Annotated in this window: 55 protein-coding genes, 1 tRNA gene and 2 pseudogenes (1 of these 58 only partly in view); 21 read left to right on the forward strand and 37 right to left on the reverse strand. The window is 63.9% G+C overall.

Going from position 1 to position 56,601, the window contains the following annotated elements; translation table 11 throughout:
* The coding region (locus TR61_RS08385) for a hypothetical protein (RefSeq protein WP_216595373.1) at positions 1-1,018 on the forward strand (1,018 nt) is incomplete at its 5' end.
* A 55-nt stretch (positions 1,019-1,073) separates the two neighbouring features.
* On the opposite strand, the gene TR61_RS08390 is transcribed toward TR61_RS08385, so the two are convergent.
* The 16 genes from TR61_RS08390 to TR61_RS08465 form a co-directional block, all read right to left on the reverse strand.
* Positions 1,074-1,856: a maleate cis-trans isomerase family protein gene (locus TR61_RS08390; RefSeq protein WP_050929525.1), complete on the reverse strand. Its 783-nt coding sequence runs from the start codon at positions 1,854-1,856 to the stop codon at positions 1,074-1,076.
* Positions 1,853-3,346, reverse strand: a complete 1,494-nt coding sequence (locus TR61_RS08395; RefSeq protein WP_082181894.1) for an aldehyde dehydrogenase — start codon at positions 3,344-3,346, stop codon at positions 1,853-1,855. The genes TR61_RS08390 and TR61_RS08395 overlap by 4 nt, the downstream gene beginning before the upstream one ends.
* Entirely contained in the window at positions 3,343-4,068 is a 726-nt protein-coding gene (locus tag TR61_RS08400; protein ID WP_050929526.1) for an SDR family NAD(P)-dependent oxidoreductase, read from the reverse strand. Before TR61_RS08400 ends, TR61_RS08395 begins: the two co-directional genes overlap by 4 nt.
* Positions 4,068-5,243, reverse strand: coding sequence for an FAD-dependent oxidoreductase (locus TR61_RS08405; RefSeq protein ID WP_050929528.1), 1,176 nt, complete (start codon positions 5,241-5,243; stop codon positions 4,068-4,070). Before TR61_RS08405 ends, TR61_RS08400 begins: the two co-directional genes overlap by 1 nt.
* A 66-nt stretch (positions 5,244-5,309) precedes the next feature.
* The gene (locus TR61_RS08410) at positions 5,310-5,852 is read right to left on the reverse strand and encodes a pyridoxamine 5'-phosphate oxidase family protein (RefSeq protein WP_050929529.1); all 543 of its coding nucleotides are present in this window, start codon (positions 5,850-5,852) and stop codon (positions 5,310-5,312) included.
* A complete protein-coding gene (locus TR61_RS08415; RefSeq protein WP_050929531.1) occupies positions 5,845-6,885 on the reverse strand; it encodes a lipocalin-like domain-containing protein in 1,041 nt (346 codons plus the stop codon). The genes TR61_RS08410 and TR61_RS08415 overlap by 8 nt, the downstream gene beginning before the upstream one ends.
* A complete protein-coding gene (locus tag TR61_RS08420; RefSeq protein WP_050929533.1) occupies positions 6,875-9,277 on the reverse strand; it encodes an ABC transporter permease in 2,403 nt (800 codons plus the stop codon). The genes TR61_RS08415 and TR61_RS08420 overlap by 11 nt, the downstream gene beginning before the upstream one ends.
* Positions 9,274-9,930 (reverse strand): ABC transporter ATP-binding protein, encoded by a 657-nt coding sequence (locus tag TR61_RS08425; protein ID WP_050929534.1) that lies wholly within the window; start codon positions 9,928-9,930, stop codon positions 9,274-9,276. Before TR61_RS08425 ends, TR61_RS08420 begins: the two co-directional genes overlap by 4 nt.
* Positions 9,931-10,128: 198 nt before the next feature.
* On the reverse strand, positions 10,129-12,372 hold the full coding sequence (ptsP, locus tag TR61_RS08430; protein WP_050929536.1) for a phosphoenolpyruvate--protein phosphotransferase: 2,244 nt from the start codon (positions 12,370-12,372) through the stop codon (positions 10,129-10,131).
* A 190-nt stretch (positions 12,373-12,562) separates the two neighbouring features.
* Complete coding sequence (locus tag TR61_RS08435) at positions 12,563-13,801, reverse strand: aspartate kinase (RefSeq protein WP_050929537.1); 1,239 nt, start codon at positions 13,799-13,801, stop codon at positions 12,563-12,565.
* Positions 13,802-13,956: 155 nt separating this feature from the next.
* Positions 13,957-14,400: an SgcJ/EcaC family oxidoreductase gene (locus TR61_RS08440; protein ID WP_050929539.1), complete on the reverse strand. Its 444-nt coding sequence runs from the start codon at positions 14,398-14,400 to the stop codon at positions 13,957-13,959.
* Positions 14,400-15,044, reverse strand: a complete 645-nt coding sequence (locus TR61_RS08445) for an SDR family oxidoreductase (RefSeq protein WP_050929541.1) — start codon at positions 15,042-15,044, stop codon at positions 14,400-14,402. The genes TR61_RS08440 and TR61_RS08445 overlap by 1 nt, the downstream gene beginning before the upstream one ends.
* Before the next feature lies 1 nt (position 15,045).
* On the reverse strand, positions 15,046-15,498 hold the full coding sequence (locus TR61_RS08450) for a DUF1178 family protein (protein ID WP_050929543.1): 453 nt from the start codon (positions 15,496-15,498) through the stop codon (positions 15,046-15,048).
* Positions 15,499-15,573: 75 nt separating this feature from the next.
* Positions 15,574-16,035 carry an NUDIX hydrolase gene (locus TR61_RS08455; RefSeq protein ID WP_050929545.1) on the reverse strand — a complete coding sequence of 154 codons (462 nt, stop codon included), beginning with the start codon at positions 16,033-16,035 and terminating at the stop codon, positions 15,574-15,576.
* A gap of 140 nt (positions 16,036-16,175) precedes the next feature.
* On the reverse strand, positions 16,176-16,940 hold the full coding sequence (locus TR61_RS08460) for an EcsC family protein (protein ID WP_050929546.1): 765 nt from the start codon (positions 16,938-16,940) through the stop codon (positions 16,176-16,178).
* 48 nt (positions 16,941-16,988) lie between these two features.
* A complete protein-coding gene (locus TR61_RS08465; RefSeq protein ID WP_050929547.1) occupies positions 16,989-17,483 on the reverse strand; it encodes a GNAT family N-acetyltransferase in 495 nt (164 codons plus the stop codon).
* A 90-nt stretch (positions 17,484-17,573) separates the two neighbouring features.
* Here TR61_RS08465 and TR61_RS08470 point away from each other — a divergent pair, with 90 nt between their 5' ends.
* The gene (locus tag TR61_RS08470; RefSeq protein ID WP_050929548.1) at positions 17,574-18,179 is read left to right on the forward strand and encodes a flavin reductase family protein; all 606 of its coding nucleotides are present in this window, start codon (positions 17,574-17,576) and stop codon (positions 18,177-18,179) included.
* Between the two features lie 108 nt (positions 18,180-18,287).
* Here the strand turns inward: TR61_RS08470 and TR61_RS08475 are convergent, their stop codons facing one another.
* Together TR61_RS08475 and TR61_RS08480 are read right to left on the reverse strand one after the other, a co-directional pair.
* Positions 18,288-18,878, reverse strand: a complete 591-nt coding sequence (locus TR61_RS08475) for a LysE family translocator (RefSeq protein ID WP_050929549.1) — start codon at positions 18,876-18,878, stop codon at positions 18,288-18,290.
* Between the two features lie 13 nt (positions 18,879-18,891).
* Entirely contained in the window at positions 18,892-20,469 is a 1,578-nt protein-coding gene (locus TR61_RS08480; protein ID WP_425394203.1) for a SulP family inorganic anion transporter, read from the reverse strand.
* A 280-nt stretch (positions 20,470-20,749) separates the two neighbouring features.
* Here TR61_RS08480 and TR61_RS08485 point away from each other — a divergent pair, with 280 nt between their 5' ends.
* From TR61_RS08485 to TR61_RS08495, 3 genes are all read left to right on the forward strand, one after another.
* The gene (locus TR61_RS08485) at positions 20,750-21,625 is read left to right on the forward strand and encodes an S-methyl-5'-thioadenosine phosphorylase (protein WP_050929550.1); all 876 of its coding nucleotides are present in this window, start codon (positions 20,750-20,752) and stop codon (positions 21,623-21,625) included.
* Positions 21,626-21,772: 147 nt separating this feature from the next.
* The gene (locus tag TR61_RS08490; protein ID WP_050929551.1) at positions 21,773-22,405 is read left to right on the forward strand and encodes a LysE family translocator; all 633 of its coding nucleotides are present in this window, start codon (positions 21,773-21,775) and stop codon (positions 22,403-22,405) included.
* An 8-nt stretch (positions 22,406-22,413) separates the two neighbouring features.
* Positions 22,414-22,944 (forward strand): adenine phosphoribosyltransferase, encoded by a 531-nt coding sequence (locus TR61_RS08495; protein WP_050929552.1) that lies wholly within the window; start codon positions 22,414-22,416, stop codon positions 22,942-22,944.
* A gap of 125 nt (positions 22,945-23,069) precedes the next feature.
* On the opposite strand, the gene TR61_RS08500 is transcribed toward TR61_RS08495, so the two are convergent.
* The 3 genes and pseudogenes from TR61_RS08500 to TR61_RS08510 form a co-directional block, all read right to left on the reverse strand.
* Positions 23,070-24,494 (reverse strand): FAD-binding oxidoreductase, encoded by a 1,425-nt coding sequence (locus TR61_RS08500; protein WP_050929553.1) that lies wholly within the window; start codon positions 24,492-24,494, stop codon positions 23,070-23,072.
* A 40-nt stretch (positions 24,495-24,534) separates the two neighbouring features.
* Complete coding sequence (locus tag TR61_RS08505; RefSeq protein ID WP_050929554.1) at positions 24,535-25,368, reverse strand: MBL fold metallo-hydrolase; 834 nt, start codon at positions 25,366-25,368, stop codon at positions 24,535-24,537.
* 52 nt (positions 25,369-25,420) lie between these two features.
* A pseudogene (locus tag TR61_RS08510) lies at positions 25,421-26,209 on the reverse strand (hydrogen peroxide-inducible genes activator).
* Positions 26,210-26,431: 222 nt separating this feature from the next.
* Here TR61_RS08510 and TR61_RS08515 point away from each other — a divergent pair.
* Positions 26,432-26,686, forward strand: a pseudogene (locus TR61_RS08515) (catalase/peroxidase HPI); the annotation flags it as partial.
* A 165-nt stretch (positions 26,687-26,851) separates the two neighbouring features.
* Here the strand turns inward: TR61_RS08515 and TR61_RS08520 are convergent.
* The 5 genes from TR61_RS08520 to hutI form a co-directional block, all read right to left on the reverse strand.
* Positions 26,852-27,490, reverse strand: coding sequence for a trimeric intracellular cation channel family protein (locus tag TR61_RS08520; RefSeq protein WP_245626849.1), 639 nt, complete (start codon positions 27,488-27,490; stop codon positions 26,852-26,854).
* A gap of 114 nt (positions 27,491-27,604) precedes the next feature.
* Positions 27,605-29,272, reverse strand: coding sequence for a urocanate hydratase (gene hutU, locus TR61_RS08525; RefSeq protein WP_050929556.1), 1,668 nt, complete (start codon positions 29,270-29,272; stop codon positions 27,605-27,607).
* Entirely contained in the window at positions 29,269-30,048 is a 780-nt protein-coding gene (gene hutG / locus TR61_RS08530) for an N-formylglutamate deformylase (RefSeq protein WP_050929598.1), read from the reverse strand. The genes hutU and hutG overlap by 4 nt, the downstream gene beginning before the upstream one ends.
* A gap of 2 nt (positions 30,049-30,050) precedes the next feature.
* A complete protein-coding gene (hutH, locus tag TR61_RS08535; protein ID WP_050929557.1) occupies positions 30,051-31,577 on the reverse strand; it encodes a histidine ammonia-lyase in 1,527 nt (508 codons plus the stop codon).
* Positions 31,574-32,767, reverse strand: a complete 1,194-nt coding sequence (hutI, locus tag TR61_RS08540) for an imidazolonepropionase (RefSeq protein ID WP_050929599.1) — start codon at positions 32,765-32,767, stop codon at positions 31,574-31,576. Before hutI ends, hutH begins: the two co-directional genes overlap by 4 nt.
* A gap of 76 nt (positions 32,768-32,843) precedes the next feature.
* On the opposite strand from hutI, the gene TR61_RS08545 reads away from it, so the two are divergent.
* Positions 32,844-34,205, forward strand: a complete 1,362-nt coding sequence (locus tag TR61_RS08545; protein ID WP_050929558.1) for a formimidoylglutamate deiminase — start codon at positions 32,844-32,846, stop codon at positions 34,203-34,205.
* A 79-nt stretch (positions 34,206-34,284) separates the two neighbouring features.
* Here TR61_RS08545 and TR61_RS08550 read toward each other — a convergent pair whose 3' ends face one another.
* Complete coding sequence (locus TR61_RS08550) at positions 34,285-34,977, reverse strand: histidine utilization transcriptional repressor HutC (RefSeq protein WP_245626850.1); 693 nt, start codon at positions 34,975-34,977, stop codon at positions 34,285-34,287.
* 189 nt (positions 34,978-35,166) lie between these two features.
* Between TR61_RS08550 and TR61_RS08555 the strand changes: the two genes are divergently transcribed.
* From TR61_RS08555 to TR61_RS08585, 7 genes are all read left to right on the forward strand, one after another.
* Positions 35,167-36,069: a metal ABC transporter substrate-binding protein gene (locus TR61_RS08555; protein ID WP_050929560.1), complete on the forward strand. Its 903-nt coding sequence runs from the start codon at positions 35,167-35,169 to the stop codon at positions 36,067-36,069.
* Positions 36,070-36,173: 104 nt separating this feature from the next.
* Positions 36,174-37,070 carry a manganese/iron ABC transporter ATP-binding protein gene (locus TR61_RS08560; RefSeq protein ID WP_050929561.1) on the forward strand — a complete coding sequence of 299 codons (897 nt, stop codon included), beginning with the start codon at positions 36,174-36,176 and terminating at the stop codon, positions 37,068-37,070.
* Between the two features lie 85 nt (positions 37,071-37,155).
* The gene (locus TR61_RS08565) at positions 37,156-38,016 is read left to right on the forward strand and encodes a metal ABC transporter permease (RefSeq protein ID WP_050929562.1); all 861 of its coding nucleotides are present in this window, start codon (positions 37,156-37,158) and stop codon (positions 38,014-38,016) included.
* Positions 38,013-38,876: a metal ABC transporter permease gene (locus TR61_RS08570; RefSeq protein WP_050929563.1), complete on the forward strand. Its 864-nt coding sequence runs from the start codon at positions 38,013-38,015 to the stop codon at positions 38,874-38,876. Before TR61_RS08565 ends, TR61_RS08570 begins: the two co-directional genes overlap by 4 nt.
* Before the next feature lie 75 nt (positions 38,877-38,951).
* Positions 38,952-39,335: a hypothetical protein gene (locus TR61_RS08575; protein ID WP_050929564.1), complete on the forward strand. Its 384-nt coding sequence runs from the start codon at positions 38,952-38,954 to the stop codon at positions 39,333-39,335.
* A gap of 76 nt (positions 39,336-39,411) precedes the next feature.
* Complete coding sequence (locus tag TR61_RS08580) at positions 39,412-41,751, forward strand: TIR domain-containing protein (RefSeq protein WP_050929565.1); 2,340 nt, start codon at positions 39,412-39,414, stop codon at positions 41,749-41,751.
* Positions 41,748-43,502 (forward strand): tetratricopeptide repeat-containing protein, encoded by a 1,755-nt coding sequence (locus TR61_RS08585; protein ID WP_050929566.1) that lies wholly within the window; start codon positions 41,748-41,750, stop codon positions 43,500-43,502. The genes TR61_RS08580 and TR61_RS08585 overlap by 4 nt, the downstream gene beginning before the upstream one ends.
* 82 nt (positions 43,503-43,584) lie before the next feature.
* Here the strand turns inward: TR61_RS08585 and TR61_RS08590 are convergent.
* Positions 43,585-43,661 (reverse strand) — tRNA-Arg (locus tag TR61_RS08590).
* A gap of 138 nt (positions 43,662-43,799) precedes the next feature.
* Here TR61_RS08590 and TR61_RS08595 point away from each other — a divergent pair.
* Positions 43,800-44,372, forward strand: coding sequence for a hypothetical protein (locus TR61_RS08595; protein WP_050929600.1), 573 nt, complete (start codon positions 43,800-43,802; stop codon positions 44,370-44,372).
* A 28-nt stretch (positions 44,373-44,400) separates the two neighbouring features.
* On the forward strand, positions 44,401-46,116 hold the full coding sequence (locus TR61_RS08600) for a methyl-accepting chemotaxis protein (RefSeq protein ID WP_082181895.1): 1,716 nt from the start codon (positions 44,401-44,403) through the stop codon (positions 46,114-46,116).
* A 3-nt stretch (positions 46,117-46,119) separates the two neighbouring features.
* Here the strand turns inward: TR61_RS08600 and TR61_RS08605 are convergent, their stop codons facing one another.
* Both TR61_RS08605 and TR61_RS08610 read right to left on the reverse strand, forming a co-directional pair.
* Positions 46,120-46,506, reverse strand: coding sequence for a GNAT family N-acetyltransferase (locus tag TR61_RS08605; protein WP_082181897.1), 387 nt, complete (start codon positions 46,504-46,506; stop codon positions 46,120-46,122).
* Between the two features lie 111 nt (positions 46,507-46,617).
* Positions 46,618-46,929 (reverse strand): ETC complex I subunit, encoded by a 312-nt coding sequence (locus tag TR61_RS08610; protein ID WP_050929569.1) that lies wholly within the window; start codon positions 46,927-46,929, stop codon positions 46,618-46,620.
* A 436-nt stretch (positions 46,930-47,365) separates the two neighbouring features.
* On the opposite strand from TR61_RS08610, the gene uvrB reads away from it, so the two are divergent.
* Entirely contained in the window at positions 47,366-49,543 is a 2,178-nt protein-coding gene (gene uvrB, locus TR61_RS08615; RefSeq protein WP_050929570.1) for an excinuclease ABC subunit UvrB, read from the forward strand.
* A gap of 322 nt (positions 49,544-49,865) precedes the next feature.
* Here the strand turns inward: uvrB and TR61_RS08620 are convergent, their stop codons facing one another.
* On the reverse strand, positions 49,866-50,183 hold the full coding sequence (locus TR61_RS08620; RefSeq protein WP_050929571.1) for an antibiotic biosynthesis monooxygenase family protein: 318 nt from the start codon (positions 50,181-50,183) through the stop codon (positions 49,866-49,868).
* A 52-nt stretch (positions 50,184-50,235) separates the two neighbouring features.
* A complete protein-coding gene (locus TR61_RS08625; RefSeq protein WP_245626851.1) occupies positions 50,236-50,514 on the reverse strand; it encodes a DUF5665 domain-containing protein in 279 nt (92 codons plus the stop codon).
* 96 nt (positions 50,515-50,610) lie between these two features.
* On the opposite strand from TR61_RS08625, the gene TR61_RS08630 reads away from it, so the two are divergent.
* Complete coding sequence (locus TR61_RS08630; RefSeq protein WP_050929573.1) at positions 50,611-51,036, forward strand: hypothetical protein; 426 nt, start codon at positions 50,611-50,613, stop codon at positions 51,034-51,036.
* Here the strand turns inward: TR61_RS08630 and TR61_RS08635 are convergent.
* From TR61_RS08635 to parA, 4 genes are all read right to left on the reverse strand, one after another.
* On the reverse strand, positions 51,033-51,380 hold the full coding sequence (locus tag TR61_RS08635) for a hypothetical protein (RefSeq protein ID WP_157440865.1): 348 nt from the start codon (positions 51,378-51,380) through the stop codon (positions 51,033-51,035). The two genes, TR61_RS08630 and TR61_RS08635, sit on opposite strands and share 4 nt — an antisense overlap.
* Before the next feature lie 642 nt (positions 51,381-52,022).
* Positions 52,023-52,430 (reverse strand): universal stress protein, encoded by a 408-nt coding sequence (locus TR61_RS08640; protein ID WP_050929575.1) that lies wholly within the window; start codon positions 52,428-52,430, stop codon positions 52,023-52,025.
* A 77-nt stretch (positions 52,431-52,507) separates the two neighbouring features.
* Entirely contained in the window at positions 52,508-52,996 is a 489-nt protein-coding gene (locus TR61_RS08645; protein ID WP_050929601.1) for a DUF427 domain-containing protein, read from the reverse strand.
* 112 nt (positions 52,997-53,108) lie between these two features.
* Complete coding sequence (parA, locus tag TR61_RS08650) at positions 53,109-53,741, reverse strand: ParA family partition ATPase (protein ID WP_050929576.1); 633 nt, start codon at positions 53,739-53,741, stop codon at positions 53,109-53,111.
* Between the two features lie 87 nt (positions 53,742-53,828).
* Between parA and TR61_RS08655 the strand changes: the two genes are divergently transcribed.
* From TR61_RS08655 to TR61_RS08665, 3 genes are read left to right on the forward strand one after another with little or no spacing between them, the layout of a single operon-like run.
* Positions 53,829-54,041: a hypothetical protein gene (locus tag TR61_RS08655; protein WP_172676954.1), complete on the forward strand. Its 213-nt coding sequence runs from the start codon at positions 53,829-53,831 to the stop codon at positions 54,039-54,041.
* 29 nt (positions 54,042-54,070) lie between these two features.
* Positions 54,071-54,532 (forward strand): hypothetical protein, encoded by a 462-nt coding sequence (locus TR61_RS08660; RefSeq protein WP_050929578.1) that lies wholly within the window; start codon positions 54,071-54,073, stop codon positions 54,530-54,532.
* Between the two features lie 40 nt (positions 54,533-54,572).
* On the forward strand, positions 54,573-55,052 hold the full coding sequence (locus TR61_RS08665; RefSeq protein ID WP_050929579.1) for a HugZ family pyridoxamine 5'-phosphate oxidase: 480 nt from the start codon (positions 54,573-54,575) through the stop codon (positions 55,050-55,052).
* On the opposite strand, the gene TR61_RS08670 is transcribed toward TR61_RS08665, so the two are convergent.
* On the reverse strand, positions 55,049-56,601 hold the 3' portion of the coding sequence (locus tag TR61_RS08670) for a glycosyl hydrolase family 28-related protein (RefSeq protein WP_050929580.1). Its footprint extends 730 nt past the window's final position; 1,553 of the gene's 2,283 nt are visible here — the last part of the coding sequence; its start codon lies off the right edge, out of view — the gene reads right to left on this strand; the stop codon is at positions 55,049-55,051. The genes TR61_RS08665 and TR61_RS08670 overlap by 4 nt on opposite strands.

Genomic DNA, 56,601 nt, shown 5'->3' on the forward strand with positions numbered 1-56,601 from the left:
GTTCAGTTGGGGAGGCTCACCCGACATAGCGCTGGGCGACATCGCGCAGGATTTTCGATCCATGTTCACCAACATGTCCTCTCATGTCTCGCAGGATCTGAAGGATGCGATTGCGAACATGTCGCTGATGAAAGACCCGAAATCGACGGCGGATATCTATGGCATGGCGGCCAATTCGCTGGTGACCGGCCTGAAGACCGTGGCCAGGATCATCCTGAATATCGTCGGCGATCTGCTGTCGGGGTTCGTGGACCTTTTGAAAAAGCTGCTCAAGTCAAAAGCCCTGTCAGACTGGCTGAACGGCTCCGTGCAGATCCCGTTCATCACTGACCTTTATTGCTATGTCACCGGTAAGGACAAGCTGACGGCAATTGATCTTGCGGCATTTCTGTGCGCCGTGCCCGGTGTTTTCCTCGAGGCGTTCAAGGGCGAAAAGATCTTCAAGAAAGCCAACCCCGCCACAAACGACGATGACCCCCGCACCGTGGCCGCTGCTGCCAATGTCTTTCAGATGTTCGGCGGTGTGGTCGCTGCCTACGAAGACTCCATCGACCCCCAAGTCGGACGTGGCCCGATCCTGAAATTCTTCTTCCTGACCATAGCCCGGATCACATACGCCAAGGCGATCCTCATGACCAAAACCGGCGACAGCCTTGTGGTCGCCATGGTCACCTGGGCGCTTCCAACCTTGAACCTGCTGAAGGATATCGGGTTCAAGGCGGGCGGCTTTTTGCCCCGCGAAAAGGCATTCAGTGACGCGTTGTCCTGCACATTCGGGATTTGCTGTTTCATAATGCTTATACCGGCCTTTGACCCAGACCTTGAAATCAGCGCCGCAACAGTGGTGTTCGTCTTCATCGTGGCGACATCGCTGGCGATTGCCCCCCTGCCCGATTACACCGGACCCCCAGTGAGCTTCGAGATCAAGGCCGCCCGCGGATTGTTGGTGGCGATATCCGGCGTTGTCGGACTGGTCGCCAATGTCGCGGATTTCGACCCGGGCCCGGCCCTGGCCTAAAACATGGCGCGCGGGCCAAGATGCCGGGCCCAGAAAGAAGGGGCGCCTGCCACCCTCAGGCTTTCGTCGGAAAAAGCGCCTCCAGCCGATCCGCCCAATGGGCGCCCATGCGCCAGGCCTCCAGATCATCCGGCGACAGGTCTTCCCAGCGGCGGCGCTGCGCGGCGGCCCAGGCCATCGCAAGGTTGCACGACACGGCAGGCAACAACCCCTCCGCCGCGCCGCGCAGAAGGGGGCGCAGGGTGGCCATGCCGGTACCCAGCATCAGTACCGCATCCGCGCCGCTATCCGACAGATGGGCATAGCTTCGGTAAACCGCCTCCCCGCCCATGGCGTAGATCGGGTGAAAGGCCCCCTCCTCCAGCATCGGGCCGGCTTTGGCCACAACGGAAAAGCCATGCGCCTCCCAATAGGGGGTGCTGGCGCGGTTCAGATCCTCGGGATAGGGCGACAAAAGCGCGATCTTTTCCGCCCCCAGTGCCCGCAGCGCCATGACCGACGCCAGCGCGGCCGTGATGAAAGGCACCTCGAACCGCGCCTCGATCCGGGTCACAAGCGCCTCTTCCGCCGGGCGGCCAATCAGATAGGACGCGCCGGTGCAGGCGGCGGCGATCACTTCGACCGGCGCATTGGCGAATTCAAGGCAGGTGTCGGAATAGCGTTCGGTGTAATCCACCAGCCGTTCGGCGATGCTGGGCTTGTCGGACATCAGCCGCGCCGTCAGCATCGACCAGCCCGGCGGCATCAGCGCCCAGAATTCCGGCTCAACGGTGGTGTTGGCCTGCGGGGTCAGCACCCCCATCAGGCCCGCCGCGCCATATTCCAGCCCGGCGGTCATTCCACGCCCAGCTTTCGCAGGGGCGGCGGTCGGGTCGGGATCGTGAGCGTGCGTTCCTCGGTATAGAACGCCTCGCAGGATGCGCCGCCCTCGCGCCCCACGCCCGAGGATTTGAACCCCCCGAAAGGCGCGCGCAGCTCGCGCATCATGGGCGTGTTCACCCAAACCACGCCCGACCTCATCCGTTCGCTCATGTCCATCACCGTGGGCAAGTGGTCCGACCAGATATAGCTGACCAGCCCGAATTGCGTGTCATTGGCGATGGCGGCGGCCTCGTCCGCACTGTCGAAGGGCAGGAAGGTGGCGAAGGGGCCAAAGATTTCATCCTGCGCCACGCGGGCGCTATTGGACGGGACGGTCACAGCCGTGGGCGAGACGAAATACCCCTCCCCCAGATCGTCGCGGCGGGTACCGCCCATCAACAGCGCGCCGCCATCGGCCTGCGCGATATCGACAAAGCTCAACACCCGATCCCGATGGGCGGCGCTGGCGAGCGGTCCGATCTCGGTGGTCTCTGCCAGCGGGTCGCCCACCCGGATACGCCCCGCGCGCTCCACGAAACGGCCCACGAAATCGTCAAAGATCGACCGCTCCACCAGGATGCGCGATCCGGCCAGGCATTGCTGCCCATTGTTGGAAAAGATCCCCAGCAAAGCGCCGTCCAAAGCCCGCTCCTGATCGGCGGAGGCAAAGATGATATTGGCCGATTTCCCGCCCAGCTCCAGCGTGCAGGGCACCAGGTTGCGGCCCGCCGCCGACATGATCGTCCGGCCGGTTTGCGTGCCGCCGGTGAAGCTGACCAGATCAATGCCCGGATGATCGACCAGCGCAGCGCCGGTGACAGCGCCACGCCCGTTGACAAGGTTCAGCACGCCTTCGGGCAGCACCTCCTGCAGCAGCGCAACCAGCCGCGCCAGCGCCAGCGGCGTCTGTTCGGACGGTTTCAGCACGGCGGTATTGCCAAAAGACAGCGCCGCCGCGATCTTCATCGTGGCCAGCGCCACGGGCGCATTCCACGGCGCGATCAGCGCCGCAACGCCCACAGACACGCGCGACACGGTGGTCATGTAACCCGGCGTCTGATCGTACCGCTGGCCCGCCGACTGGCTGATATATTCGGCGAAGAAGCGGAAATTATAGGCCGCGCGCTTGAAATGGCGTTCGCGCAATTCGCGCAGGACCAGCCCCGTTGCGGCGCATTCCAGCCGGGCAAGCTCTTCGGCGTTGTCGAGGATGATCTGGCGGCAGCGCTCCAGCACCTCGACCCGCTGCAGCACACCAAGGCCCGGCCAGGTCCCCCGGTCAAAGGCCGCGCGCGCAGCGGTCACCGCCTGATCGACCGCAGCCGCGTCATCCTCGATCAGGGTCGATATGCGTGCGCCGGTCGCCGGATAGAACACCGGCAGTTCATCGCCCCCGCCGGACGTCGCCCGGCCTGCGGCCAGCCCGCCCACCTGCGCCGGCGGCGCAATCGGCAGATCGAAGCTCATGGCATATAGGCCCCGCCATTGATGTGCAGTACCTGCCCCGTGACATAGGCCGCCTGATCCGACAGCAGAAACAGGATCGGCCCGGTCACATCCGTTGGCACCGCCACCCGCCCCAGCGGAATGACTGCGGCATAGGCCGACAGATCCACCCGGTCGGGCGCATCCTCATCCGACCGACCGGTGCCGCCGCGCAGAAAGGCCGTGTCAACGGCAGAGGGCGAGACGCAATTGACCCTCACATCCGGCGCCAGCTCAAGCGCCAGTTGCCGCGTCATCTGCGCAATGCCCGCCTTGGCGATGCCGTAAGGCCCATATCCCGGCCGCGCGTAATGGCCCAGCCCGGACCCCACCTGCACCATCGCACCCCCTTTCGCCATACGCGGAGCAAAGGCACGCGCGGCGAAAAAGGCCGCGTTCAAGTTGCCCGCCATCACCTCGGCCCATTCGCCGGGGTTGCGATCGGCCAGCGGCCCATCGCCCAGCACGAAGCCGCACAGGTTCACGAACCCGTCCAGCGGCGTCTCTAACAGGGCCGCCGCGCGGTCCATATCCGCCGGATCGCTGGCATCGACCGCGTGGCATGTGACACCCTCCAGCGGGTGCGCCCGGATCGACCGCTCCAGATCAAACACCACCGGCGTCCAGCCCGCCGCCTGTGCGTCTGTCACCAATTGCCGGCCAATCCCGCCGCATCCGCCCAGAATTCCCAGTGTCTTGGTCATCACAGCCCCTCTGCCCGCCTTAAGCCTTCAATCATCGACGACCGCAGCAGGAAGGCCCGCGCCCGTTCGGGATCGCCCGCGATCCTTTGTAGCTCGGCCAGATGGGCCTGGCGCGCGCGCATGTCCTTGGCGTTCATCCGGGCTCGGTTTTCATCGGCCTGCCCCACGATATCGTCCTTGGCGATCGGGCGGCGCTTGCGCTCATAGGCTTCCAGAATGATACTCGGCGTCCCCGATGCCACCTGCGCCAGCAGATCGGCCAGCAGCCAGGCGTCGTGGATCCCGCCATTCATGCCCATACCGCCCTTGGGGCTGTTGAGATGCGCGGCATCGCCCGCAAGAAACATCCGCCCCTCCCCATAGCTGGAGGCGACGCGGCGGTGGATCTTGTAGATGCGCTTTTCGATGATGTCGAAATCACGCGCGTGTGGCAGGATCTCGGCGATTTGTGCGCGGATCGCTGCGTCTTCCAACGCCTCTTCCGGGCTTTGCCCGTCTTGCGGATGCAGCGACACGCGCCAAACATCCGGCAACCGCAGCAGGGAAAACGTACCACCCGGTTTCCAGATGTAATTCACCCCCGACAGATTGCCGAGATGCTGTTCAAACGGGAAATGCGTGGTCACCAGCACGGTGTTTTCGGGGTAAGCTCCGCCTTCCCATTCCGCGCCGATGGCACGGCGCACGATGGACCGGGACCCGTCGCAGCCCACAAGGTAACTGCCCTGGATCGTCTCGCGCCCCACGCGAACACTGACCCCATCGCCATCCTGATCCACGTCGATCACCGGGCTGGAGAACCGCACGACGCCGTCAGGCAACCGCCGCAGCAGGGCGCGGCTCAACTCGGCCTGGCGGCATTGCAGGCGATAAGGGTGGCCGGTGTCGCCCGCCAGAACCGACAGGTCGAACTCGGCCCGTTCGGTGCTGTGCAACATCCGGATCTGCCAGGTGGGGGTGATCCGGCCCTTGTTGATCAACTCCTCGGTGATGCCCGAGGGGTCGAACAGATCCAGCGTGGGCGGGTGAAAGGTCGACGCACGCAGCTGATCGGCAATCGCGGCTTCGGCCTCGAAGACCTGCACCGGCACGCCCGCCTCGGACAACCGCCAGGCCAGCGTCAGGCCCACAGGCCCCGCCCCCACGATCAACACGGGATCGAACTCTGCCGACACTCCCTTCCTCCCTTTGGTGAAAAGCTTAGCGGCGACCGTCGCGATGATCCAGAACTTGTCGCGCGCTCAAGGCACCAGCCACTGCCCAGACCAGCCATCGCCCGCAAGATAGACAGCGCGGCGGTGGATTTCCTGCAATTCGACAAGGTCCATCGCCTGAACATGGCAGCGCAGCACACGAAATGCGGCGCGGTCATGCAACAGCGTGTAATCATGCGGCCCCGCAATCGGCAGGCCCGGCGCGGGCGATTTCCCATAGGAGGCGCGGGAGGCCTCCGGCACCCGTTCCCAATGCCCAGCCACCGCCGCGCCGCCCAACACCTCGACCCGCGCCGAGAGGCGGATCTGCAGGCGCAACCCCTCGTCCCAAATCATCAGCTGCGCGCGCGGATCGGCGTCCAGCGCCGCGATCTTGGCCGAGGCCGCGTCGGTATGCACCTCGACCACCGCGCCCGCGCGATCCGCCGCGCGCAGCACCACCGTGCGCACCTGGGGCGCGCCATCCGGGGCCACGGTGGCAAAGCTCAGCTGCCGCGCGGGGGATGTCTTGTCAGTCAAACAAGACCAGGCCAGATCCAGAAAGGCGGCCAGATTGCTTGGGTCACTCATATCCCGTCATCTCCAGATATCCCCGCCCGGCGTGACTGCCCGCCACGCTCACCGGCCCTTCCCAATAGGGCAGGGACACGTCCATCCACGCCGCCCGGTTCAGCGCCGATACGGTGACATCCACCCCCTTATCCGGCAGCTCCACCTGCCAGCGCGTGGGCACGGTGCGCCCCGCAACCTCTGTCTGTTCCAAAGCACGCGCACGGAATGCCCCGTCGGGAAAGCTGGTGGTCTGCCCATCCGCCCCGATCCAGGTGGCCGCGGAATAGGTAGTGCCATCGGTCTGGCGCAGCTGAAACCCCATCAGTTTCGCGCCGCCATCGAAGGACAGCGAAAACCAGTCCCATCCCGATTGCGTGTCCGACAGCGGCTGCGACGACCATTCCCGATCCAGCCAACCTTGCCCGGTGACGGGCACATCGCCCTTGGGCAGGCTCAGGACACCCTCCACCGAGAAGAAAGGTTGGGAGTAATAATAGCTTGCCTGCCCCTCGGCCGATTTGACGGAAAACCCGCCTTCCCCATGAAAGACAAGCGGGCCTTCCGCCTGCAGATCAAGCGCGTAACGGAACTCAGGACCCGAGGCGGTGACCCGCAACCGGTCGAAATTGGGCCCGGCCATCTGCCAGTCGTCGATCCAGGCGCGGAAGGGCGCGGGCTCTACCCCCGCCTGCCCGATCCCGCCGCGCGCGACCCGTTCGGCCACATGATGCGCCTGTGGCGTGGTGACGGCGGCATGGGCGAACCAGATCTGCGGATCGCCCCAGCCTTGCAGCGTCTCGGGCAAAAGAGCGGAACGGAACAGCGTCCACTGAATGCCATAGGCCGTGCCATCCGGGCCTTCCAGATTGGCGGTCAGATACCACCATTCGATGCGGTAATCGGGATGCGCCCCGTGATCGGCCGGAAAGTCGAAAACCGGATCGGGCTGCGGCACGGCAAAGCCCTCTGCCGCGCTGCCCAGACCGGCAAAGCCCTGCGCGGCGGCCTGCAGGGGCCACAACAGACAGAAAATCAGAACCCTAACGTTCATTGGCAAAGACCTTTAGCAAATCCCCCGGTGGGGTTCGCGCCAGCCGGATCGCGGGCCAAAGTGCGGCAAGCACCGCCGCCAAAAGCGCGAACAGCGCCAGCCGCGCGTAATCCAGCGGGAAAAGATACATGGGCAATTCCCAGCCAAACGCCTCGACATTCACGACCGCCAGCAGAACCCAGGCCAGCGCCAGGCCCAAAGGCAGGGCCAGCACTGTGGTCAGCACCGCAAGGCTGACCGCGCGCCGTAACTCAAGCCGGCCCAGCGCTGCGCGTGTCAGACCCAAAGCCCAGGCCGGGGCCAGCTGCGGCACGCGCAGGGCGGCTAGGGTCAAAAGGCTCATCAATATGGCAAAGCCCGCAACCGCCAACGTCAGCACATTCAGCGCGGCGGTCACCGTGAAGGTGCGGTCGAACACCTCAAGCGAGAACGCCTTGATCTGCGCCTGATCCACGATGTTCCCCTCTGGCAGGCCAAAATCGTCGATCAGCGCCCGGCGCAGCGCCGCCGGGTCATCGCTGCGCAGGCCAAAGCGGGTGGCCGCCTGATCGGGGAAAAGGCGCGCAAAGACCGCCTCGGCCACCACGGCCTGCCCGATGGGATTGCCATAATCGGCCACGATCCCGGCGATCGGAAGGCTCAGATCTGGCCCCACAGCAATGCGGTCGCCCACCCAAAGCGCCGCCCGGCGGGCCAGTTGTTCGTTGATGATCACCGCCTGCCCGGCGCCCACCCGGTCCCACGGGTCGGGGCCCTGCGCCAGAAACTGCCAGTTCTCGCGATATGTCAGACCGACCCGCGCGCCGAACAGTTCGGTCGGTAAGCCGGCAACCTGCGTCTCCACCGAATTCACCGGCAGCACTTCGCGCGCACGACTGGCAAGGAAACCCTCAAGTGCTGCGGCCTGTTCGGGCGTGTCGGCGGTGATGAACAACTCGGGCGCAAGGCGCTGATCAAGAAACCCCACAAAGGTCAGCCGGAAGCTGGACACCATCGTGGACACCCCCACATTGGCCGCAATCGCCAGAAGCAGCGCCATCAGCGCCAGCGTCAGGCTGGGCAGCTGCTGGCGTGTGTCGGCCCAGAACCATTGCCAGACCGCACTGCGCGCCCGGCCTTCGGCCAGCCGCAGCACCGCGCGCAGGATCAAAGGCAGGGCCAGCGCCGCGCCGGTCAGAAGGCAGGCCAGCAGCGCAAAACCCGCCGCAAGCCCGCTGCCCCAGAGGGCAAAGCCCAGCGCGGCCAGCAGCAACAATCCCGCCAGCGCGCCCAGCCGCCAAGCGCCCTGACCCCGCGCCATGACCCAGGCGCGCGGACGCGCACTGGCCAGAAGCGGCATCCGCGCAATCTGCCACAGCGCGCCCGCAGCCGCGACGCCCGTGCCGATCAGCGCAATCGCAAAGCCCGAGGCCCACCAGCTGGGCCGCAAGCGCACCGATCCGGCCACATCCGCCCCGTAAAGCCCGCGCAGCGTGGCGGCGACATCGGGCAACAGAAACCCTGCGATCAGATATCCCAGCACCACCCCCAACGCACCTGCCAGAAGCGCCAGAACGAACAGCTCGGCCACCATCAGCCAGACCAGCCGGCCCAGCGGCATGCCCAGCGCGCGCAGGGTGCGCACCATGCCGCGCCGCTGCTCGAACGCCAGCCCGATCGCGCCGTGAACGATGAAGATGCCCACCGCGAAACTCAGAAACCCGAAGGCGGTCAGGTTCAAATGGAAACTGTCGGTCAGGCGGCCCACATCGCTGACCTCCTGCGCGGGGCGCCGGATCAGGTCCGGCGCGATCCGGTCAAGCGGAGGCAGCCCAATGGGCTGCAGCTCGGCCACGATCATCCGGCTGATCCGCCCCGACTGACCCAGCAGCGCCTGCGCAGTGCCGATATCGGTGATCACCACCCCCGGTGCGGCGCTTGGATCAACGACCACCTGCCCCTCCAAATGGCCATCCACCCGCGCCGCGGTCTCGGCATCGGCGAAAAGCGAGGCCTCGGTCAGGAAACCGGCAAGGCCGCCCACCGCTTCCATCCGGACCGGAGACAGACCGCCCGGCGTGGTCAGCGGATCAATCCCCAGCACCCGGACCGAGCTGTTGTCGGGCAGAAACACCCGCCCTTCCAGCACGGGCGACACCTGCCAGCCCGACCGGCGCAGCGCGACATAGCGATCCTGCCCAACCGTCTCTCCAGCACGGGGCAGAAGATGGTCGAACCGCCCCTCTCCCAGCGTCTGGGCCGCCGCGTCGTAACTTGCGCGCGCCTCGGCATTGATGGCCTGCACGCCCGACCACAGCGCCGTGGCCAGCGCCAGCCCCGCCACCAGCGTGAAAAGCTGCAGCGGATTGCGCCGCCAATGCGACCAGAGCGCCGAAAACCCCGCGCCCGTCACGCCAGACGCCCGCGGCTGAGATGCAGCTGACGGCCCATCTGCCCCGCCACGGCGGCGGAATGGGTCACGACCATCAGCGCCGCGCCGGTCTCGCTTACCAACTCCAGCATCTGCGCCAGTACGTCGGCGGCGGTCGCCTCGTCCAGATTGCCCGTGGGCTCATCAGCCAGCACCAGCTTGGGTCGCGCCATCAGCGTGCGCGCGATCGCCACGCGCTGCTGCTGCCCGCCCGACAGGCTTTCGGGATACTTGCGCAGGTGATCGTCCAGGCCCAGCGCCTTGGCCAGGGTCTGCAGCCGGTCCATATCCGCCCCGCCCGAAAGCCGCGCCTGAAAGGCAATATTGGCCGCCACATCCAGCGAGGGGATCAGGTTGAACTGCTGAAAGATCACCCCCACATCGCGCCGCCGCAAAGCCGCGCGCCCGGTATCGTCCAGCGCGGTGATGTCGCGCCCGTCAAAGCGGATGGTCCCACCATCGGCGGTGTCCAGACCGCCCACCAGATGCAAAAGCGTGCTTTTGCCCGACCCGGATTCACCCGTCAGCGCAACGGTTTCACCGGCGGCCAGACGCAAATCGACACCGCGCAAAACGGCGACCGGGCCATCGGCCCCGGGATAGGATTTCGTCAGGTTCTCAACCTCAAGCAACATGGCGCGCACCTTTCGCAGTGACAGCTAAGGCCCGGAGCTCACTTGAAAAGGTCAAAGGGCGTCGCACCCCGCAGAAACCCGACGTCAGGCCAGGCGCCGCCCGGGACACCAGATGGCGCGCAGGTTCCTGTCCAAGCCGGCATCCCCTGTTTCGCCCGGGACTGGGCGGCGCTGACGGTCACGCCGGGTTGGCGCTCCTCACCCCTGCTGGCGCAGCCACTCCATCACCGCCGGGCGCACCGACTGGTCACCCCGATGCCGCGCATCCGAGATGATCTTGCGCACCTCATCCAGATTCGACCGCCGCAGCAGGCTTTTGACCGGCCCGATGGATGCAGGCCGCATCGAAAGGGTTCTCAGGCCGATGGCCGCAAGACACAGCGCCTCGATCGGGCGGCCCGCGTCCTCCCCGCAGAACGACAGGGGCGTATCGGTTTCCGCACAGCGCTCCACAATACGTTCAATGAAGGTCAGGAAACTGACATTCAACGTGTCATAGCGGCGGCGCACCCGTTCGTTCTCCCGGTCGGCGGCAAAGAAGAACTGCTTGAGGTCATTGCCCCCGATCGACAGGAAATCGACTTCCCGAAAGAATTTCGGCGGCGAAAAGGCCAGGCTGGGCGTCTCCAGCATCGCGCCGATCTCTATCTTTTCCGGCAGAACATGGCCCAGCTTTTCTTCGCGTGCGATGGCCTTGTCGACCTCGGCGCGGGCCTGGGTGTATTCGTCGAACTGCGCGACAAAGGGGAACATGATGGTCAGCGGCCGCCCACCCGCCGCGCGCAACAGCGCCTGCAGCTGCATCCGCATCACGCCGGGCTTGTCCAGCCCGACGCGGATCGCCCGCCAGCCCAGGGCCGGGTTCGGCTCATCATTAGGCTTCATATAGGGCAGCACCTTGTCCGACCCGATATCCAGCGTACGGAACACCACGCGTTTGCCCTTTGCTGCATCCATGACGCGGGCGTAAATCTCGACCAGCTCGGTCCGCTTGGGCATCTGGTTGCGCACCAGAAACTGCAGCTCGGTCCGAAAAAGGCCAACGCCTTCCGCCCCGGATCCCTCCAGCGACGGCAGATCGGCCATCAGCCCGGCATTCATATGCAGGTTGATCACCTTTCCGCACAGCGTCTCAGCCGGTTTGTCCTTGATCGAGGCATAGCGCTCCTGCGCCTGCGCCTGCATCGCTATCTTCTCGCGGAAGGCGCTGACCACGGTGTCATCGGGGCGCAGATGCACCAGCCCCTGATCGCCATCGACCATGATGTGATCGCCGTTCAGCGCCTCGGTCGTGATCCGCCCCGCATGCACGACCAGCGGAATGGCCAGCGCCCGCGCCACAATCGCCGCATGCGACCCGACCGAGCCATCCTCAAGCACGATCCCCTTCAACTTGCGGCCATATTCCAGCAATTCCGCAGGCCCGATATTGCGCGCGATCAGAATGGGGTCATCAGGCATTTCCGCGCCGGTTTCCGCACCCTGTCCGGTCAGAATACGCAGCATGCGATTCGACAGATCATCCAGATCGCTCAGCCGTTCGCGCAGATATGCGTCCTGCACCTGCTCCATCCGCGCGCGGGCAGTGGATTGTTCCTTCTCGACCGCCGCCTCGGCACTCAGCCCGCGGGCGATGTCTTCCTCCATCCGCCGCATCCAGCCCTTGGAATTGGCGAACATCCGGTAGGCTTCCAGAACCTGCAGATGTTCCTTGTCGCCCCCGGCCGAGGCCGCCAGCATCTTGTCCACACCCACGCGCAGCTCTTCCACCGCCTGATGCAGGCGTTCACGTTCCCGGTGGGGATCGTCGGCAATGGGGTTGGTGACAACAACGCGCGGCTCATGCAGCCAGACATGGCCCTCTGCCGCGCCCTCCTGCCCGGTGGTGCCCCGAACCATCACCGATTGCTGATGCCGCGCCGACAGCGCCGCACCCTCACCGGTGAAGGCGCCCAGTTCGGTCATCTCGGCCAAGACCATGGCAACCACTTCCAGCGCGTAAACCTCGTCTTCGGAATATTCGCGCGCCTGTTTCGACTGCACGACCAGCACGCCCAGCTTTTCGCCCAGCCGCTGGATCGGCACACCCAGGAACGAGGAATAGATCTCCTCCCCCGTCTCCGGCATGTACCGAAACCCCTTGGAGGACGGGGCATCGGCAGTGTTCACCACCTGCCCGCGCCGCGCCACGCGGCCCACCAGCCCCTCGCCCAGGCGCATCCGGGTCTGGTGCACGGCCTCCTTGTTCAGACCTTGCGTGGCGCACAGCTCCAGCGTTTCGGGATCGCGGAACAGATAGATCGAACACACTTCGGTCCCCATGCTGCCCGCAATCAGCTGCGTGATACGGTCCAGCCGCGCCTGACCCGCGATATCGCTGGCCATGGCGTCGCGCAGACGCCCCAGAAGCTTGCGACTTTCACTGTCGGACTGATCTGACATCGCGATAACCGGCCTCCCTGGCGGGGATGTTCCGAACCCCCACGCGGTTAGATCACAACGGCCAGCCCATGGAAACGGCTTTCTCATCCCCGCAGCCGGCGCCATGCGCCAAGCCCCGCAAACCGCCTGTCATTTCAGCGCGGTCCCCTGTCTTCTTCTCTTTCAAAATACGGAACGCGACGGGGGCCGCTCAGACCGCCTTCTCCAATTCGAACGCATCATGCAGCGCCTGGACGGCCAGCTCCATGTATTTGCGGTCGATCAGAACGCTGATCTTGATCTCCGACGTGGTGATCACCTTGATGTTGATCCCCTCATCGGACAGCACCTTGAACATCTTCGCCGCCACCCCGGTATGAGACCGCATGCCGATCCCCACGACGGAAACCTTGGCCACATCCGTGTCCGCGATCAGCTCGGCAAAGTTCAGAACACCCTTTTCCTTGGTCTCGGCCAACGCGCGCTCGGCGCGGACAACCTGATCGGTGGGGCAGGAGAACGTCATGTCCGTGCGCCCCTCTTCCGAGATGTTCTGCACGATCATGTCCACATTCACGCCCGCCTCGCTGAGGCTGGTGAAAATCGTGGCCGCGATGCCGGGACGGTCCGCGACCGAGACAAGCGTCATCTTCGCTTCGTCCCGCGAATAGGCCACACCGGCCACAACCTTGGATTCCATGATATCCTCCTCGTCGCAGACCAGCGTACCGGCCTCGTCGGATTGTTCCTCGAAGCTCGACAGCACGCGCAGCTTCACCTTATACCGCATCGCCAGCTCGACCGAGCGGGTCTGCAACACCTTCGCCCCCAGTGAGGCCAGTTCCAGCATTTCCTCGAACGCGATCTTGTCGAGCTTCTGCGCCTTCGCGCAGATCCGCGGATCGGTGGTATAGACCCCGTCCACATCCGTATAGATATCGCAGCGCTCCGCGTCGAAGGCGGCGGCAAAGGCCACGGCAGTGGTGTCCGATCCGCCGCGGCCCAACGTTGTGATCCGCCCCTCGGGGCTTACGCCCTGAAAGCCCGCGACCACGGCCACCTTCATGCCTTCGTCGAATTTCCGGCGGATATTCTCGGGCGGGATATCCTCAATCCGCGCCTGCGAATGGGCCGAGGTCGTCTTGACCGGCACCTGCCAGCCCTGCCAGCTGCGCGCGGGGATATCCATCTCCTGCAGCGTCAGCGCCATCAGCCCGGCGGTCACATTCTCGCCCGAGGACACGACCGCATCATATTCGCGCGCATCATAAAGCGGAGAGGTCTCGCCCACCCAGCCCACAAGCTCATTGGTTTTGCCCGCCATGGCCGAGACAATGACGATCACGTCATAGCCCTTGGCCACCTCGACCCCCACGCGCTTGGCGGCGCGGCGGATGCGGTCCAGATTGGCGACAGAGGTGCCGCCGAATTTCATCACAAGAACGGGCATGGGCGGTCCTGGCGTTATCGGGTCGCGCAGCGTTTAAGGAATCAAAGGGCGCTGCGCAAGACACCGGGACTGCGGCAAAAGGCTTTTCGAAAAGCCTTTTGCGCCCTGTCGCGACCGGCCCGCCAAAAGCGCCCGCGGATTATTCGAATAATCCGCTACCGGTAATCGGCAGGCCGCAGCGCCTTGTCGTTCAGCTGCGTTTCCGCCCCCGGCACGATATCGGTGTTCTGCGCCGACACCGCCTGCCAGCCCGCTTCTACCCGCTCCAGCACGAAGGTGATGATGGTCGACCGGGCCCCGGCCTCGCTGCCATCCGGGGCGATCTGGCCCGACAGGCGGAACCGGCATTGCACCACCGCCGCGTCCTGGCCCAGCATCCGCGTCTTCACCCGCCCCGGCACCAGCCGCGTCTTCGCAAAGAAGCTCTCCAACGCATAGGAATGCGCCCGCGCGATCGCCGCGCGGTCTTCCCACCAGATGCCCACCACATTGATGAAATCCGCATCCTCGGCGAACAACCCCGCCAGCGCCGCCCCATCGCGCGCCATCCAGGCATCGGTGAAGGCCTGCGGAAAGCCCTCGGGGCTTGCGACCCCCATCAGAACGGATGCGTCCGGCCGTCCCAGGTCAGAAAACAGCCCGTGTCGGCAAGGCTCAGATGATCGAACCGCGCCATCAGCCCGGTCGAGGCCTCTTCCACCGAAATCTCGGCCGTTCCGCCGCCCATATCCGTGCGCACCCAGCCGGGGTGATAGATGCCCACGGCAATCCCATCGCCCTTCAGGTCGCTGGCCAGGTTGCGCCCCAGGTTCAGCACCGCCGCTTTCGACGCGCGATAGATGTAACTGCCCCCCGGCGCCCGCGTGTCCGACGCCATCTGCGACGAGATGATCGCGATCCTCGCCCCCTCGGCCCGGCGCAGATGGGGCAAAAGGCTCTGGATCGTCAGGAAGACGCCGGTGACATTGGCCGCGAAAGTCTGCGCCCACAGATCCGGCGCAAAGCCGTCCTCCAGCCGCTGGCCCTTGTCCAGATAGACCCCCGCATTGCAGATCAACAGATCCAGCGCGCTGTCCCCCAAGCGGGCCGCCATCGCCCGATGCGCCGCCGGGTCGGTCACGTCCAGCGCCACGCCTGCAGACGCGTCGCGCGAGGTCGCCGTGACCTGATCGCCGCGCGCGGCATAATCCGACGCCAGCTGCGCGCCGATGCCGCGATTGGCGCCGGTGATCAGCACATGCATGTCAGTTCGTCTTCCGTGTGGGCCGGAACGGCAGCGGGGCAACCGGCACACCGTCTTCGATCAGCTTTTTCGCCTCGTCCAGCCGCGCCTCTCCATGGATGGCACGGGCGGGGGCGTCGCCATCATGCATCGCGCGCGCCTCAGACGCGAAATTCATACCGACATAATCTGAATTCTTCTCCACATGCTCTTTCAGCTGCGCCAGCGCCAGTTCCTGCGGGGTCGCAGGCTTCGACAGGGGCCGGTCCGACACTTGCTCCGCCTCCGGCTGAGGGGCGGCGGCGTTGCGCGCGGGCCGCACGCGCGGAGCCATCACGGCCTTTTCCACCTGGTCCACACCGCAAATCGCACAGGACACCATGTTCGCCCCCACAAGCTTGTCAAAGGCGCTTGCGGATTGAAACCAGCTGTCAAATCGGTGCCCGTTCGAGCATTTCAGAGTATATTGGATCATCGTCAGATCATCACTTGGCCTGACGCAGAGATATCCGCCCCGCGCCCAAGATCAAGAGGACAGATTGCCCGCCGCTTAGCGCAGCAGACGCGGATCGAAATCCCGCAGCATCCGCGCAAGCTCCGGTTCCGCCACCCGCTGCGCGGCCTTCTTGGGCGAAAACCATTTGCGCTTGCGTTCCTTGCGTTCGGGAAACTCCTTGGCCAGCGATTTCACCTTCACCGGATAAACCATCGCCACACAGGGATAGGTCACACCGGGGCTGATCACCTTGGAATACGAGAAAAGCCCCAGACAGCGATCCTGCGCCTTGCCGATCACGCCGGCTTCCTCCCAGGCTTCCTTGGCCGCGCAATCGGCAGGTGTCATGCCATCTTCCGGCCAGCCCTTCGGCACAATCCAACGGCCCGTCCCGCGCGAGGTCACCAGCAGAACCTCAATCCGGTCTGCTTTCACGCGATAGCACAGGGCCGCGAACTGGCTGCGCACGTCATCCTTCGATGCCGCCCGCAGCTTGAGGGGAAGTTGCTTGATCATCGGCGTGGGAACCGCCTGCTCCTTTTCGTTTTGCTGAGCATAGCGCGCAGATATGGAAAAATCACGTTAATTTACCACACTTAGCCGGAATGTTGTGGCCAAAGCGTGACAACACACAATCTGTTGATCTCAGGGTGGCCCTAGCCCCGGGTCAGCGGGCGGCCCATCTCCCGTGCAAGCCGAAGCACCAGATCCTCATGCGGGACATCGGCGTCAATCGACAGGCGGCGCAGCCCGAAATGAACCTGCGCCATGTTGTGATAATAACTGGTGAAAGCGTAATTCGTGGCCGCCCCGGCCACGGCGCCCAGCACGGGCACGGTCTGCGCCGCCAGTTTCTGGCCCAGCGCCGCGCCCAGGCGCGGGGCGACGGTGGCGATCATCTTCTGCATCGCGCCCCCGGTCAGCGCCAGCCGCACCGATAAAAACCCCAGGTCGGCCCCGTCATCATGGGCCAGAGGCCCGGCCGAGCCGAAAACGCGCAGGCAGTCAAAGCGCACATTATCTGCCTCGGGGTCAAAGCCCTGCTCGACCGCGGCGCCCTGAATGGTGCGCATCAGAACGGTTGTGGTGACCGGCAATTCAACCATGGCACTGGGCAAACCGCCGAACCCACCCGCAGCCCCCATGGCGGTCGCCACCGCCTTGTTCAGCCAGGGCGCCTGATCCGGCACCGTCCTGCGCGAGCTTTGGGCGGCATCCAGCGCAATGACCAACGCCCGCTCTGTCGCCTCGCCCAATTTCGCGCGTACGGGCGATGGCAGGCGGTCGATCAGGTTTTCGGCATGCCCGCCCAGCAGGTTCAGCACCTGCATCCCGGGCCCCGACGCCGCCTTGTAGGTGCGCGCGATCGCCTTGATCTCGGCCTCAAGATCGGGCGGCGTGGTGGTGGTGATATCGCTCATGGGCTCCTGCCTTGCATGGCGAAAAGATCAGCATTGGCACGGATGATTTCAATGGGCGCCCTGCCAGCGCGTGACCTCTCCGGTCACGTCATCCCAGGCGCCAGGGCGCAAGGCCAGGCCCAGAACGCGGTCGGGATTGGTGGGGGGCGGCATGATCACGCCATCCAGTTTTTCAAACCCGAAGCGGCTGTAATAGGGCGCGTCGCCCACCAGAAGCACCCGGTCCCAACCGCTGTCTGCGGCCAGATGCAGGCTCGACCGGATCAGAAACCCGCCCCAACCTTCGCCCTGCCGCGTCGGGTGCACCGCCACCGGGCCCAGCAGCAGCGCATCCTGCGCGCCCACATGAACCGGCCAGAACCGGATCGCACCAGCCAGAATTCCGGCATCATCCCGCGCGACCAGAGACAGCGCGGCCACAGGCGCCACGCCGTCGCGCAGACGATAGGACGACAGCGCCTCACGGCCCGGCGCGAAACACAGGTCGTAAAGCGCCTCGACCTCCCACCAGTCGTCAGGGGTTTCGGGATGAAGTTCGAACACCGGTTGCCATTTTATCCAATGAGACGTGGCGCTTCGCCTATCATGGCGCTAGGTCATGGGCAAACCAAGACCAGAGGATTCGAGGAAGAGATGTTCTATAAACCCGAAGACGGCCATGGACTGCCCCACAACCCGTTCAACGCCATCGTGACGCCCCGGCCCATCGGCTGGATCTCGACCCGCGATGCAGACGGGATCAACAACCTGGCACCCTATTCCTTCTTCAACGCCACAGCCTATGTCCCGCCGCAGGTGATGTTCACCTCGACCACCGGAAAGGCCGATCAGGGCGACACGAAAGACAGCGTCAGCAATATCCGCGAAACGGGCGTCTTCTGTGTGAACATCGTGGAATACGCGATGCGCGATGCTATGAATGCCAGTTCGGCCACGCTTCCGAAAGAGGTGGATGAGTTCGCCCATGCGGGCGTCGAAGTGGCGGAATGCGAAACCATCAACTGCCCCCGTGTGGCGCGTGCGCCCGCGTCGCTGGAATGCAAACTCAGCCAGCTGATCCAGCTGGAGGGTGAGGGCAATTACATGGTGCTGGGCGAGGTAAAAGGCATTCACATGCGTGACGACTGCATCGTGAACGGCCGGTTCGACGTGACCACTTATCAGCCGCTCAGCCGTCTGGGATATCGCGATTACCTGCGCGTGACCGAGCTGTTTGAACTGGTCCGCCCCGACGACTGAGCCCCATTTTCTGACGCAGAAAACGGGGCGGAAACTGACGCAGTTTCCTCAGGCCACCGGATTTTCTGCGTCAGAAAATCCCCGGAAAATGCGTCATTTTCCGGTCTCTCAAAGCTGGGAATAGGCCGCGATCCCCACCACCAGCAGCATCGACACCGCCATCGCCACATTCACCGCCCGCTGGGTGCGCGGAGCCAGATCCATCCGCCTGAGCGCGATGCCAGCCCCCAGCCACGCCAGGTGAATAGGCACCCAGATGGCGTTCATGATCGCAAACTTGATCGCCATCTCCAGCGCGAAATTCCCCGGTATGAAACCAAAGCCCGTGAACAGCGCCGTGTTCACCGCATAGGCCTTGGGGTTGATCGCCTGAAGCAGGATCCCGCCACGCACCCCCGGCGGGCGCTGACGTTCGATGAAGGCGAGCTTCGCGCCGGCAAAGGCAATCCGCATGGCCAGATAAAACAGATAGGCGACCGAGGCCGCAAACAGCACCGTGCGGATACGCGGATCGGCCAGGATCACCGCCGCCAGCCCGCTGACCACGGCCAAAGCCACAAGGTTCGTTCCGATGAACAACCCCGTAACATAACGCAGCCCGGCCGCCCGGCCGAACCCGGCGCCAACACCGGCCGTGGACAGCACCCCAGGCCCCGGCGTGATGATCAGAAAGAAAACGGCCGCTGCAAAGCTCAGCATCGCAAATCCCGGGTCAATGCCCGCCGATAATGCCGGTGCGCACCGAATAATCCACCGCAATCTCGTAATCGGGGTCATCGTCGCTGTCGACCATCAGATGCCCCGCCTTGGTCAGCAGTTGGTGGCAGTCGCGGCTGAGGTGGCGCAGCTGGATCTGCTTGCCCTGGGTTTCGTATTTCGCGGCCACCGCCTCGATCGCCTGCAGGGCGGATTGATCCACCACGCGGCTGTCGGCGAAATCCACGATCACGACCGACGGGTCGTTTTGCGGATCAAAGAGTTCGGAAAACCCGTCGGAGGAACCGAAGAAGAGCGGCCCTTGTACCTGATAGACCTTGGCCCCTTCCGGCGTGACATAGGTTTTCGCATGGATGCGCCGCGCGTTGTTCCAGGCATAGGCCAGCGCCGAGACGATGACCCCCACCACGACCGCAACCGCCAGATCCTCCAGCACCGTGACCACGGTGACAAGGATGATCACGAAGGCATCGGTCAACGGCACCTTGCGCAGGATCTTCAGGCTGTTCCAGGCGAATGTGCCGATCACCACCATGAACATCACACCTACAAGGGCGGCCAGCGGGATCAGTTCGATCACCGGGGCGGCAAACAGGATGAAGACCAGCAGAAACAGCGCCGCCGCAATGCCTGCGATCCGCGTGCGCCCGCCCGATTTCACGTTGATCATCGACTGGCCGATCATCGCGCAGCCGCCCATGCCACCAAAGAACCCGGTCACGGTATTGGCCACGCCTTGGGCCACGCATTCCTGGCTGGCCCCGCCGCGCTTGTTCGTCATCTCGCCCACCAGGTTGAGGGTCAGAAGGCTCTCGATCAGGCCAATGGCGGCCAGGATCACGGCATAGGGCAGGATGATCTGGAAGGTCTCGAGGGTCAGCGGCACCATGGGAATGTGAAAGCTGGGCAGCCCCCCCTGGATCGAGGCGAGATCTCCCACGCGCGGCACTTCGAGGCCCAGCGCGATCACCAGCCCGGCCACGATGCCGATACCGGCCAGCGGCGCCGGAATGATCTTGGTGATGCGCGGCATACCCCAGATGATCGCCATCGTCAGCGCCACCAGTGCCAGCATCATCCCCATCTGATCAGCCGGCAGCCATTGCCCCCCGCCCATGCCGTGGCCGGTGTTTTCCAGCGTTCCGGGCACCTTGAACTGGCTGAGCTGCGCAAGGAAGATCACGATGGCCAGCCCGTTGACAAAGCCCAGCATCACCGGATGCGGCACCAGCCGGATGAACTTGCCCCAGCGCAGCACGCCCGCTGTGATCTGCAACAGCCCCATCAGAACGACAGTGGCAAAAAGATACTCCACGCCGTGCTCGGCCACCAAGGCCACCATCACCACCGCAAGCGCACCGGTGGCCCCGGAAATCATACCGGGCCGGCCGCCGATCAGTGCGGTGATCAGGCCCACCAGAAAGGCCGCGTAAAGCCCCACCAGAGGGTGCACACCCGCGACAAAGGCAAAGGCAACCGCTTCGGGCACAAGCGCCAGCGCGACAGTCAGACCCGACAGAAGCTCGATCCGCAGACGTTCCGGCCCGAAGCCCTGCGGGCGCAGGTCGGTCATGGCAAGACGGTCAGCGAAAGAGGCGAGAATGGCGCGGGTCAAGATGTTTGTCCTGTTAACGGTCAGCGGAAACCCCGCCTGATACGCGATGAGGCCTGGCACGGCCATGCCCAGCAGCGGGTAGCCGCTATGCACCAGTCACATAGCAGCCTGGTCCAGGATTGCACGGTATTCATAGGTATGCGGCGGGCGCAGCCTCGGCGCTCACGAAAAAATCGGTTTCGCGGGCAGGCGCCGCCGCCTATCACTGGGGGAAACATCGACAAGGGACACAAGGCTTATGACGGACACCATGATCGCGATCATCGGCGGATCGGGCATTTACGAGATCGACGGGCTGGAAGACGCAAAATGGCAATCGGTGGACAGCCCCTTTGGCACGCCCTCGGACCAGATCCTGACCGGCACGCTGGACGGCGTGAAGATGGCCTTCCTGCCCCGGCATGGGAGGGGGCATGTGCACAGCCCCACCTCGGTCCCTTACCGGGCGAATATCGACGCGCTCAAGCGGCTGGGTGTGACGGATATCGTCAGCGTCTCGGCCGTGGGGTCCTTCCGGGAAGAGATGGCGCCGGGGGATTTCGTCATCGTCGATCAGTTCATCGACCGCACCTTCGCGCGCGAGAAATCCTTCTTTGGCCCCGGCCTTGTGGCCCATGTCTCGGTCGCGCATCCGACCTGCCCGCGGCTGAGCGATGCCTGCGAAACAGCCGCGCGGGATCAGGGGATCAATGTGCATCGCGACGGCACCTATCTGGCGATGGAGGGGCCGCAGTTTTCCACGCTGGCGGAATCGAAGATGTACCGCGAAAGCTGGGGCGCAGATGTGATCGGCATGACGAACATGCCCGAGGCGAAATTGGCCCGCGAAGCCGAGATCTGCTACGCCTCGGTGGCGATGGTCACCGATTACGACAGCTGGCACCCTGATCATGGGGAGGTCGATGTGACCCAGATCATCGCCACGCTGATGGGCAATGCCGACAAGGCCCGCGGGATGGTCGCGCGCCTGCCCGCGCTTTTGGGTGCCGACCGCGCGCCTTGCTCCTATGGCTGCGACCGGGCGCTGGAACATGCGATCCTGACCGCACCGGAAAAGCGTGATCCGGCGATGGTGGAGAAGCTGAGCGCGGTGGCAGGCCGGGTGCTGGGCTGAGGCCGGGGCCCGGAATTTTCGAAAATTCCGGGCGCTCTGAATGTTGGCGGGTCCCGGGCCTTGCGATCCTTCGAAGGATCGCCGGCACCGGACTTGACTTGCGCCCGGGCGCCGGGCTTGGTGCAAGGGACTTGCAGAGGATGTCTCATGCCGCTTGATCTCTGGCTGACTTTCGTCGCCGCCTCCACCGCGCTTCTTCTGATCCCCGGACCCACGGTTCTGCTGGTGCTCAGCTACGCCCTTTCGAAAGGGCGTAGTGTCGCCGTCGCGTCTGCCGCCGGTGTCGCCCTTGGCGATCTGGTGGCGATGACGGCTTCTCTGGCCGGGTTGGGGGCTCTGGTTCTGGCCTCGGCCACCGCGTTCACGGTGCTGAAATGGGCCGGGGCGGTCTATCTGATCTGGCTGGGGATCAAGCTCTTGCGTTCGGCCCCCTCGGAAGGGCTGGGAACGCTGAGCACGCGGCGTGAGGTGACTGCGCGCGGCGTCTTCGGCCACGCGGCGGCCGTCACCGCGCTGAATCCCAAATCCATTGCTTTTTTCATCGCCTTCGTGCCGCAATTCCTGCAACCCCAGGCACCGCTGCTGCCGCAATTTGCCATCGAGATCGCGACATTCGTGGGTCTTGCGGCTGTGAACGCACTGGCCTATGTGCTTCTGGCCGACACGCTGCGGCGGACGATTGGGCGGGCTTCGGTCATCACCTGGCTGACCCGCGCGGGCGGGGCCGCTTTGGTCGGCATGGGGGTTCTGACCGCCACCCTGAAACGCGCAACGCCCTGAGGACGCACATGAAAACCGTCAAAGACTATATCCGCACCATTGTCGATTTCCCCCATGAAGGGATCATGTTTCGCGATGTGACGACGCTTTTTGCCGATCCGCGCGGGTTCCGGATGGCCGTGGACCAGATGCTGCACCCCTATGCCGGTCAGCCCATTGACAAGGTCGTGGGGCTTGAGGCGCGCGGGTTCATCCTGGGCGGCGCGATTGCGCATCAGTTGTCCGTTGGCTTCGTGCCCATTCGCAAGAAGGGCAAGCTGCCGGGCCGGACGATCAGCCAGGATTACAAGCTGGAATATGGCGAGGCGATTGTGGAGATCCATGACGACGCGATCGAGGCCGGAGAACGGGTGCTGGTGGTCGACGACCTGCTGGCCACGGGCGGCACATGTGCGGCGGGGATTTCGCTGATCGAACGGCTGGGGGGCGAGATCGTCTCCTGCGCCTTCATCATCGACCTGCCGGATCTGGGCGGGCGCAAGGTGCTGGAAGATATGGGCATGGATGTCCATGCGCTGTGTTCCTACGAAGGGCTTTGAGCGCGAAAATGTTTCGCGCGCGAAACATCCCGTCGGATTTTATTCAAATCCCGGATTTTTGACGGAGCCCCTTGGGGCCGGTGTTGCGTGCCGTATTTTTGAAGAGAAGAAGAGCAGGACGGCGCCTAGCCGTCCAGCGGCAGGATGACACCGGGGTTCATGATGCCGTGCGGATCCAGCGCGGCTTTGATCGCGCGCATGGCCGACAGCTTGGCCGGGTCGGAGTACCGCTGCAGATCGGCCACCTTCAGGCGGCCCACGCCATGTTCGGCACTGACCGATCCGCCCAGTTCATGCACCAGGTCATGGACCGCCGCCTTGATCGCATCGCGCTGGTTGTCGTGATCGGCGCGGGTTTTGCCCGGCATCGGGAAGACGTTGTAATGCAGATTGCCGTCGCCCACATGGCCGAAGCAGTTGATGCGGAATTCGCCCAGCGTCGCGATCACCTCATCGCCCCGCGCGATGAATTCGGGCAGCGCGCCCAGGGGGACCGAGATGTCGTGGCTGGAGACAGACCCGATGCGTCGATTGGCTTCCGGGATCTGTTCGCGCACCGCCCAGAACTCGGCCCGCTGGGCCTCGGACTGGGCGATCAGGCCATCGGTGGCCAGCCCCTGCTCAAGCGCCGCTTCGAACAGCTGCATCAGCGCCTCTTGCGGGTCGAGACCGCGTGCGAGGCCCAGCTCGATCAGCACGGTCCAGTCCGGCGCGGGGTCGAAGGGCTGCCGGATATCGGGTAGTTTTTCGGTCAGGAAATCAAAGCCCATGCGGTGCATCAGCTCGAACGCGCTGATCCCCTCGCCCATCTGGTCGCGCACCAGCGACAGAAGGCCAAGCGCGGCCTGCGGGGACGGCACGACAAACATCGCAGCGCCGGTTTCGGCCGGTTTCGGAAAAAGCTTGAGCGCGGCGGCCGTGATCACCCCCAACGTGCCCTCGGAGCCGATCAGCAGGTTCTTCAGATCATAGCCGGTGTTGTTCTTCCGAAGCCGGGTCAGACCGTGCCAGATCTGGCCATCCGGCAGAACCGCTTCCAGCCCCAGGCACAGATCGCGCGCATTGCCATAGCGCAGAACGCCTGTGCCGCCCGCATTCGTGGCAAGGTTGCCGCCAATCCGGGCCGAGCCTTCGGCGGCCAGCGACAGCGGGAAGAGGCGGCCTGCCCCTTCGGCCGCGGCCTGCACATCGGCCAGGATCGCGCCTGCTTCGGCCACCAGCACGTTTTCGTCGGGATAGACCGCGCGGATGGCGGTCATGCGTTCCAGCGTCAGGACCACCGGGTTCATGTCACCTTCGACCACCTGGCCGCCCACCAGCCCTGTGCCGCCGCCGTAAGGAACCAGGGGAACACGCGCCGCGTTGCAGGCGGTGATGATGGCCGCGACCTCTTCCACCGTTCTTGGTGCAACGATCAGACCGGCGCTGCCGTGGTAACGCCCGCGCGGTTCTTCGAAAAAGCGCGGCTCGGGCGGGCGAAAGGCGTCTGCGGGCAGCGCGGCGCGCAGGCGGTCTTCCAGATCGGGGGTGACGGGGTTCAGATCGACCATGGATCAGGGCCTAGCAGCAATGCAGGCGGCGCTCAACGCGTCAGTTTTCGGGATCGCGCAGCCATTCAGGCCGCAGCACAACCACCGTGGGCCTGTCGGGCAATGTGCGCAGCGACAGCTCGATCGAGGATCCGCCGGGGATGTCGATGGCGAATTCATCCGCCATGCCCGCCACGAACTGATCCAGCGAAAAGCCCGAGAACCAGTGCATCGGGATCACGACCGAGGATTTCAGCCGTTTCAGCACCGTGATCATTTCCGGCAGCGACATGGTGTATCCGCCATCGACCGGCGCCATGACCACGTCAAGCCGACCGAGGGCTGCAAATTGTTCATCATTGGGCACGTGATGCAGGTGCCCCAGATGGCCCACGCACAGCCCCGCCACTTCGAACACGAAGATCGAATTGCCGCGCGGTTCGGATGCGCCGAATTGCCCGCGGATATCGGTCGAGACATTGCGCACCAGCATTTCCCCTAGATCGAGGTAATGGTCGATGCCTGTGCCGAACTCCTCCCCCCAGCCGCGCAGGGCGTGGGGAATGGCCGGGTCGGGGTTGGCCGTCCAATGGGTGGAATGGGCATGGTTCATCGTGACCACATCGGGGATCATCGTCGTGTTGCCGATAAAGCCGGTGAAATCCGTCACCGCGTTCAGCCCGCCCGGCGTCTGGATCAGGAAGGAGGCATGGGCGATATACTGGATCCGGACCGAAAACTGTTCGACCGGGTCGGTCCAGCTGGCCTTCTGGATATATTCGAGCCCCGGCGCGGCATCGGCGATAGCGATGCAATGGCTGGGGCGGCGGGTTTCCTGCGCAGCGGCGGGAAGCGCCAGAAGAAGGGCGGCAAGGGAAAACAACATCCTCATCATGCCGGAAAGTTTAGGCTGCGCGCGGCGCAAGTCACGTAAAAACCCGACCCGTTCAGGCGGTGGCGCGTGCATCGCTTAAGGATTGGCCACAGGCGCACACTTCGCCTGCGATTTGCATGAGGCTTTCAGACAACGGGCTTGTCTTGCGCCAGACCATGCCCACGATGCGCCCCGGTTCCGGCGGGGTGAACCGCAACAGCGACGCGGCGGCAGACCGGGTTTCGACGGGCACCGCCATTTCCGGGATCAGCGTCACGCCGATGCTTGCGCCCACCATCTGCACCAGCGTCGAGAGTGAGCTGCCATCCAGCCCCTGCCGGGGCCGCGCCGCGCCGCGCCGATATGGCAAAGCGACAGGGCCTGGTCGCGAAAGCAATGCCCTTCTTCCAGCAAAAGCAGGCGTTCGCCGTGCAAATCGTCCACCGTGGCGCGGCGGGCATCGCTTGCCGGGCGCACCAGACCCATCGCTTCGGAAAACAGCGCCACTTCGGTCAGAACCGGATCGGAGACCGGCAAGGTCAGGATCGCGCAATCCAGCTGGCCGTCTGACAATTCGCCCAAGAGCCGCGGCGTGAGGGTTTCGCGCACGTGGATGTCCAGCCTCAGATGCAGGTCCCACAGCCGCCCGACCAGCCGGTCGCGGGCTGTGGGCACCAGATCGCCCAGTTCATCCACCGCCTGCAGGACTGTTGAGACACCGGCGGCGAACTCCTCGCCAAAACCGGTCAGACGCACCTTGCGCGGGCTGGGAGACCGAACAGTCCTCGACCGCGCGCTCGAAATGGCCGTGCTACGCAAGCGTCCTGAAATACTGCATCTGTTTCAAAGTGCTAGTTGTCATTGGAAAAATTATCGATCCAATCAGAACATGCAATGTATACCAACCGAAAAGCTTCGTAAGAACGGTTCCAAGGTTTCGCGCCGGGGAGGATGAGTGGCGCCGAACCAGCAGAACCTGAAGATCCTGCATCAGAATGCGCCTGCGGGCGATCCGATGGGCGCGGATTTCGATGACGCTGAAGCGTCCAAGACGCTCGATAATGACGCGCTGCAGAAAGACCTTTACCCGCTGATTGGCGATGCGGATATCGCGGCGCTGAAGGACAAGATCCTGGCCACGGGCCTGTCCACGCAGGAACTGGTCAAGGCGGCTTGGGCATCGGCCTCGTCCTTCCGTGGTTCGGACAAGCGCGGCGGTGCCGATGGCGCGCGCGTGCGTCTGGCCCCGCAGAAAGACTGGGCGGCGAACGATCCGGCGGAACTGGCCAAGGTGCTGAGCGCGTTGGAAGGCGTGCAGGCCGATTTCAACGGCGCAGCCCGGACCAAGGTGATGAACGCAGACCGTTTCGACATCGCGCAAGCGGCTGACATGAGATGATGAGGGCGCGGCTTCCTACCGGGGTTGCGCCCTTTTCCATACAGGAACGCCCGGCCGCGCCGTTTTGGTGGAAATTGGCAGGGGTCGTGCGGGCCTGATTTGCGTTTAACCGCCGTGGCGTTGCAACGTCATCAACCGGGCGGTAAGCATCAGGACAAAACTGATCAGCACGGCAACCTCACCACCCAGCAGCGGCTCCAACACCAGGTAGATCGCGCCGCCAGCCAGCGAAATGGATGCGTAGAGATCCTCTTTCAATATGCTGGGGGTCACGTTGCTGAGCACGTCACGGATCATGCCGCCCACGGTCCCTGTCACGCAGCCGATGATCACCGCGATGATCCAGCCGGTGTCCATCTGATCCGCGATCCGCACCCCGATCAGGGTAAAAAGCGCCAGACCGACCGCGTCGAGACGCATCAAAAGCCTGTGGCGCTGGCCTGCGCCGGATGGCATGCGCATGCCGACAAAAAACACGATCAGGGCAACCGGAATGATCACGAAGACAAAGACGGGATCCTGAATCCAGAACACCGGGAACCGCCCAAGAAACAGATCACGCACGGTTCCACCGCCAAGAGCCGTTGCAAAGGCCAGCACGGTGGCCCCGAACGGATCCATCTGATGCCGCGCCGCCTGTAGCGCGGCCGAGGCCGCAAGCACCGCCGAGGCGAGATACCCCAAAAGCGCCACTGCCTGGGCAAGAGAAGGGGAAAGCGCCTCGGGGATCATGAATTCGGCCAAACGGTCCTTGTCTGGAATGGCAGTGGCCCCACCCTACGCAGGCTGGCCGCGGGGACAAGCCCCGCCCAAAAGCGCGGGGGCCCGAACCCAGATCCACGCCCCGGTCTGCCGGGATCAGAGAATGCCCGGCAACCTCAGCCCGTGTTCGCGCGCGCAGTCCTTTGCAATGTCATATCCGGCATCAGCGTGGCGCATGACGCCCGTTGCCGGATCGTTCCACAGCACACGCTCAAGGCGCTTGTCGGCCTCTGGCGTGCCGTCGCACAGGATCACCATGCCGGAATGCTGCGAGAACCCCATGCCGACGCCGCCGCCATGGTGCAGTGACACCCATGTGGCCCCGCTTGCTGTGTTCAGAAGCGCGTTCAGAAGCGGCCAGTCGCTGACCGCGTCAGAGCCGTCCTTCATCGCCTCGGTCTCGCGGTTGGGCGACGCGACCGAGCCGGAATCCAGATGATCGCGCCCAATGACAACAGGGGCTTTCAATTCGCCGGTGCGAACCATCTCGTTGATGGCAAGGCCTGCGCGGTGCCGGTCGCCCAGCCCGATCCAGCAGATGCGCGCGGGCAGGCCCTGAAAGGCGATCCGGTCCTGCGCCATGTCAAGCCATTGGTGCAGGTGGGTATTGTCGGGGAACAACTGCTTCATCTTGGCGTCGGTCTTGTAGATATCCTCGGGATCGCCGGAAAGCGCACACCAGCGGAACGGCCCGATGCCCCGGCAGAACAGGGGCCGGATATAGGCGGGCACGAAACCGGGGAAGGCAAAGGCGTTTTCCAGACCTTCTTCCAAAGCCACCTGCCGGATGTTGTTGCCGTAATCCAGCGTGGGCACGCCCGCGTTCCAGAAATCGACCATTGCGGCCACGTGCACCTTCATCGACGCGCGGGCGGCCTGTTCGACCGCCTTGGGGTCGGTTTCGCGTTTGGCCTTCCATTCGGCCACGGACCAGCCCTGCGGCAGATAGCCGTTCACCGGGTCATGGGCGCTGGTCTGGTCGGTGACGATATCGGGGTGGATGCCGCGCCGCACCAGTTCGGGGAAGACATCCGCCGCGTTGCCCAGAAGGCCCACGGATTTCGCTTCGCCCGCTTTGGTCCAACGCTCGATCATCTCAAGCGCTTCATCCAGAGAGGTGGCTTTCTCGTCCAGATACCGGGTACGGATGCGGAAATCGATCCGGCTTTCATCGCATTCCACAGCCAGACAGCAAGCGCCTGCAAACACCGCCGCAAGTGGCTGCGCACCGCCCATGCCGCCCAGACCGCCGGTCAGGATCCAGCGGCCTGTCAGATCGCCATTGTAATGCTGGCGGCCCGCTTCGGCGAAGGTCTCATAGGTGCCCTGCACGATGCCCTGCGTGCCGATATAGATCCAGGACCCCGCCGTCATCTGGCCGTACATCATCAGCCCCTTGCGGTCGAGCTCGCTGAAATGGTCCCAGGTCGCCCAATGGGGCACGAGGTTCGAATTGGCGATCAGCACGCGCGGAGCGTTTTCATGGGTGCGGAAGATGCCCACGGGTTTGCCGGATTGAACCAGCAGTGTCTCGTCCTCCTCCAGATCCTTCAGGCTGGCGACGATGCGGTCGAAATCCTCCCATGTCCGCGCCGCACGGCCGATGCCGCCATAGACCACCAGCTCATGCGGGGCCTCGGCCACATCGGGGTGCAGGTTGTTCATCAGCATGCGAAGCGGGGCCTCGGCGGCCCAGCTTTTGGTGCTCAGTTCCGGGCCGGTGGGCGGGAAGATATCGCGGGTGTTGTGGCGGGGATCGGTCATTGCGGTCTCCATCGGGACAGATCGGTGAGGATGGCGCGCAGCGTGGCGCGGAGGGTGTCGGCTTTGGCCGGGTCATAGGTCCAGGGTGGGGCTTCGGCGGTCAGATAGCAGCGCTGTGCCAGCTCCATCTGGATGGCGTGCCAGCCCTGATCGGGGCGACCATAATGGCGGGTCGTCCAGCCGCCCTTGAACCGGCCATTCAGCGTTGTGGAAAATTCGGATGCGGCGCGGCAGTGGTTTTTCACCAGCGCTTCGATTGCCGGATCGCAGGTTGTGGACAGGTTCGTTCCGATATTCAGATCAGGCAGTTGGCCGTCGAAAAGGAACGGGATTTCGCCCCGGATCGAATGGCAGTCGTAAAGGATCGCAAAGCCATGCAGCGCCTTGACCCGGTCCATCTGTTCGCTCAGCGCGGCGTGATAGGGCCTGTGGAAATCATCGCATCGCTGACGGATGTCGGCATCAGACGGCGGCGTGTCCCAGATATCCACACCGTCGAAATCGGTCAGAGGGACAAGCCCGGTGGTGTTCTGCCCGGGATAGAGGCTTGCGCCGTCCGGGTCGCGGTTGACGTCGATGACATAGCGGTGGACGGGCGTGCGCACGGTGGTCACGCCGTCCAGAAGTCCGTCATAAAGCCGGTCGATATGCCAATCGGTATCCGCCAACGCGCGGCCCGTTGCGTTCAGTTTGGCCGTCACATCCTCGGGCAACCAGGTGCCGGTATGCGGCAGGCCAAGGATGACGGGGCTTTGGCCCTCGGTCACCTCAATCAGGCTCACAGTGCGACCTCCACCTCTGCGGCGCGGGCGAGCGTGCCATCCGCCACCATGTCAGACGCAACTGCGATATCGGGCGCAAGGAACCGGTCCTGCCCGATGGCGGCGACCTGGCTGCGCAGATGGGTCACCGCCTGCTGCAGCGGCGTGCTGGTGGTGAGCGGCGCGCGGAAGGTGATGCCTTGCGCGGCGCAGATCGCCTCCACCCCCAGGATGGAGTTCAGGTTCCGGTTCATCCGCGCCAGACGCCGCGCGGCATGGGCGGCCATGCTGACGTGATCTTCCTGATTGGCCGAGGTGGGCGTTGAGTCGGTCGTGCAGGGATTGGCCAGGTGCTTGTTCTCGCTCATCAGCGCGGCGGTGGTCACCTCGGCGATCATCAGCCCGGAATTCAGGCCCGGATCGGGTGTGAGGAAGGGCGGCAGGTCGAAAGACAGCGTCGGGTCCACCATCAGCGCGACGCGGCGCTGCGCGATGGCCCCGATTTCCGAGATCGCGACGGCGATCTGATCGGCGGCGAAACCCACAGGTTCAGCATGGAAATTCCCGCCCGAGACGATCTGCCCCTCTTCCACCAGAACCAGCGGGTTGTCGGTGACGGCGTTGGCCTCCACCTCCAGTGTCTGAGCGGCAAAACGCAGAAGATCCAGCGCGGCGCCCATCACTTGCGGCTGGCAGCGGATGCAATAGGGATCTTGCACGCGCGTGTCGCCATCGCGGTGGCTCTCGCGGATCTCTGAGCCGTCCAGCAGCGCGCGCTGAACGCTGGCAAAGTCGATCTGGCCGCGATGGCCGCGCAGGGCGTGGATGGCAGGCACCAAAGGCGCGGTCGATCCCATGATCGCATCGGTGGACATGGCCCCGGCGACCACCGCAGCCTCGAAATTCCGCCACGCGCCCCAAAGGCCCGCCAAGGCGCAGGCGGTGGAAAACTGTGTGCCGTTGATCAGCGCAAGCCCTTCCTTGGGGCCCAGCGTGATCGGGGTCAGACCCGCCTGCGCCAGCGCATCCGAGGCTGGCAAGCGCTGTCCCCGATACGTGGCCTCGCCCGCGCCGATCATGGCGGCGGCCATATGGGCCAGCGGCGCAAGGTCGCCGGACGCGCCCACAGATCCCTGATCGGGGATCACGGGCAGGACGTCACTCGCCAGCATCCTTTCGATCAGCTGGGCGGTCTCCCAGCGCACACCGCTCGCCCCGCGGCCCAGCGACAAAAGCTTCAGCGCCATCATCAGCCGGGTGGTGGCGGCGTCCAAAGGTTCGCCCACTCCGCAGCAATGGCTGAGGATCAGGTTGCGCTGCAGGGTCTGCGTGTCGGCAGGCGCGATCTTGACGCTGGCCAGTTTGCCGAAGCCAGTATTGACGCCATAAACGGCCTCTTCCCCCGCTGCGGCCTGGGCGACCAGATTGGCAGCGGCCTCGATCCCTGCGCGGGCGGCGGGGTCCAGCGTGACAGCGCCCTGCCCCGACCAGATGGCATGAAGGGTGGCCAGATCCGTGGCACCGGGTGTCAGGTGATTGGTCACAGTAGTCCTCCGAACATGCGGGCGTGAAGCGGGTTGAAACCGATGCGATAGGACAGCTCGGCCGGATCATGGACATCCCAGATCGCCAGATCGGCGCGTTGACCGGGGGCGAGGCTTCCGCGATCGGTCAGGCCCAGCGCGCGGGCGGCATGTTGGGTAATGCCGGCCAAAGCCTCTTCCGGGGTCAGGCGGAACAGCGTGCAGCCCATGTTCAGCGTCAGCAGGAGGGAGGCGAGCGGAGACGACCCCGGATTGCAATCGGTGGCCAGCGCGATCGGCACACCGGCATCGCGGAACGCCTGCACCGGGGGCATCTGCGTTTCGCGCAGGGTGTAAAACGCGCCCGGCAACAGAACCGCAACGCTGCCCGATCCGGCCAGCGCCTGCGCATCGTCGGCTGTGGCATATTCCACGTGATCGGCCGACAGCGCGCCATATTCGGCAGCCAGCGCCGTACCGCCCATATGGCTGAGCTGTTCGGCATGAAGCTTCACCGGCAGGTCCAGCCACCGCGCAGTGTCAAAGACCCGGCGGATCTGAGCGGTGTCAAAGGCGATGCCTTCGCAAAACCCGTCGACGGCATCGACCAGCCCTTCTTCATGCGCCGCGCGCAGGGCGGGAATGGCGACATTGTCGATGTATCCGTCCGGATCGCCCGTGTATTCGGGCGGCACCGCGTGCGCCCCCAGAAAACTGGTGCGCACCGTGATCGGGCGCTGGTCCGCGATCTGGCGGGCGACGCGCAGCATTCTGAGTTCGGTTTCGGTATCCAGGCCATAGCCAGACTTTACCTCGACCGTCGTGACGCCTTCGGCGATCATCGCATCCACGCGGGTCAGTGCGCCGTGCAACAGCGCCTCATCTGACGCGTCGCGCGTGGCGCTGACGGTTGATACGATCCCGCCGCCTGCGCGCGCGATTTCTTCATAGCTGGCGCCGTCCAACCGCATTTCGAATTCCCGCGCACGGTTGCCGCCAAAGACCAGATGGGTGTGGCAGTCGATCAGGCCGGGGGTGACCAGACGCCCCTCAAGATCCCGCGCCTCGTCGGCGCGATGGGCCTCGGGCAGGTCGCTCATGGGGCCGATCCAGACGATCTTATCCTGTTTGATGACCAGCGCGGCATCGTCGATCAGCCCGTATCGGGCCGGGGTCGCGAAGCTCGCCAGGCGGGCATTGGTAAGGATCATCTGCGTTTCCTGCTTGATTCCGGTGATGTGACTCTGCATATGTCTGCACATAATATCTGTCAATACGGGGGATCCCATGCAGGTTCTATGGGCGGAACAGGCGCTGGTGGCCGGGGCGTGGCAAAACGATGTGCGTCTTGAGATTGCCGGGGGCCGGATTGCGAGGATCACCCCGAACGCCCCGGCCGAAGGCCTCCGCGTCGGGCTTCTTGCGCCCGCGCCCGCCAACAGCCACAGCCACGCCTTCCAGCGCGCCATGGCCGGTCTGACCGAAAAACGCGGACCGGCCGAGGGCGACAGTTTCTGGACCTGGCGGCAGCTGATGTTCCGGTTCCTGAACGATCTGACCCCTGATCATGTGGAGGCGATCACCGCCTTCGTGCAGATGGAAATGCTGGAGGCAGGCTTCGGCGCGTCGGTCGAGTTCCACTATCTTCACCACCGCCCCGGCGGCGCGCCTTACCGGAACGTGGCCGAGATGTCGGCGCGGATCGCTGCCGCAGCTCAGACCAGTGGGATTGGCCTGACGCTTTTACCGGTGCTTTACATGCAGGGCGGCTGTGACGGGCGGGCTCTGGCCCCCGGGCAGCAGCGCTTTGACTGCGATCTGGACCTTTACGTCCGGCTTCTGGACGGAGCCGGGACGGCGCTGGCCCGACTGCCTGCGGATACTGTTCTGGGCACCGCGCCCCATTCCCTCCGCGCCGTCAGCCGCGCGGGGCTGGAGGCCGTGGTCACCCTGCGTCCCGACGCGCCGATCCACATGCATCTGGCCGAACAGCAGGCCGAAGTAGATGAAGTTCAGGCCGCCTATGGCGCGCGCCCGGTGGAGTGGGGTCTGGCGCATCTGGAGCTTTCATCGCGCTGGTGCCTGATCCATTGCACGCAGATGACGGCGGAGGAGACAACGGCACTGGCGCACACCGGGGCGGTTGCGGGGCTTTGCCCGTTGACCGAGGCAAGCCTTGGCGATGGCATTTTCGACGGGTTGCGATGGGTGCAGAATGGCGGGACGATCTCTGTCGGGTCGGACAGCAATATCCGCATTTCGCTGGCCGAGGAACTGAGGCAACTTGATACCTCCCAACGCCTGCGCGACCATAGCCGCGCGGCTTTTGCGACATCGGAAAAGTCAACAGGGGAAAGGCTTTGGGAGGGCGTGGCGCAAGGCGGCGCACAGGCCGCGGGGCGCGGCGCGGGGCAGATCGCCCAAGGAGAATGGGCCGATCTGCTGGCTCTGGATATGACTCATGTGGACCTGGCCGGCCTCAGGCCCGACACCTGCCTGGACACCTTTGTCTTTGCCGGGGACAGCGGGATGGTCAAAGACGTCTGGTCCGCCGGGCGGCATATGGTGCAGGACGGGCGGCACATCCGGCACGCGGAGATCACAAACGCCTATCGCCGCGCAGTGGCAGAGTTGCGCAGCGGGTTGTGATCCCTCCCACGCCCCGGACTTGACCCGGGGCCTCCGGTCCATGGCGAGGTCCCGGATCAGGTCCGGGACACGCAGCGCCTCAATACCGCGTTGTCATCTTGTAACCGCGTCCGAACACCATGCGGACATAGGTCACGGGCGCGTCATTCAGCCAGGTCGAGCGTTCGCCCTGAAACAGCGGATCGCCCAGGGCGCAGCCCAGGTCGCGCGCCAGATCGGCGTCGGCAGCCGTAGCGGAAAACCCGATCTCCACATCCGAAAAGGGGATCGTGGCGATCAGCCATTCATTGGGGCCTTGCGTGGTAAAATCCGCCTCCCGAGCGGCGGGGATCGTGGTCAGGTTGATCCAGCGGTCTTCCACCTGATAGTGCGTATCGCCTGCAACATGCAGGCAGCGCAGATGCAGCACCGGATCGGGCCGGGTCAGCCGCATCCGGGCACAAAGCCAGGCCGGTGCCTGCGTCTCCTCCCGTTCAAGCAGGCGGTATGTATAGCGTTCGCCCAAGCTCTCGATCTCGCGCCGGACCAGGGGGATGTCGAACCGTGCCTGCCGCACGGGGGCCTGACGCACGCGGGTTCCGGATTTGCGCTTGCGCTCCAACAGCCCCTCTTCCGCCAGTTCGCGCAGGGCGCGGTTCACCGTGGCGCGGGCACAGCCGTAATCGGCAGCCATGTCCTCTTCCTTGGGCAGTTCTGCGCCCAAAGCCCAGACGCCGCGCACCACTTTGCTGCGCACGTCTTCCTTGATCTGGCGATAGCTGATCTGTCCCACGACCCTGTCCTGAACTGTCCTTCCTTGAGTTATATGGATAGACATAAAAAAGGCAATGCGAATGCGCCCATGACCTTCCCCTTGCAAGCGGAAAGCTGTATATTAAATGCAACTCATTCGCATTTGCGTTGACAAGTTGCGAGTGAATTGCAATAGCAAAGCCACAACCCGTGCACAGGGAGCATTCGGATGTTCAGCACATTGACGAAATGGACAGCCGCCGCCGTTCTGGCAGGCAGCCTCGCCCAACCCGCCTGGGCGGACGAGAAGATGAAAGTCGTGACCACCTTCACCGTCATCGCCGATATCGCCCAGAACGTGGCGGGCGACGCGGCCGAAGTGGTGTCAGTCACCAAACCCGGCGCCGAAATCCACGGATATGAGCCCACCCCGCGCGATATCGTGCGCGCCTCGGATGCGGATCTGATCCTGTGGAACGGCATGAACCTTGAGTTGTGGTTCGAACAGTTCCTGACCAATCTTGAAGGCGTGCCTGCCGTGACCGTGTCAGAGGGGATCGACCCCATCTCGATCTCGTCGGGGTCATATGAAGGCAAGCCCAACCCGCATGCCTGGATGGGTCTGGATAACGCGCTGATCTATATCGACAATATCGCTGCCGCCTTCGCCGAGCAGGATCCCGATAACGCCGGGATCTACAAGGCCAACGCGGCGCGCTATGCCGACGAATTGCGCGCCACGATCGAACCCCTGCGCGATGCCGTGGCACAGATCCCCGAAGACCAGCGCTGGCTGGTGACCTGCGAAGGCGCGTTCAGCTATCTGGCGCGGGATTTCGGGCTGAAAGAGCTGTATCTGTGGCCGATGAACGCCGATCAGGTGGGCACCCCGCAACAGGTGCGCGCGGTGATCGACGGCGTGCGGCAGAACAACATCCCCGTGGTGTTCTGCGAAAGCACCGTCAACACGGCCCCCGCCGAACAGGTCGCCCGCGAAACAGGCGTGACCTATGGCGGCGTTCTTTATGTGGATTCGCTCAGCGAACCGGACGGGCCCGTGCCCACCTATCTGGATCTGTTGCGGGTCACCGCGACGACCGTGGCCACCGGGCTGACCGCCGCCACGAATTAAGTGGCGCGAAGAATTGACAGGGCGACCCGCGGCGCAAATATGCGTCGCGGGGCTTGCCGTTTGAAAGACCCCGCGCCCGATGGCGCAACAGGTAAAGGACCGACATGCTCAATACCGCACCCACGCTGACATCAGCCCAGGCAGCGGACGCATCCGGCGGCATCCGCGCGCGCGACGTGACCGTGACCTATCGCAACGGCCACACCGCGCTCTGGAACGCCAGTTTCGAGATCCCGCGCGGCACGGTGACCGCCCTGGTGGGCGTGAACGGCGCGGGCAAATCCACGCTGTTCAAGGCGATCATGGGGTTCGTGCCGGCCGCGCAGGGCGACATTTCCCTTCTGGGCCTGAGCGTCGCCGAAGCGCTGCGCCGCAACCTTGTAGCCTATGTCCCCCAATCAGAAGACGTCGATTGGGAGTTTCCCGTTCTCGTAGAAGACGTGGTGATGATGGGCCGCTATGGTCACATGGGGTTCCTGCGCCGCCCTCGCGCGGCCGATCACGAGGCAGTCGACGCCGCCTTGCGCCGGGTGAACATGCAGGACTATCGCCACCGCCAGATCGGAGAGCTGTCGGGCGGGCAGCGCAAACGCGTCTTTCTGGCCCGCGCGCTGGCGCAGGATGGGCAGGTGATCCTGCTGGACGAACCCTTCACCGGTGTCGATGTGAAAACCGAAGATCAGATCGTCCAACTGCTGCGCGATCTGCGCGACGAGGGGCGCGTGATGCTGGTGTCGACCCACAACCTGGGGTCTGTGCCCGAATTCTGCGACCGCACGATCCTGGTCAAGGGCACCGTGCTGGCCTACGGCACCACGGAAGAGACCTTCACCCGCGAGAACCTGGAAAAAGCCTTTGGCGGCGTGCTGCGCCACTTCACGCTTGGCGGTGAGGATCTGCATGACGACGAAGACGCGCGGTCTGTCACGATCCTGACCGACGACGAACGCCCCTTCGTGCAATATGGCGAAGAAACCAAACGGACGGAGCGCAAGGAATGACCGCGCGCGTCGGATACGTCCCGGACCTGATCCGGGACCTCGCCCGCAGCCAGAGGCCCCAGGTCAGGCCCGGGGCGCGTCTCGCATGAACGTCCTGCTGGAGCCTTTCAGCTATACCTACATGACCAACGCCATGTGGGTGTCGGCGCTGGTCGGGGCGGTCTGCGCCTTCCTGTCGGCCTATCTGATGCTGAAGGGCTGGTCGCTGATCGGCGACGCGCTGGCCCATTCGGTCGTGCCGGGGGTGGCCGGAGCCTATATTCTGGGCCTGCCCTTTGCGCTGGGGGCCTTCATGGCGGGCGGGCTGGCGGCGGGCGGCATGCTGTTTCTGTCGGAACGGTCCGGCCTGAAAGTGGATGTGATCATCGGGCTGATCTTCACATCTTTCTTCGGGCTGGGACTGTTCATTGTGTCGATCAATCCCACCTCGATCTCGGTCCAGACGATCACAATGGGCAATATTCTGGCGATCACGCCGGAAGACACGTTGCAACTGGTGATCATCGGCGCGGTGTCGCTGGTCATTCTGCTGGCCAAGTGGAAAGACCTGATGGTCACCTTTTTCGATGAAAACCACGCGCGCACCATCGGGCTGCGGCCCAACCTGCTGAAGGTGGTGTTCTTCATGCTGCTCAGCGCCTCGGTCGTGGCGGCGATGCAGACGGTGGGGGCGTTTCTGGTGATCGCCATGGTGGTGACACCGGGGGCCACGGCCTATCTGCTGTGCGACCGGTTCCCGCGGCTGATCGTGGTGTCAGTGGCGATCGGGGCGGGCACGTCGTTTTTCGGGGCCTATGCCAGCTATTTCCTCGATGGAGCGACGGGCGGGATCATCGTGACGCTGCAGACGCTGATCTTCCTTCTGGCCTTCACCTTCGCGCCCAAACACGGGCTTCTTGCCGCGCGGCGCAAGGCGCGCGCGGCGCTGGCACGGGGGCACGGATGATCGACACGCTGCTGATGCCCTTCCAGTTCGCCTTCATGCAGAACGCTTTCCTGATCTGCCTGATCGTGGCGGTCCCCACGGCGCTTTTGTCCAGTTTTCTTGTGCTTAAGGGCTGGGCGCTGATGGGGGATGCGATCAGCCATGCGGTACTGCCGGGGATCGTGCTGGCCTATATCATCGGCATCCCGCTGCTGATCGGAGCCTTCGTGGCGGGGATGATCTGTGCATTGTCGACCGGGTATCTGAGTCATAACAGCCGCGTCAAACAGGACACGGTCATGGGCGTGGTGTTTTCGGGCATGTTCGGGCTGGGGCTGGTGCTCTATGTCTCGGTCGAGACGAATGCCCATCTGGATCACATCCTGTTCGGCAATATGCTTGGGGTGGGCACGCAGGATCTGTGGACCTCGGGCCTGATCTCTCTGGCAGTTGCGGCGGGGCTTGTGCTGAAATGGAAAGACCTGCTGTTGCACAGCTTTGATCCCGCGCAGGCGCAGGCCTCGGGCCTGCCGGTCAACCTTTTGCATTACGCTCTTCTGACGGCGATCTCGCTTGCGGTGGTCGCCACGCTGTCGGCCACGGGGCTGATCCTGGCCATCGGGCTGCTGATCGCGCCGGGGGCCATCGCCTTTCTGCTGGTGCGCGAATTCCGCACGATGCTGTGGGTGGCCAGCCTTGTTTGCGTCGTGTCGATGCTGGCGGGAACCTATGCCAGTTTCTTCATCGACAGCGCCCCCGCGCCGACGATCATCCTGATCCTGACCGGGGTGTTCATCCTGGCCTTCCTGCGCCGCCAGTTTCTGACGCGCCGGGCCTCGCGCCAGCGCATCGCGCAAGATGCACAAGGGCAGACTATGTGACCCAATTGCCGCGGTTCTTCACCCGCGTCGCACACCCGTCTTGAGCAGCATACATTTGTACACAATTCTGCGGCCATGATCGCAAAACACCTTGGTCCCTGCCTTGCCCTTCTGCTGATCGCCGCCAGCCCGGCCAGCAGTGCGTCAACCGATCTGCACCGCGATTTCGCCACCTGCGCAGGACGGCTTGCGGCGCAGGCCGAATATGAGGCGGCGACAAGCGCGCCCCAGCTTTCCGCCACCCAGGCGCTGCTTGGCCAGTTCCGCGATCTGACCGAGGCCACGGCCCAACGCGCGGATTGGCGCGACAGCATCGACATCCGCGTACGCGCGAAACTGGCCCATCAGGCCATCCTGACCCGCGCGGATACCAGCGAAAACACGCAGGACGCCCGCTGGGCCCGGCAACGCGCCGCCCGCGAAATCGCCCGCTGCCGCAGCCTGCTGTTGGGCGGCTGATCTGCCAAATCCTTGATCCACCGGCAAAAACCGGGCAGCCTGCGAGGGCGGACAGCACGAAAGACAACCCCAGCAGATGCCAGAGAGATCCTATTCCGCCTTCATCAGCTATAGCCATGCCGATGAGGCCTTTGCCGCAAAGCTGCACCGCTATCTGGAACGCTGGCGCACCCCGCGCAAGCTGATCGGGCAGGACAACCGTGACGGCGGTGTCCCGGCGCGGCTGTTCCCGGTGTTCCGCGACCGCAATGAACTGCCAACCTCGGCCGATCTGGGCGCTGTTATCCGCGAAGGGCTGGCCAATGCGCGCTATCTGATCGTGCTGTGTTCGCCCAGGGCTGCCGCATCACGCTGGGTGAATGAGGAGGTGCTGGAGTTCAAGCGCCTCCATGGCGAGGGGCGCGTGATCGCCGCCATCCTCGAAGGCGACCCGCCCGGCTGTTTCCCCGAGGCGCTGCGCTTTGCCATCGGCCCGGATGGGGAACTGACCGACCAGCCCGTTGAACCCGTGGCCGCCGATTTCCGCACCGGCAAGGACGGGCGGCAGAACGGGCGGCTGAAACTTGTGGCCGGGCTTCTGGGCGTCAATTTCGACGACCTGTTTCAGCGTGAAAAGCGCAGGCGCGCGGTACGGATCAACCTGTGGGTCAGTGCGGCAGGCGCGCTGGCAATCGCCATTGCGCTGGGTTTTTCCCAGTTCATGAACGGGATCGTCATCAATATCGAGGAACGCGACATGCGCGGCGCCCTGCGCGCGCTGAATGCCGGGAATTACATGGCGGGGGCCGAGGCCTATCTGCGGTCCGACACCTTCCGCGACGACTGGGCCGCCCCCGAACATCTGGAACTGGACGCCGCCCTGCGCGCCCGGCTGATCCCGCTGGAAGACGCGGTGCGTGCGGTGGATCCGGGCGATCTGCGCAGCTGGCGCGGCAAGACACTGCTGCGGATGCCGCGCCATATGGCGGAGTTACCGTCTGCCCGGCTGGCGGCGCGCAGCGGCGATCATGTGATCCTGTCCTCAACCGGCCCCGAGGTCGCAGCGGTTTCCCTTGAATCCGGAGAGGAGGTTTGGTCCTTCACCCTGAACGCCGATGAAAGCCTTTGTACGATCTGGCGCGATCAGAACACCGGTGCGCTTCTGGCCGAAGGGTATTCGGTAGGCATCAACGGGGCCGAAAGCTATGGCTTTGCCGGCGCGCTGGATCCCCAGACAGGCGCCTTCCAACGGCAGGAGGGCCGCTTTGCCATCGGCAGCCAGATCTGCACCAGTGCCGATCAACCCGCCATCGCTGCAGGCTCGTTCAGCCGGCTCAGCCAGCCGATTCCGGCCTTCGACTGGCCACAACAGAGGGTGGAGCGCACGCTGTGGACCCGCAGCGACACGCCCGCCCGCGCGCCTTTCCTCGCACCAGAGGCCAGGGACGCCCTGCTGGAACGGGTGCGCGCGCCCGCTGAGGCGGCGGGGCTGGATCTGACGCTGGCCCAGGTCTTTGCCTGCGGGGACACCGGGTTTGTCACGTCGCCCACGGCGACCGGCTGGGGCCTGTGCACAGGCGCGGGTGAGGTCAGCTGCGCCACCCTGTCGCCCGATCACCAGGTGGCAGGCATCACCCCGTCGCCCAGCTGCGACATGGCCGTGGCCTGGGGCCAGGCGACGGGTGAAACACCGGGCCTGTCAGTGCTGACCAGTGACCTGGAGGAGCTGCGCATCACGCAGGCGGCCTCGGTCACGTCGGTCGATTTGGGCGGCTTCTCTCCCTCCGGGCAATACTTCGCGGCGGTCAATGCCGATAACCGGTTGATGGTCTTCGAACGGGGGCGCGCCGGTCTGGTGCTGCTGCACAGCTATGCCTTCAGCCAGCCGCTGGCCGCCCTGACCTTCGCCGGAGAGGACACGCTGCTGGCCCTGCGCGTCGATGGCCGGCTTTACGCGTTGGACCGGGCGACGGGCGAAGACAGATGGCCCCCGGCAGAGCTGGGCGATCCTGTCGCGCAGGTAGTCGAGACCTCGTCAGACAGCCCCGCCGCGCTGCGCCTGATCGCAGATCCGTCCGGCCGTTATGGCGCTTTGGCAGTCAGTGTGGAGGCCGGGAAGGCCAGCCAGATGGACCCGCATCTGGCGGCGAACAGCGCCGGGACGGTTCACTATCTGCGGGTTTTCGATCTTGCGCTGGGTGTGGCGCCCGGCGGCAGGCTGGTGGTCAACGACCTGTTCGACGCAGGCGGCACCGGCTGGCGGGACGCCCGTCTGGATCTGGGGCCGGATGGACGGCTGCTCGCCACGGTCGCCTCGGGCCAGACCCTTCGCCTTGGCGATCTGATCCCCAGCGACACCTGGCCGCCCGAACTGACCGGGATCAGCTTTGGCGATGTCCTGACCGACCTGCCCCGCTTGTGGCTGACACCGGAATGACGGCCCCGTCCGATATCGCACGCCGCGCCCGCGACCACATCGCCGCGGGCAATCTGGTGCTGGCCTATGACCAGCTGCACGCCGCGATTGACGCAGGCAGCGATGACCCGGACCTGCGATATCTATATGTGCTGGTGCTTGCGCGCATGGGCCTGACCGACCGGGCCATGGACCGGTTCCAGGCGCTGAACCTGTCGCAGATCGACACCACCGATGCCGGGGCGCTTGGGGCGCGGCTCCTCAAAGACCGGGCCTTTGCCAGCACGGGGGCGGACCGGCAGGAAAGGTTTCGCGACGCCGCGCGCGCCTATCAGGCGGTGTTCACGCGCAGCGATGATCCCTATCCGGCCGTAAATGCCGCAAACCTCTTTGCCCTGGCCGGGGACGCTGGCATCGCAAAGACCCTGGCCCGGACCGTGCTGACGCAGATCCGCCAGCCGCAAAGCTATTACGATTTCGCCACCCTGGCCGAGGCGCAGTGCATCCTGGGCGATCACGCAGAGGCGGCCGCATTGCTGACCCAAGCCTGCGCCGCCGATGGCGCCGGGATCAGCGATCGCGCGGGCACTTATCGACAACTCATGCGGCTCTTGGACCACACGGGCGCGGATGCCGCCCGGCGCGCCGCCATCGCAGACGCCCTGCGCCCCGGCATGGCGGTGCATTTCTGCGGCCGGATGTTCCGCACCGACCCGGCGGTAGAGGCCCCTCTGCGCGCTCAGATAGACGCCTTCCTGGCCCGGACCGAGATCGCCGCCGCCTTCGGGTCGCTGGCCTGCGGGTCAGACATCCTCGTCGCCGAGGCGATGCTGGAAGCGGGCATCCCGCTGCATGTGACCCTGCCCGCCCCGCCCGACAGCTTTGTTCAGCATTCGGTCCGCATCGGTGGCGACGACTGGGTGCCCCGGTTTCAGGCCTGTCTGGACCGCGCAGCCGATTGCCACATCGTCGCCGACGCCTTTCACGCCAGCGAACCGCTAAGCTTTGCGCTGTCCTCGGATGTAGCGATGGGGGCGGCGGCGCGGTTTGCCGAACAGAACGCCGCGCGTCTGCACCAGCTTGCCATTCTGGATCAGGGCGCAGCGCGCAGCGACGTGGCCGGAACGCTGGCCGATACCGCCCGCTGGAAGGCGCTCGACCGTCCGGCCACCATCCTGTCTGCGGGTAACATCACCCGACCGGCTCCGACCGCACCCGCGCCCCGGCAAGCCGCCGCTTTCACGCGTAAACCCGTGTCGATCCTGTTTGCCGATTTCGTGGGCTTCTCCGCCCTTCCCGAAAAAGACCTGCCCGCCACGATGGAGGCCACCTTGCGCGCGGTCTCGGGCATTCTGGCGCGGTTTCAGCCCCATGTCCTGACCCAGAACACATGGGGCGACGCCTGTTTCGTCGCCCTGTCCGATCCGCTTGCGGCGGCCCGACTGGCGCTGTTTCTGGCCCGGCGACTGGCCGATGACAGCCCCGGCACCGCCCTGCCCGAAATGCGCATTTCCCTCCACCACGGGATCGGGATGGAGATGTTCGACCCCGTGATCGCCCGCCCCAATGTCTTTGGCCAGGACATCAGCCGCGCCGCCCGGATCGAACCCGTGACGCCGCCCAATTGCGTCTATGCCTCACAACAATTCGTTGCGGTTGCGGCCAATATCGCGGCGGCGGATCTGCGGTTCGACTATGTGGGCCGCATCGCCCTGCCCAAGGATTTTGGCGAAGAACGGCTGTATCTTCTCTCGGCCATCGAAGACCGCTAGGCGCGGAATGTATTCCACAGTTTAGACAAGTTTTCATGCAATCCGCGGAATGCGTATCTTGCATGGTAAGTGCCTGAAATCATGGCGATCCCTGAAGGACTCGAACCCTCAACCTGCTGATTAGAAGTCAGCTGCTCTATCCAGTTGAGCTAAGGGACCGCTGCTAAGACCTCTAGCAAGCCCAATCGCCGCAATCCAGCCCAAAGGCGTCTTAACGGATTGGCAGGGGGTTGGGCCTATGGATGGAGGGCGGGGCGCTGTCGGCGCCCGGAGTCCAACCTTGTGGGAGATATCGTGATGAAACCCGTTTTCCTGACCGCTGCCGTGCTGGGATTTGCAGCAACTGCCGGTCACGCAACCGAATTCGACGCCGCCGCACGCAGCTTTCTGGCCGAAAACGTGACCGGCTGGGCCAGTGACCCGGTGTTGCTTGACGCGATCCGCGCGCAGAACGCGGAAACCGCCGGATATGGCAGTGGCGACATCGACGCCCTGGACCAGACCTGGCGGGCCGAAGTGGGCGCGGCAAGCTCGTCCCTGATTGAACCGGTTTACAACAACCCCGCGGCCGAATTTCTGAGGCTGCAGGCCGATGCATCGGGCGGTGTGATCACCGAAATCCTGCTGATGGACCACAAGGGCCTGAATGTGGCGGTCAGCCATGTAACCTCGGATTACTGGCAAGGGGACGAAGCGAAATTCACCGAAACCTATGCCATCGGTCCCGACGCCATCCACATTGGCGAGATTGAATTCGATGAATCCAGTCAGACCTATCAGTCCCAACTGTCATTCACGATCACCGATCCCAGCAACGGGGAAGTTCTGGGCGCGATGACCGTCGGCGTGAATGCCGACGCCCTGATGTAAGCCACTGTTGCAAGTTAAGGAGGACAGCATGCCTCAGAATGTTCGCCACGCGATGGGCTTTTTGTCCTCTGCGTCCATCTTCACGAAGATCGCTTTGCTGATTGCCGTGTCTACCGCGGTGGTTTCCATTGCCTTGCTGTCCTTGCAGGCGCGCCAAAGCGCCAAACTTGCCGAAGCCGGCCTGAAGGACCTGGCCTTTGAAATCACCCGGCAAAGCGCGGCAGGCCTGTCCGGCGCGGTCCGCTTTCGCAAGACGGATGATATCGACGCGGCCCTTTCGGGAGCGATGGACAGCGTGGGCGACCGCGCCCTGGGGGCCGCCGCCTTCACGACAGAGGGTGAAGTGCTCTCCTCCGTGGGGACAGGCGCGGTCGATCGCGTATTGGCGCAAAATGCGCTGGCGGCCGGTGAAAGCATCTGGGCCGATGCAGGCATGACCATCGCCACACCCATCCGCTCTCCGCAGGGGAATACGGTCGTGGGCACCCTTGTGACCGCCTGGACGCTTTCTCCGGTCAAGGCCGAACTGCACAGGGCACGTCTGATTGACCTGGCGATCAGCGCGATGCTTCTGCTTGGTATGATCGGGGGGTCGCTTTACCTGTTGCGCCGGGTCATCACCGCCCCTCTGCACGAGTTGGGCGAATGCCTGCGCGATGTCGCCAATGGCCAGCTGGACCGCCCCATGCACCATATCGACCGTGGCGACGAAATCGGACAATTCAGCCGGGACCTCTCAGAGTTGCGGGAACGCCTGACCGATGCCAAACAGGCCGATGCCGCGCGTGAGGCCGCGCGTCAGGAACAGGACAATGTGGTCAAAACACTGTCAAAGACCCTGGCGCGCTATGCGGATGGTGATTTCACCTCGCGCATCACAACACGCTTTCCCGATGAATATGAAGCGCTGCGTAGCGATGTGAACCGCACTGCAGACGCCCTGTCCAATGTGCTGAGCACGGTGACCGATCTGTCGCTGCAGATCCGCGACGGTCTGGCGAGTCTGTCGTCGGATGCCAGCGATCTGTCTCGCCGCAGCGAAAGCCAGGCCGCCACGCTGGAAGAAACCGCCGCCGCCCTGGAGGAGCTGACGCAATCGGTGCGCCACTCCGCCTCGGGTGCGCGGGAAATCTCGACCGTGGCCGATGACGCCCGGAAAGAGGCCGAGGTCAGCGGACGCATCGCGCGCGAAACCTTTGACGCAATGGGCCAGATCGAAGCCTCCTCCGAACAGATCGCACAGATCATCGGCGTGATCGAAGATATCGCCTTCCAGACCAATCTGCTCGCGTTGAACGCAGGCGTTGAAGCTGCCCGCGCAGGCGAAGCGGGGCTTGGCTTTGCCGTCGTGGCCTCCGAAGTGCGAGCGCTGGCGCAACGCTCATCCGAGGCCGCGAAAGAGATCAAGACGCTGATCACGAACTCGACCCAGCACGTTTCGGAAGGGGCCGCACTTGTTTCCCAAGCGGGCGATGCGCTCACATCCATTGTCGACCGCGTCAACAATATCGCGATGCAGATCTCGAAAATGGCCTCGACCGTCGAAGACCAGTCTTCCGGCATTGGCGAGATCAACAGCGGCGTGTCCCATCTGGATCAGTTAACCCAGCAGAATGCGGCCATGGCCGGCCAAACGTCGGAAGCCTCGCAATACCTGCGCGGCAACGCGGAAGAACTGGGCAAGCTCGTGGCCCATTTCACCCTTGCGCGGGAGGCCGAACCGGCATGGCGCCAAAGCGCCTGAGCCTCAGATCTCCCGTGTCATGTAGACACTCAGAGGGTCGTTCACATAGCCGGCAAAGGGCTGTGTGACGACAAACCCCTCTGACAGATAAAGCGTGCGGGCGGCGGCGAAACTCTCGGCACTTCCGGTCTCCAGACTGAGGCGTCGAAACCCCTCCGCCCGCGCAAGATCAATCAGGTGCCGCAAGAGCCGCCGTCCCACGCCCCTGCCGCGCGCCGCCTCGACCGTGTGCATGGATTTGATCTCACCGTGATGCGGGTCCAGCTGCGTCAGGGCGACAATGCCCAAAAGAATACCGTCCTCGCCCACGCCCAAAACCTGCGCGTTCGCGGCACGCAAATCCGCGTCGTCCATCACATGGCAGCTTTCCGCAGGCGATTGAGACCGCATCAGGGCAAAATGCCTGGACAAGACAGCGCGCACATCGGCGTCGTCGAGGCTGACCAAAACAGGGGCAGAACGGTCGCTCACCCCGTTACGCCCGTCAGAACGCCACCCGGGTCAATGAGTCCAGGCACCGCGGCGACCGGTTGCGAAGTTTTCACCATAGCCGCCCGGCCGGATATTGGCCTTGCGCGGCTTGGGTTCGATCACCTGCGCCTCGATGCCTTTGGACTTCGCATATTCCAGCGCCGCTTCCTTGCTGGGAAAGCGCAGCTTGACCTGCGTCTGCGTATCGGAAGACGACGTCCAGCCCATCAGCGGATCCACGTCCCGGGCAGAGCTTTGCGCGAATTCCAACACCCAGTCACGCGTCTTCGCCGTACCTGATTGCATGGCGGTTTTCGCTGGCTTGTAGATGCGTGCACGCATGGTCGCTCTCCGGCAGATTCACACCGCCGATGTTATGGAACGTCACCGCGCGCGCAGCAAGGCACGATTTGTCACGGGGGCGCGAAAAGCAAAGGGGATTGCGGCCTGCGCAAGCCTTGGCTGCCATGCGAACCACGGGGAGCGAGGGGTGGGTGTGTGCGATCCGCATGGCAGCCAAGTCTGCTGCTTGCAACCATAGGTTAGCCACGCATCCGCCATCCGCACACTGTTTTTCCTTACCTTTCGTACGCTTAGGCAAATTCAATTCAAAGCCGCTGCTCAAATGCATGAAAAATAGGTGTTTTTGAATACGTGCGACAAATTGGCACCGTCTGCCCCGCCCCCCACGATTTCCCCGGCCTGGCCGGCAAAACCCTTGAACTGTTCCCCAAAGACCCCACACTTGACTGTCAGAGCAAGGACCGAGCCACAGATCATGACCGACCCGATTTTGCACGCCCCCGCCCCGGACGTGCGCAGCCGCCCAAAACTGGAGGGCGGCCGCGCCTTCCGAATGGCCACTGAGTTCGAACCCGCGGGTGACCAGCCCACGGCGATCAAGGAATTGGCAAGCGGCGTGAAGGCCGGTGAACGCGATCAGGTGCTGCTGGGCGCCACCGGAACCGGCAAGACCTTCACCATGGCCAAGGTGATCGAGGAAACGCAACGACCGGCGATCATCCTGGCCCCGAACAAGACGCTGGCGGCCCAATTATACGGCGAATTCAAAGGCTTCTTCCCCGACAACGCAGTGGAATACTTCGTCAGCTATTACGATTACTACCAGCCCGAAGCCTATGTGCCCCGGTCCGACACATACATAGAAAAAGAAAGCCAGATCAACGAACAGATCGACCGCATGCGCCACTCGGCCACGCGGGCGCTTCTGGAGCGGGACGATGTGATAATCGTGGCCTCGGTCAGCTGCATCTACGGCATCGGGTCGGTCGAGACCTATGGCGCGATGACCCAAGACCTGAAAGCTGGCCATATGTATGACCAGCGCCAGATCATGGCCGATCTGGTCGCCCAGCAATACCGCCGCAACGACCAGGCCTTCCAGCGCGGCAGCTTCCGCGTGCGCGGTGACAGCCTGGAAATCTTCCCCGCCCACCTGGAGGACCGCGCCTGGAAACTGTCGTTTTTCGGCGAAGAACTGGAAAGCATCACCGAATTCGACCCGCTGACCGGCGAGAAAACCGATACGTTCGACCAGATCCGCGTCTATGCGAATTCCCACTATGTGACGCCGAAACCCACGATGCAGCAGGCCATCATCGGCATCAAAAAGGAACTGCGCCAGCGGCTGGACCAATTGGTGGGCGAAGGCAAACTGCTGGAAGCGCAGCGGCTGGAACAGCGTACCAATTTCGATCTGGAAATGCTGGAAGCTACAGGCGTCTGCAACGGGATCGAAAACTACTCCCGCTATCTCACGGGGCGCGCGCCCGGCGAACCGCCCCCCACGCTGTTCGAATTCATTCCCGACCATGCCATTGTTTTTGCGGATGAATCCCACGTCTCGGTCCCGCAGATCGGGGGCATGTACCGGGGCGACTATCGCCGCAAGTTCACGCTGGCCGAACACGGGTTCCGCCTGCCCTCCTGCATGGACAACCGCCCCCTGAAATTCGAGGAATGGGACGCCATGCGCCCCCAATCCGTCTTCGTCTCAGCCACCCCTGCCGCGTGGGAGCTGGAGCAAACCGGCGGCGTCTTCACCGAACAGGTCATCCGCCCCACCGGCCTGCTGGATCCGGAGGTCGAAATCCGCCCCGTCGACATGCAGGTCGACGACCTGCTGGACGAGGTGCGCAAAGTCACCGCCCAAGGCTTCCGCACGCTGGTCACCACGCTGACCAAGCGCATGGCCGAGGATCTGACCGAATACATGCACGAACAGGGCATCAAGGTGCGCTATATGCACAGCGACATCGACACGCTGGAACGCATTGAAATCCTTCGGGATTTGCGGTTGGGCGCTTTCGATGTGCTGATCGGCATCAACCTTCTGCGCGAAGGGCTCGACATTCCCGAATGCGGACTGGTGGCGATCCTGGATGCCGACAAGGAAGGCTTCCTGCGATCCGAGACATCGCTGGTCCAAACCATCGGCCGCGCCGCGCGGAACGCCGAAGGCCGCGTGATCATGTATGCCGACCGCATCACCGGCTCGATGGAGCGTGCGCTGGCCGAAACCAACCGCCGCCGCGCCAAGCAGATCGCGTATAACGAGGAACACGGGATCACGCCTGCGACGGTGAAGAAAAACGTCGAGGACGTTCTGGCCGGCCTCTATCAGGGCGACGTGGACATGAACCGCGTGACGGCCAAGATCGACACGCCGCTGCAGGGCTCGAACCTGCAGGCCGTGCTGGACGGGTTGCGGACGGATATGCGCAAGGCGGCCGAGAACCTGGAATTCGAGGAAGCCGCAAGGCTGCGGGACGAGATCAAACGGCTGGAAGCTGTGGATCTGGCCGTGGCCGACGACCCGCTGGCGCGCCAATCGGCGGTGGAGGCGGCGTCGGAGGCTGCAGTGAAATCCGCAGGGCGGTCAACGGCAGGTCGGGCAGGTCAGCGCGGTGGGAATGTGAAGCGGCGCAAACGGTAGCCGTCCTTCGCACCGGCAGGGCCGCGCCCGACCTCGGGTGGGCGCTAACACGCCTGTCTGGCGCGATTTATCGTCGGGATCTGCCTGCGCCGTCAGTTCCATACGTAACCGTCGCGTCGCGCCCTCCCTTGGGAGAGGTCGGGCGCGGCCCGGGGCACTTCGTGCTGTCTCCCGGGCAGGGCGGATCGGAAGAACACGTAATCTCGGGATCAGGAGCGGATCGCCACTCCGGTTTTCTTGCACTCACGTAATGAAGGAACCCGACGGGCTCCGCCCGTTTGCGGCTGAAACGCTCCGCAAGAGCGTTTCCTGGACGCCCCCCTCAAAACACCCCCACAACCTCATACATCACCGGCTCGAACCGGGTGCACAGCGCCGCGATCTCGCGGTTGCGGGCGCGCATCTCGTCCGAACGCAGCATGGCCTGAAAATCCTCCCGCCGCGCCCATTGCGAGTAATTGGCAATCCGCGTCTGGGCGTCGTTCACATGCAGCCCGGCGGCGATAAACCCCGGCTGGTGCGAGATAAATTCCGCATAGGCATCCTGCAACCGATCCAACAGATCCGCGCAGGTGCCCGGCGAACATTCGAACGTGGTCAGCACCGTCTGACCCTGAGTGGCTGGATTGATCTGCAACATCTGGCTCCTCCTTCGTCGGAGGACAGTCTAGCACGAAAATCCCGCGACGGGGTTACTTGTCGGCCTCGGCCACGGCCTGGATTTCCGCGGCGATGGTCGCGGCCCATTCGCCGATCACCGGAATGAAGTCGATCTGCGCCAGCGCCCAGGCCGCCAGCGACAATAGCAGCGACGCGCCCAGAACCGTGCCCAGCCCAAAGGCCAGACCGCGCGCGAAGTTGAACGCCAGCAGGCGCACCGGACGGTCGTGAATGCGGATGAAGCGGTGATTGTTCAGCCGCTCCATCTCGCGCCGCAGGGCGGCGACCTCGTCTTCCAGTTTCTCTGCCACTCCGGCCCCTTCCGCGATACCTGCCCCCATAATGCCCGCCCTGCTGCGCAGCACAAGGCGCTGGTCGGACGCAGCGCGCAGGCTAGATCACCCCGCATGCGCCCGATTCTTGCCTTTCTGTTGTTCACAAGCCCCGCCGCCGCGTGGGAATTCACCCCCGGCCTGCCCTGTCTGCTGACCCATGAGGCGCCCGAAGTGCAAGTGCAGCTGACCCATGATCCCACGCAGCCGCTGTTTACCATCACCCTGACGCGGGACACCCCCTGGCCGCAGGCCGATGTCTTCTCGATCCGTTTCGAAGGGCCCGCAGGCCTGACGATCAGCACCAATCGCCACCAGCTGGGCAACGGGGGCCACAGCTTAACCGTGACGGATACAGGATTTGGCAATGTTCTGAATGGCTTGGCCCTGAACACCCGGGCCGTGGCGCTGATTGATGATCAGGCGGTGACGATCCCGCTGAACGGCGCGGCCGCCCCCACTGCGGCTTTCCGCGGCTGTTCCGTCGATCCGGCGGTTTAGCGCATCTCGATCAGGGCGCCAGCCAGATCCACATGAGCCCGGCGCGCGGCCTGGAACAGAGTGTCCAGATCCTCTTTCAGCGCCCGCGCTTCGGTGGCCAGAATTTCGCGTTCGGTCACGCGCCAGCTTGCCAGCAACCGCGCCGGTGCCTCGTTCAACTCGTCCCGCAGCGCGCCCAGAATGTCATACTCATCCTCGATCGCCTGCAACAGCTCGGCCAGGGCATCATAGATGTGCTTCAGCGACCCGGCAGTGGACGGCGCTTGCGCCTCCTCCCACAGGGTCGCGAGTTTCTGGCGCAACCGGGCCACCGAAATCTCGATCGCGTCAAGACGATCGGACATGCTGGGACCTTCTGTGACCGTGCTTTGTGCCTTCCAAAAAAAGATCTTCCCGCCCGTCTTGGGCATGTTCAACTGCGGAAAACTGGACGGGATCTGCCGTTTTGCCTGTTCATGATCCCGCGATGAAACTGTCATCTGGGCTTCACGCGCAAACTGATGTCGGGGAGTCGGCATGGTCAAAAGGCACACTCGTTATGGTCATTGGTTTTCGGTACGACCGCACGGAATTGCCTTCCCCAAGGTCGGTTAACGTCACACTGGCAACGAATTCCGGCGAAATTATGACAAGAATGGTACGAAACTGATTAAAGAAAAAATTGCGCCAAATGCACAGAGTACAACCTTGGGGATAGCTGCCTCAGCGCGGAAACATGACGCTAAATCGCTTCAGGCAACCAAAAGGAATTAGGTAACTATCTGTTTCTATATAATTTTTTTGAAGAATGCGACGTCCTGCATCAGTCATCGCAATTCATTGTCAAAAACAGAGCTGCCTCCGCCCGCAACCCGGCCAAGCATGCGGCTTTTGCCCAAATTATACCTCTGAAGGGTCAACTCCGCCCCCTCTCAGGCACGTTCCGGCCACGCTTTGACACGCGGTTGTCGCAATCTGGCGCGATTCCCGGGGGTGCCGCCATGATTTTACCGCACAACATGCACCGCGCAGGCCGCATGCCGCACCACTTGCGACGCGGTGGAACCCAGCAGAAGATCCTGCATGCCGGGCCGGTGCGACGCGATAATGATCAGGTCGGGTTCATGTTCCTGCGCCCAGTCCAGTATGCTGCGACCGGAATGCCCCTCGATCAGAACGCCTTTGGCGCCCGGCACGGTTTCGGCCAGCCTGTCCAGCTCGGCCTGAATACCTTCGCGGGTCGCTTTCAGGTAATCTGGCGGCATATAGGTCAGGGCATAGCTGGGCACATGTTCCACCACATGCAACAGGGTGATTTTCGCCCCGTCGTTGGCCAGCAGTCTGGCCAGCTTCAGCGGGCCACCCACATCGCGTTCTTCGTCAAAAGAAATCGGGACCAGAATATTGTGATACATGGATTATCCTTCCTTTTTGCCATGGGAAGATGTTCGCACGAAACGCAGGCCGCGGCCTTGATCCACGTCAGCCGGGACTACCAATGGCGCGTGCCGGGTGCGCCCTTGATCCTGCCTTCCAGGTTTGGCGTCACCCAGCCACCGTAAAAATCGCCCGGCTGCGGGATGACGCGTACGTTGCCAACGTAACAGGCGCCCATCTTTCCGGCGTAAAAGGACAGATAGCCCGCCAGCGGCTTGAAGCTGAGACTGGGCTTGTCATAGGTCCAGGCGGCGGCTTCGGCCACGTGATCGCCGACGATCACATCGAAATACTGCGCCACGCCTTTCCATTCGCAAAACGTGCGGCCGGCGGCAGGGCGCAGATCGGACAGGATGTCATCTTTGGGGAAATAATAGGTGGGGGCGTGAAACGTCTCGATCGCGCGCAGTCCCCGCGTGGTTTCTGCCACCACCGACCCGGCGAATTCAATCCGCAGCTTCTCCCTGACCGGTTCCAGACGCGGGGGTCTGGGGTATTCCTCAACGTTCTCGGGCTTCAACCCGAAATGGTCACTTGCCGTCATCGTCCCTCCCAGAACGCCGGATCGATGTTGCACCCTGTGAAAAAACATAACTCTAAGACTCGTTTTTCAAGGATAAAGATCGACCGCAACAACCAGAGGTAGATCAAACGATCTACAACGCGGCAAGAGCCTTTTCAATTTCGGCCAAAAGTTGCGTGACTTCTGTGTGCGCAGGGCCCTTCGGCGCCTCAATCGCAGCGCGGCCCTTGCCCAGCGTTTCGGCATAGACAACCCGGTTGGCCAAAGGCGTTTCAGCCACTTCCGCAGACAGCTCCGCCGCCTTCTGCGCCACATCCGCCGCCAGCCGCGTGCCGGCGCGATTGCGGGTCATCACGATCATCGCGGGCTTGTCTTCGCGGTCGGCCAGGTACAGCACCACTTCAACTGCCCACAGATCCAGATGCGAGGTCGCCACCGGCACCAGAACCAGATCCGCCGCCCGCAGCGCGGGCCGCAAATCGCTGTCCGCCTTGGGCGGCGTGTCGATAATCACGATGTCATGGGCCTTGGCCAGCTTGCGGCATTCATAGGTCACGCCCCAGGCCGAGGCGGTGGAAAATTCGATCCCCGGATCTTCCGTGTCCTCCAGCCGCGTCATGAACCACCGGCCCGCGCTGCCCTGCGGATCGGTGTCCATCAGCGCCACGGATTTGCCCGCACGTGCGAATGCAACGGCCAGGTTTACAGCCAGCGTGGTCTTCCCCGACCCGCCTTTCTGCTGCGCGATTGCGATGACATAACCCATAGCTCACCTCTTTTGCTGCAGTGCAGCATACAGCAACCGCCCCCAGCCTTCCAGCGGGGAATTTCGCGACGTTGCGGCGATAAGCAGTTGTTAACCAAAATCGACGATTGCTCGGCCATGAATTGGCCGGGCCTCTTTCTTTGCTGTCTGTCCTTCCTGCTGGGCACCTTACCCGCAGGCGCAAACCCATGGCCGCGCGAAAAGGGGCAGGTGTTCATCGCTGCCACGGGGACCTATCGCTATGACCACGAAACCCGGCTTGCCGAAGGCGATGCGGGCTTTACGCCGAATACGGGCTGACCGATCGCTATACGCTTGGCGTCGACGCGATGGACAACCTTTACGATTACACCCACGCCTATATCTTCGTCCGCCGCGCGCTCCTGTCCCCCGACCGCAAGCTGAAACTGGCCGCAACGCTGGGCCTTGGCGCGTCCCGGCGCGGGCTCAAATGGGGGAACATGGCGCGGATCGGCTTTTCGCTGGGCCGTTCCACCCGGATCTGGAAACCCGGCTGGTGGACGCTCAGCACCGCCGTGGAACAGCACGCGCTGTGGGACGACCCTACCTTCAAGCTTGACGCGACCTTCGGGCTTCACCTGACGGACCGTCTGAAAACCTTCGTCGATCTGGAAACCAGTCAGCGCAAGGGCGGCAGCGACACGCTGACCCTGCGCGGCTCTCTCGCCTGGGATACCGGGCGCGGAGCGCATCTGGTCTTCGGGGTCGAGGCGAAGGACGCCGCCTACCGCGCCATCGGCCTGCGTGCGGGCATCTGGCGCAGCTTCTGACCGACTTGCCGCGCCCCTGCACGCGCCCTACCCTGCGGCCATGACCAACCCCATCCGCCCCACCGATGACGCCGCCCGCGACATGGCCCGCGGCCTGATGGCGCAGGCGCGCTTCTGCGTCATCGCCACGCTGGACGACACAGGCGCGCCCATGACCGCCCGCATCGCCCTTGGCCTGGCCCCGGATGGCGGCCCGGTCAGCCTGATTTCGCAGCTTTCACAGCACACGCAGGCTCTGGCCAAGGACCCGCGCTGTTCCCTCCTGCTGGGCGAGCCCGGGCCAAAAGGCGACCCTCTCACCCATCCGCGCCTGACATTGCAGGCCCGCGCGCAGATGGTCCCCCGTAACGCGCCCGAATTCGACGCAATGCAAAACGGGTGGCTCGAAAGCCACCCGAAATCGCGCCTCTATATCGGCTTTGCCGATTTCCTCTTTGCCCGTTTCCAGATCAGCACGGGTTTTCTGAACGGCGGCTTCGGCAAGGCTTTCACCCTGACAGCCGCCGATCTGGGGCTTTAATCGATCCGCACACCCATCGACACATCGCCCCGGAACGCCCGCCGCCAGCGCAGCTCGACCTGGTCACTGCCCGACCCGCTTTCGGGGAAAACATTGGGGTAATCCCATTCGATCACGTTGTTGTCGTTGCGCAAATTCCCGGTCACCACCACCGAATCCACGCGCTTCGCCCAGCCTTGAAACGGCAGCTCCGCGCTGGGATCGACCGTCCAGACAGAAACCGCCGTAGCCTCTGAATGGGTCACCCAGGCAGGATTGGCCACCTGCGCCGTCACCTGATTATAGGAGTTGCCGTTGAAATTCACATCCTTGAACCGGCTCCGATCCAGATCCGAGAATGACGTATCCACCCGCTCGGCACGGTCAATCGTCGCTTGCACCGCGCGGAACTTGTTGCCGGTGATGCTGACCCCGTTCAGGAAATGGCCCGCCCCATGTGGTTTCACCACAATGAAACTGAACCAGGGCGCCACACCGCTGACCAGGAAGATATTGTCCGCCACCGTCAGTGCCGAGAACGAAAACCCCCCGGTGAAATCCGGCGTCGGGTCATATTCATTCGTCCATTCGATGAAAGCGTTGTCCACGTAATTCCCGGTCAGGATCGTGCTGCAATAACTCCCCGCAATGATGATCCCCGGAGACCTGATGCCATTGGCGACCGTATCGCCCTGGAAAAAGTGATTGCCGATGATCAGGTTGTTCGACCCACCCAGCACCAGGAAATGCTTGAACTTGGTCGCCCGGTTGTTGCGGATCTTCAGGTCGTTCGACACCGCATTCATCGCGATCGACACCCGATCGGGCACATCCAGCGCGTCTTCCGCCGACAGGAACTGGCAGCGGTCGATCAGCATCCCCTGACAGCCATTCCCGTGCGAGGTGATGCAGCGATCCCTCGCCCGCGAAATGAAGCAGTCCTTCACATGAAAGATCAGCCCCGAAGGCGCCAGCAGAATGCCCGAGGCCACCTCGCGGCACTGGATTTCGACATCCTCCAGCACGAATTTCGACAGCTGGCTGAAGCCGCTGAAATCCAGGATGTATTTGAACCGCCGGAAGGTGAAACTCTGCGTGCCCGCCGCATCGAACAGGGGCGCGTTCAACGTCACCGTCTGTTGGGCCACGTTTGTCGAGGTCACGTAAACCTCGCGCCCCACGCCATTGCCCTCAACCAACGACCCGATCTCGATATTGGCCACGTTCTGCACCGCGCTCAGCGTGCGCGCCGCCGCCGGATCATAAGTCGCCAGCGATGTCACCACGGTGGTATCCCAGGCCGCATCGCCCACCGCCTCCAACTGGCCATTGCGGATCACACGCCGCGTGGCAAAGCTGTCGCGATTAGGCACCGCGGCCTGCATGTCGATGGACGCGGTCACCCTTACATTCCGCCCGCCCATATCCAGCGAATCGTGATCTGCATTGTTCAGCAAAGCCTGAAACGCCTTCTTGAAGGCCAGCTCCTCATCGCCAAAGGCGTCGATATAGGTGGGCAGATCGAATTCCTTGGTCAGCACCAGCATCCGGTCCACGGGCATGGTGACTG

Source organism: Aestuariivita boseongensis (assembly GCF_001262635.1).
GTDB lineage: Bacteria > Pseudomonadota > Alphaproteobacteria > Rhodobacterales > Rhodobacteraceae > Aestuariivita > Aestuariivita boseongensis.

What these genes read in the sequence shown, in the direction of transcription:
- TR61_RS08390 (WP_050929525.1), bottom strand. Translation starts at nt 1,856, where the DNA reads ATGACCGCCGGGCTGGAATATGGCGCGGCGGGCCTGATGGGGGTGCTG.
- TR61_RS08395 (WP_082181894.1), bottom strand. Translation starts at nt 3,346, where the DNA reads ATGAGCTTCGATCTGCCGATTGCGCCGCCGGCGCAGGTGGGCGGGCTG.
- TR61_RS08400 (WP_050929526.1), bottom strand. Translation starts at nt 4,068, where the DNA reads ATGACCAAGACACTGGGAATTCTGGGCGGATGCGGCGGGATTGGCCGG.
- TR61_RS08410 (WP_050929529.1), bottom strand. Translation starts at nt 5,852, where the DNA reads ATGAGTGACCCAAGCAATCTGGCCGCCTTTCTGGATCTGGCCTGGTCT.
- TR61_RS08415 (WP_050929531.1), bottom strand. Translation starts at nt 6,885, where the DNA reads ATGAACGTTAGGGTTCTGATTTTCTGTCTGTTGTGGCCCCTGCAGGCC.
- TR61_RS08425 (WP_050929534.1), bottom strand. Translation starts at nt 9,930, where the DNA reads ATGTTGCTTGAGGTTGAGAACCTGACGAAATCCTATCCCGGGGCCGAT.
- ptsP (WP_050929536.1), bottom strand. Translation starts at nt 12,372, where the DNA reads ATGTCAGATCAGTCCGACAGTGAAAGTCGCAAGCTTCTGGGGCGTCTG.
- TR61_RS08435 (WP_050929537.1), bottom strand. Translation starts at nt 13,801, where the DNA reads ATGCCCGTTCTTGTGATGAAATTCGGCGGCACCTCTGTCGCCAATCTG.
- TR61_RS08440 (WP_050929539.1), bottom strand. Translation starts at nt 14,400, where the DNA reads ATGGGGGTCGCAAGCCCCGAGGGCTTTCCGCAGGCCTTCACCGATGCC.
- TR61_RS08445 (WP_050929541.1), bottom strand. Translation starts at nt 15,044, where the DNA reads ATGCATGTGCTGATCACCGGCGCCAATCGCGGCATCGGCGCGCAGCTG.
- TR61_RS08450 (WP_050929543.1), bottom strand. Translation starts at nt 15,498, where the DNA reads ATGATCCAATATACTCTGAAATGCTCGAACGGGCACCGATTTGACAGC.
- TR61_RS08455 (WP_050929545.1), bottom strand. Translation starts at nt 16,035, where the DNA reads ATGATCAAGCAACTTCCCCTCAAGCTGCGGGCGGCATCGAAGGATGAC.
- TR61_RS08460 (WP_050929546.1), bottom strand. Translation starts at nt 16,940, where the DNA reads ATGAGCGATATCACCACCACCACGCCGCCCGATCTTGAGGCCGAGATC.
- TR61_RS08470 (WP_050929548.1), top strand. Translation starts at nt 17,574, where the DNA reads ATGTTCTATAAACCCGAAGACGGCCATGGACTGCCCCACAACCCGTTC.
- TR61_RS08475 (WP_050929549.1), bottom strand. Translation starts at nt 18,878, where the DNA reads ATGCTGAGCTTTGCAGCGGCCGTTTTCTTTCTGATCATCACGCCGGGG.
- TR61_RS08480 (WP_425394203.1), bottom strand. Translation starts at nt 20,469, where the DNA reads ATGACCGACCTGCGCCCGCAGGGCTTCGGGCCGGAACGTCTGCGGATC.
- TR61_RS08485 (WP_050929550.1), top strand. Translation starts at nt 20,750, where the DNA reads ATGACGGACACCATGATCGCGATCATCGGCGGATCGGGCATTTACGAG.
- TR61_RS08490 (WP_050929551.1), top strand. Translation starts at nt 21,773, where the DNA reads ATGCCGCTTGATCTCTGGCTGACTTTCGTCGCCGCCTCCACCGCGCTT.
- TR61_RS08495 (WP_050929552.1), top strand. Translation starts at nt 22,414, where the DNA reads ATGAAAACCGTCAAAGACTATATCCGCACCATTGTCGATTTCCCCCAT.
- TR61_RS08500 (WP_050929553.1), bottom strand. Translation starts at nt 24,494, where the DNA reads ATGGTCGATCTGAACCCCGTCACCCCCGATCTGGAAGACCGCCTGCGC.
- TR61_RS08505 (WP_050929554.1), bottom strand. Translation starts at nt 25,368, where the DNA reads ATGATGAGGATGTTGTTTTCCCTTGCCGCCCTTCTTCTGGCGCTTCCC.
- hutU (WP_050929556.1), bottom strand. Translation starts at nt 29,272, where the DNA reads ATGACCGATCCCCGCCACAACACCCGCGATATCTTCCCGCCCACCGGC.
- hutI (WP_050929599.1), bottom strand. Translation starts at nt 32,767, where the DNA reads ATGATCCTTACCAATGCCCGCCTGGCGAGCTTCGCGACCCCGGCCCGA.
- TR61_RS08545 (WP_050929558.1), top strand. Translation starts at nt 32,844, where the DNA reads ATGCAGGTTCTATGGGCGGAACAGGCGCTGGTGGCCGGGGCGTGGCAA.
- TR61_RS08555 (WP_050929560.1), top strand. Translation starts at nt 35,167, where the DNA reads ATGTTCAGCACATTGACGAAATGGACAGCCGCCGCCGTTCTGGCAGGC.
- TR61_RS08560 (WP_050929561.1), top strand. Translation starts at nt 36,174, where the DNA reads ATGCTCAATACCGCACCCACGCTGACATCAGCCCAGGCAGCGGACGCA.
- TR61_RS08565 (WP_050929562.1), top strand. Translation starts at nt 37,156, where the DNA reads ATGAACGTCCTGCTGGAGCCTTTCAGCTATACCTACATGACCAACGCC.
- TR61_RS08570 (WP_050929563.1), top strand. Translation starts at nt 38,013, where the DNA reads ATGATCGACACGCTGCTGATGCCCTTCCAGTTCGCCTTCATGCAGAAC.
- TR61_RS08575 (WP_050929564.1), top strand. Translation starts at nt 38,952, where the DNA reads ATGATCGCAAAACACCTTGGTCCCTGCCTTGCCCTTCTGCTGATCGCC.
- TR61_RS08580 (WP_050929565.1), top strand. Translation starts at nt 39,412, where the DNA reads ATGCCAGAGAGATCCTATTCCGCCTTCATCAGCTATAGCCATGCCGAT.
- TR61_RS08585 (WP_050929566.1), top strand. Translation starts at nt 41,748, where the DNA reads ATGACGGCCCCGTCCGATATCGCACGCCGCGCCCGCGACCACATCGCC.
- TR61_RS08595 (WP_050929600.1), top strand. Translation starts at nt 43,800, where the DNA reads ATGAAACCCGTTTTCCTGACCGCTGCCGTGCTGGGATTTGCAGCAACT.
- TR61_RS08600 (WP_082181895.1), top strand. Translation starts at nt 44,401, where the DNA reads ATGCCTCAGAATGTTCGCCACGCGATGGGCTTTTTGTCCTCTGCGTCC.
- TR61_RS08605 (WP_082181897.1), bottom strand. Translation starts at nt 46,506, where the DNA reads ATGCGGTCTCAATCGCCTGCGGAAAGCTGCCATGTGATGGACGACGCG.
- TR61_RS08610 (WP_050929569.1), bottom strand. Translation starts at nt 46,929, where the DNA reads ATGCGTGCACGCATCTACAAGCCAGCGAAAACCGCCATGCAATCAGGT.
- uvrB (WP_050929570.1), top strand. Translation starts at nt 47,366, where the DNA reads ATGACCGACCCGATTTTGCACGCCCCCGCCCCGGACGTGCGCAGCCGC.
- TR61_RS08620 (WP_050929571.1), bottom strand. Translation starts at nt 50,183, where the DNA reads ATGTTGCAGATCAATCCAGCCACTCAGGGTCAGACGGTGCTGACCACG.
- TR61_RS08630 (WP_050929573.1), top strand. Translation starts at nt 50,611, where the DNA reads ATGCGCCCGATTCTTGCCTTTCTGTTGTTCACAAGCCCCGCCGCCGCG.
- TR61_RS08635 (WP_157440865.1), bottom strand. Translation starts at nt 51,380, where the DNA reads ATGTCCGATCGTCTTGACGCGATCGAGATTTCGGTGGCCCGGTTGCGC.
- TR61_RS08640 (WP_050929575.1), bottom strand. Translation starts at nt 52,430, where the DNA reads ATGTATCACAATATTCTGGTCCCGATTTCTTTTGACGAAGAACGCGAT.
- TR61_RS08645 (WP_050929601.1), bottom strand. Translation starts at nt 52,996, where the DNA reads ATGACGGCAAGTGACCATTTCGGGTTGAAGCCCGAGAACGTTGAGGAA.
- parA (WP_050929576.1), bottom strand. Translation starts at nt 53,741, where the DNA reads ATGGGTTATGTCATCGCAATCGCGCAGCAGAAAGGCGGGTCGGGGAAG.
- TR61_RS08660 (WP_050929578.1), top strand. Translation starts at nt 54,071, where the DNA reads ATGGACAACCTTTACGATTACACCCACGCCTATATCTTCGTCCGCCGC.
- TR61_RS08665 (WP_050929579.1), top strand. Translation starts at nt 54,573, where the DNA reads ATGACCAACCCCATCCGCCCCACCGATGACGCCGCCCGCGACATGGCC.